Source organism: Pseudomonas sp. A-RE-22 (assembly GCF_019956035.1).
Lineage (GTDB): Bacteria > Pseudomonadota > Gammaproteobacteria > Pseudomonadales > Pseudomonadaceae > Aquipseudomonas > Aquipseudomonas brassicacearum.
The window spans coordinates 1-55115 of sequence record NZ_JAHBCZ010000023.1 but is presented as its reverse complement, the minus strand read 5'-3'; the positions used below and the strand labels follow the sequence as shown (position 1 = coordinate 55115).

Sequence of the window (55115 nt, the reverse complement as noted above, 5' to 3'; positions counted from 1 at the left end):
CAACTTCCAGGGTCAGATCGATCTGATCAACATGCAAGCTGTCTACTGGAACGATGCTGACAAAGGCATGGTTCCTGTTCGCAAGGACATTCCTGCTGAATTGCTGGAAGAAGCCGAGAAGTGGCGTGGCAACATGGTTGAGGCTGCGGCCGAAGCCAACGAAGAGCTGATGAACAAGTACCTCGAGGGCGAAGAGCTCACCAACGAGGAAATCAAGGCCGCTCTGCGCCAGCGTACTATCGCTGGTGAAATCGTCCTGGCTGTTTGCGGTTCTTCCTTCAAGAACAAGGGCGTTCCCCTGGTTCTCGACGCCGTTATCGACTTCCTGCCTGCGCCAACCGACATTCCTGCCATCAAGGGTACTGACCCGGATGACGAGACTATCGAGCTGGAGCGTCATGCCGATGACAGCGAGCCGTTCTCGGCTCTGGCGTTCAAGATCGCTACCGACCCATTCGTGGGTACCTTGACCTTTGTCCGTGTTTACTCGGGCGTGTTGAACTCCGGCGACGGCGTGATCAACTCTGTAAAAGGCAAGAAAGAGCGCGTAGGCCGTATGGTGCAAATGCACGCTAACGCCCGCGAAGAGATCAAGGAAGTGCGCGCTGGCGACATCGCGGCCTTGATCGGCATGAAGGACGTCACCACGGGTGAAACCTTGTGCAACGGCGACAAGCCAATCATCCTGGTTCGCATGGACTTCCCGGAGCCGGTTATTTCGGTTGCCGTTGAGCCTAAGACCAAGGATGACCAGGAAAAAATGGGTATCGCTCTGGGCAAGCTTGCTCAGGAAGACCCGTCTTTCCGCGTCAAGACTGATGAAGAGACTGGTCAGACGATCATCTCCGGCATGGGCGAGCTGCACCTGGACATCCTGGTTGACCGGATGCGCCGTGAGTTCAACGTCGAAGCCAACATCGGTAAGCCTCAGGTTTCCTATCGTGAGCGCATCACGAAGAACTGTGAAATCGAAGGCAAGTTCGTTCGCCAGTCCGGCGGCCGTGGTCAGTTCGGTCACTGCTGGATCCGTTTTGCACCGGCTGACGAAGGTCAGGAAGGTCTGCAATTCGTGAACGAAGTCGTAGGTGGTGTGGTTCCTAAGGAATACATCCCGGCGATCCAGAAGGGTATCGAAGAGCAGATGAAGAACGGCGTTGTTGCCGGCTATCCGCTGATCGGCCTGAAGGCAACTGTGTTTGATGGTTCTTACCACGACGTCGACTCCAACGAGATGGCGTTCAAGGTGGCTGCTTCCATGGCAACCAAGCAACTGGCCCAGAAGGGCGGTGGTGAGTTGCTCGAGCCGATCATGGCGGTAGAAGTCGTTACGCCTGAAGACTACATGGGTGATGTCATGGGCGACCTTAACCGTCGTCGTGGCATGATTCTGGGTATGGAAGATACGGTTTCCGGCAAGGTCATTCGTGCCGAGGTTCCGTTGGGTGAAATGTTCGGTTATGCAACCGACGTTCGTTCCATGTCTCAGGGTCGCGCAAGCTACTCTATGGAATTCAAAAAATACAATACAGCTCCGTCGCATATCGTCGAGACTGTTACCAAAAAGCAAGGCTGATTCAGCCCTTTAGGCAAGGAGTTAATTGTCGTGGCTAAAGAAAAATTTGATCGTTCCCTACCGCACGTCAACGTTGGCACCATTGGTCACGTTGACCACGGTAAAACCACTCTGACTGCGGCTCTGACTCGCGTCTGCTCCGAAGTTTTCGGTTCGGCCGTTGTTGCTTTCGACAAAATCGACAGCGCTCCGGAAGAAAAGGCTCGTGGTATCACCATCAACACCGCGCACGTTGAGTACAACTCTTCGATTCGTCACTACGCTCACGTTGACTGCCCAGGTCACGCTGACTACGTGAAGAACATGATCACTGGTGCTGCCCAGATGGACGGCGCGATCCTGGTTTGCTCGGCCGCTGATGGTCCGATGCCTCAAACCCGTGAGCACATCCTGCTGTCCCGTCAGGTAGGCGTTCCGTACATCGTTGTCTTCCTGAACAAGGCTGACATGGTTGACGACGCTGAGCTGCTGGAACTGGTTGAGATGGAAGTGCGCGATCTGCTGAGCACTTACGACTTCCCAGGTGATGACACTCCAATCATCATCGGTTCGGCTCTGATGGCTCTGAACGGCCAGGACGACAACGAAATGGGTACCACCGCTGTCAAGCGTCTGGTAGAAACTCTGGACAGCTACATCCCAGAGCCAGTTCGTGTTATCGACAAGCCGTTCCTGATGCCAATCGAAGACGTGTTCTCGATCTCGGGTCGCGGTACTGTTGTGACCGGTCGTATCGAGCGCGGTATCGTCAAGGTTCAGGATCCACTGGAAATCGTAGGTCTGCGTGACACCACCGTCACCACCTGCACCGGTGTTGAAATGTTCCGTAAACTGCTCGACGAAGGTCGTGCTGGCGAGAACTGCGGCGTTCTGCTGCGTGGTACCAAGCGTGACGACGTTGAGCGTGGCCAGGTTCTGGTTAAGCCGGGTTCGGTCAAGCCGCACACCAAGTTCGAAGCTGAAGTGTATGTTCTGAGCAAAGAAGAAGGCGGTCGTCACACTCCGTTCTTCAAAGGCTACCGTCCACAGTTCTACTTCCGTACAACTGACGTGACTGGTAACTGCGAGCTGCCAGAAGGCGTTGAAATGGTAATGCCAGGCGACAACATCAAAATGGTTGTCACCCTGATCAAGACCATCGCAATGGAAGACGGTCTGCGTTTCGCTATCCGTGAAGGCGGTCGTACCGTCGGCGCTGGCGTCGTAGCCAAAATCATCGAGTAAGCTCTTTCTTGAGTAAGCTTTGATGAGTTGAAAAAGCCCCCGCCCAGCGGGGGCTTTTTTATTGGGTTGACACCTATCAGGGGCGTCTATAGAATTGCGCCTCCTTTTAACGGGCGTATTGCGCCCGGTGGGAATAGCAGCCGGAGTCTGAAATCCAATGCAAAATCAGCAAATCCGTATCAGGTTGAAGGCTTTTGACCATCGCCTGATCGACCAATCCACCCAGGAAATCGTGGAAACCGCGAAACGTACTGGTGCTCAAGTGCGTGGTCCAATTCCACTGCCTACCCGTAAAGAGCGGTTCACCGTTCTGGTCTCCCCGCACGTCAACAAAGACGCGCGTGACCAGTACGAGATCCGTACTCATAAGCGCGTTCTGGACATCGTCCAGCCAACGGATAAAACCGTTGATGCACTTATGAAGCTTGATCTTGCGGCCGGTGTGGAAGTGCAGATCAGCCTCGGCTAAGACTCGGTCTTAGTCGTGTAACGCTCTGAAATGGGCGGCCATAGCGGGTGAAAGCCCCGTACACTCATGAGGTTTACAACATGACTATTGGTGTAGTCGGTCGTAAATGCGGTATGACCCGTATTTTCACCGAAGAAGGTGTCTCCATTCCGGTCACGGTCATTGAGATCGAGCCGAATCGCGTCACCCAGTTCAAAACTGAAGAGACCGATGGCTATCGTGCAGTGCAAGTCACTGTCGGCGAGCGTCGCGCTTCGCGTGTAACAGCAGCTCAGGCTGGCCACTTCGCCAAGGCGAACGTTGCCGCTGGTCGTACCGTAATGGAATTCCGCCTTGAAGAAGGCGAGTACCAGGCCGGCGATCTGATCAACGCTGAAATCTTCGCCGCTGGCCAACTGGTTGATGTAACCGGTCAGTCCAAGGGTAAAGGCTTCCAGGGTACGATCAAGCGTTGGAACTTCCGCGGGCAAGATAACACCCACGGTAACTCCGTATCCCACCGCGTTCCAGGCTCTATCGGCCAGTGCCAGACTCCTGGTCGTGTATTCAAGGGCAAAAAAATGTCCGGTCATATGGGCGCTGAGCGCGTGACCGTGCAGTCCCTCGAAGTAGTGCGCGTGGACGCTGAACGCAATCTGTTGTTGGTCAAGGGCGCTGTTCCTGGCGCTACTGGCGGCAACTTGGTTGTACGTCCAGCAGCCAAGGCTCGCGGTTAAGGGGAAGCTGACATGCAATTAAATGTAAATGACGCTCAAGCGATCGAAGTTTCCGAACTGACATTTGGCGGCGAATTCAACGAGACGCTGGTTCACCAAGCAGTCGTGGCCTACATGGCCGGCGGCCGTCAAGGTAGCAAGCAGCAAAAGACCCGTTCCGACGTTTCCGGTGGCGGCAAGCGCCCATGGCGTCAGAAAGGTACTGGCCGTGCTCGTGCCGGTACTATCCGTAGCCCAATCTGGCGTGGCGGCGGTACCACTTTCGCAGCTCGTCCTCAGGATCACTCCCAGAAGCTGAACAAGAAGATGTATCGCGCAGCAATGCGTTCCATCCTTGCTGAGCTGGTGCGTACTGATCGTCTGGTCGTGGTTCAGGACTTCGCTGTTGAAGCACCGAAAACCAAAGATCTGCTGAACAAGCTGAACGGCATGGGCCTGACTGACGTCCTGATCGTGTCTGACGCTGTTGATCAGAACCTGTACCTGGCTGCTCGCAACCTGCCACACGTCGACGTTCGTGACGTGCAAGGTTCCGATCCGGTCAGTCTGATCGCATACGACAAGGTGTTGATCACCGTGTCGGCCGTGAAGAAATTCGAGGAGCTGCTGGGATGAACCAGGAACGCGTATTTAAAGTTCTGCTTGGCCCGCACGTTTCCGAGAAGGCTACGGTTCTGGCAGACAAGAAAGGCCAGTTCGTTTTCAAGGTTGCTACCGACGCAACCAAGCTGGAAATCAAGAAGGCCGTCGAAAGCCTGTTCAGCGTGAAAGTAGAGCGCGTGACTACCCTGAACGTTCTGGGTAAAAGCAAGCGCACTGCTCGCGGTCTGGGCAAGCGTAATGACTGGAAGAAGGCAGTTATCTCCCTTCAGCCAGGCCAAGATCTCGATTTCAGCAGCAGTGCTGAGTAAGGAAGGGGTGCATCATGGCAATCGTTAAATGCAAACCGACTTCCCCTGGCCGCCGTTTTGTGGTCAAGGTGGTCAACCAGGAGCTGCATAAAGGCGCTCCTCACGCACCGCTGCTCGAGAAAAAATCGAAGTCTGGTGGTCGTAACAACAATGGCCGTATTACCACTCGTCACATCGGTGGTGGTCATAAGCAGCATTATCGTCTGGTCGACTTCCGTCGCAACGACAAGGATGGCATCGCTGCCACCGTCGAGCGTATCGAATACGATCCAAACCGTACTGCTCACATCGCTCTGCTGCTGTACGCAGATGGCGAGCGTCGCTACATCATCGCCCCTAAAGGCGTGAGTGCTGGCGACCAGCTGATCGCAGGTGCCCTGGCACCGATCAAGCCGGGCAACGCTCTGCAACTGCGTAACATTCCAGTTGGTAGCACCGTACACGGCATCGAATTGAAGCCAGGTAAAGGCGCACAGATCGCTCGTTCCGCTGGTGCTTCGGCTCAGCTGATCGCTCGTGAAGGTGTCTACGTGACCCTGCGTCTGCGTTCTGGTGAGATGCGTAAAGTACTGGCTGAATGCCGTGCGACCCTGGGCGAAGTCTCGAACTCCGAGCACAGCCTGCGTTCGTTGGGTAAAGCTGGTGCCAAGCGCTGGCGTGGCGTTCGCCCAACCGTTCGTGGTGTTGCCATGAACCCGGTTGACCACCCACATGGTGGTGGTGAAGGTCGTACCTCTGGTGGTCGTCATCCGGTATCGCCATGGGGCTTCCCGACTAAGGGCGCGAAGACTCGTGGTAATAAGCGTACCGACAAAATGATCGTCCGTCGTCGCAAGTAAATAGAGGGATACGACAGTGCCACGTTCTCTGAAAAAAGGTCCTTTTATTGATCTTCACCTACTGAAGAAGATCGAAGTGGCGGCGGAAAAGAACGATCGCAAACCAGTTAAGACCTGGTCGCGTCGTTCGATGATCCTGCCACAAATGGTCGGTTTGACCATCGCAGTACACAACGGTCGCCAACACGTCCCAGTTCTCGTGAACGAAGACATGGTCGGCCACAAACTGGGCGAGTTCGCCGGTACCCGCACATACCGTGGGCACGTGGCTGACAAGAAAGCCAAGCGTTAAGGGGTAAGGAAATGGAAGTAGCCGCTAAGTTGTCGGGCGCTCGAATCTCCGCCCAGAAAGCCCGCTTGGTCGCCGACCAGATCCGCGGGAAGAAGGTGGGCGAAGCGCTCAACCTGTTGGCTTTCAGCAGTAAGAAAGCCGCCGAGATCATGAAGAAAGTGCTGGAGTCGGCCGTAGCCAACGCCGAGCATAACGAAGGCGCAGACGTTGATGACCTGAAGGTCAGCACCGTTTTCGTCAACGAAGGGCGTTCGCTGAAGCGCATCATGCCACGTGCCAAAGGCCGTGCTGATCGCATCGTCAAGCGGTCTTGCCATATCACTGTCAAGGTTGCTGACAAGTAACGGAGTCGAAGAGATGGGTCAGAAAGTACATCCCATTGGCATTCGCCTGGGAATCGTCAAGGAGCACACCTCCGTCTGGTACGCAGACGGTCGGACTTATGCGGACTACTTGTTCGCTGATCTGAAGGTGCGTGAGTATCTCCAAGACAAACTAAAAAGCGCGTCCGTAAGCCGTATCGATATCCATCGTCCGGCGCAGACTGCACGTATCACCATCCACACCGCTCGTCCAGGTATCGTTATCGGGAAGAAAGGTGAAGATGTTGAGAAACTGCGTCAGGACCTGACCAAGCAAATGGGTGTGCCTGTGCACATCAATATCGAAGAGATCCGCAAGCCGGAGCTCGACGGTATGCTGGTTGCGCAGAGCGTAGCTCAGCAGCTGGAGCGTCGCGTAATGTTCCGTCGCGCTATGAAGCGCGCTGTACAGAACGCAATGCGCATTGGTGCCAAAGGCATCAAAATCCAAGTGAGCGGTCGTCTCGGCGGTGCTGAAATCGCACGTACTGAATGGTATCGCGAAGGTCGTGTGCCACTGCACACCCTGCGTGCCGACATCGACTATGCCAACTACGAAGCTCACACCACCTACGGTGTGATCGGTGTAAAGGTTTGGATCTTCAAAGGCGAAGTAATTGGTGGTCGCCAAGAAGAACTGAAGCCACAAGCACCAGCGCCTCGTAAAAAAGCTGCTAAGTAAGGGGTACGCCAAATGTTGCAACCAAAGCGTACGAAGTTCCGCAAGCAGATGACCGGTCACAACCGTGGCCTGGCATTGCGCGGTAGCAAAGTCAGCTTCGGCGAGTTCGCGCTGAAGTCTGTTGCTCGTGGTCGTCTCACCGCTCGTCAGATCGAGTCAGCGCGTCGTGCTCTGACCCGTCACGTAAAACGTGGCGGCAAGATCTGGATCCGTGTATTCCCGGACAAGCCTGTCACCAAGAAGCCACTCGAAGTTCGGATGGGTAAAGGTAAGGGTAACGTGGAGTACTGGGTTGCCCAGATTCAGCCAGGCAAAGTCCTGTATGAAATCGAGGGTGTTTCTGAAGAGCTGGCGCGTGAGGCTTTCGCCCTGGCTGCTGCAAAGCTGCCGCTCGCCACCTCCTTTGTTAAACGGACGGTGATGTGATGAAAGCGAATGAACTTCGTGAAAAATCAGCACAGCAGCTGAACGAGCAACTGCTCGGCCTGCTGCGCGACCAGTTCAATCTGCGTATGCAGAAAGCAACTGGCCAGTTGGGGCAGTCTCATCTGCTCTCGCAAGTTAAGCGTGACATCGCTCGCGTGAAAACTGTGCTCAACCAGCAGGCAGGTAAGTAATCATGGCTGAAGCCGAAAAAACTGTCCGTACGCTGACTGGCCGTGTTGTCAGCGACAAGATGGACAAAACCATCACCGTTCTGATCGAGCGTCGCGTTAAGCACCCGATCTACGGTAAATACGTTAAGCGTTCGACTAAGCTGCACGCGCACGACGAAACCAATCAGTGCCACATCGGCGACAAAGTCACTATTCGTGAAACTCGTCCGATGGCCAAGACCAAGTCTTGGGCGCTGGTTGATGTTCTCGAACGCGCTGTGGAAGTCTAAGGGCTAGGGGTCGGAGAAATTATATGATTCAGACTCAATCCATGCTCGATGTGGCCGATAACAGCGGCGCTCGCCGTGTTATGTGCATCAAGGTGCTGGGTGGCTCCCATCGTCGTTACGCTGGTATCGGTGACATCATCAAAGTTACCGTCAAGGAAGCAATTCCTCGCGGTAAGGTGAAAAAAGGCCAAGTGATGACTGCTGTCGTAGTCCGCACTCGCCATGGCGTCCGTCGTGCTGACGGCTCCATCATCCGCTTTGATGGCAACGCTGCTGTTCTGTTGAACAACAAGCAAGAGCCGATCGGCACCCGTATCTTTGGGCCAGTGACCCGTGAACTTCGTACTGAGAAGTTCATGAAGATCGTCTCGCTCGCCCCAGAAGTGCTGTAAGGAGATCCGACATGCAAAAGATTCGTCGTGACGACGAGATCATCGTGATCGCCGGCAAAGACAAAGGTAAGCGCGGTAAGGTGCTGAAGGTTCTTGCTGACAACCGTCTGGTTGTTGGTGGTCTGAACCTGGTCAAGCGTCATACCAAGCCTAACCCGATGTCGGGCGTACAGGGCGGTATCGTCGAGAAAGAAGCGCCACTGCACGCTTCCAACGTCGCCATCTTCAACGGCGAAACCAACAAGGCTGACCGCGTTGGTTTCAAAGTAGAAGACGGTAAGAAAATTCGTGTCTTCAAGTCGACCCAAAAAGCGGTTGATGCTTGAACACTGCTAGGTAGAAGACCATGGCACGACTAAAAGAGATTTACCGGAAGGAAATCGCACCGAAACTTAAGGAAGAACTTAAGCTTTCGAACGTGATGGAAGTTCCGCGCGTTACCAAAATCACCCTGAACATGGGTCTGGGCGAAGCGATCGGCGACAAAAAAGTCATCGAGCACGCTGTTGCCGACCTGGAAAAGATCACCGGTCAGAAAGTCGTTGTGACTTACGCTCGGAAATCCATCGCTGGCTTTAAAGTCCGTGAAGGTTGGCCGATCGGCGTCAAAGTGACCCTGCGCCGTGAGCGTATGTACGAGTTCCTGGATCGTCTGCTGTCGATCTCCCTGCCTCGGGTTCGCGACTTCCGCGGCCTGAATGCCAAGTCCTTCGATGGTCGTGGCAACTACAGCATGGGCGTTAAAGAGCAGATCATTTTCCCGGAAATCGATTACGACAAGATCGACGCTCTCCGCGGTCTGGACATTACCCTGACCACCACTGCTCGGACGGATGACGAAGGTCGCGCACTGCTGCGCGCTTTCAAATTCCCGTTCCGCAACTGATTGGAGTAGGAAAATGGCCAAGAAGAGCATGAAAAACCGTGAGCTGAAGCGTCAGCTCACCGTTGCCAAGTACGCCACCAAGCGTGCAGCGCTGAAAGCTATCATCGTTGATCTGAACGCAAGTCCAGAAGCGCGTTGGGAAGCTACCGTAGCCCTGCAGAAGCAGCCACGTGACGCAAGCGCGTCGCGCATGCGTAACCGCTGCCGCCTGACTGGTCGTCCGCACGGCGTGTACCGCAAGTTCGGCCTTGGCCGTAACATGCTGCGTCAAGCTGCAATGCGTGGTGACGTTCCAGGTCTGGTTAAAGCCAGCTGGTAAGCACTGTCAAAGTCGCGGCGTTCGGGATCGGAAGATCCTGACCGTCGGTGACCTTGAACATGAATCAAGCCCCTATTGGGGCTTGATTCATTTGTGGGGTGTGTCTAGAATACCCGGCTCGCCTGAGCCCGTGTTTTTATTGCACGGATGCGCTCGGCGACACGTACTAGCCGAAAGGCTAATTTTTTGTGTATTAGGAGCGTCTAGCCCATGAGTATGCAGGACCCGTTAGCGGACATGCTAACTCGTATCCGTAATGCCCAGATGGCTGAAAAGTCCGTCGTAAGCATGCCATCTTCTACTTTGAAGGTAGCTGTTGCCAAAGTCCTGAAGGACGAAGGTTACATTGCGGGTTATCAGATCAGCAGCGAAATCAAGCCACTGCTGTCCATCGAGCTGAAGTACTTCGAAGGCCGTCCGGTCATCGAGGAAGTGAAGCGCGTTAGCCGTCCAGGCCTGCGTCAGTACAAGTCCGTCGATGATCTGCCAAAAGTTCGTGGCGGTCTCGGTGTGTCTATCGTCTCCACCAACAAGGGTGTGATGACGGATCGTGCTGCGCGCGCTGCCGGTGTCGGCGGCGAAGTTCTTTGCACTGTGTTCTAAGGGGGGATAAGCATGTCACGCGTCGCTAAGAACCCCGTTAAGCTGCCAGCCGGTGTCGAAGTCAAATTCGCAGGCCAACAGCTTTCGGTGAAGGGTGCCAAGGGCACTCTGCAACTGAACATCCATTCGTCCGTTGAGATCGTTGAAGAAGCTGGTGAGCTGCGTTTCGCTGCTCGCAATGGCGATCAACAGACTCGCGCAATGGCTGGTACCACTCGTGCGTTGGTAAACAACATGGTCCAAGGCGTAAGCCAAGGCTTCGAGCGCAAGCTCCAGCTGGTCGGTGTTGGTTACAAAGCGCAAGCAAAAGGCACAGTGCTGAACCTGGCTCTTGGCTTCTCGCACCCAGTGGATTATGAACTGCCGGAAGGCATCACCGCTGAGACTCCTAGCCAGACCGATATCCTGATCAAGGGCATCGACAAGCAGCTGGTAGGTCAAGTGGCCGCCGAGATCCGCGACTTCCGTCCACCAGAGCCGTACAAAGGCAAAGGTGTGCGCTACGCGGACGAAGTCGTCCGTCGTAAAGAAGCCAAGAAGAAGTAGGGCATAGCAAATGACCGACAAAAAAGTTACTCGACTGCGTCGCGCTCGCAAAGCACGCCTGAAAATGCACGAACTCGAAGTCGTGCGTCTCTGCGTGTTCCGCTCGTCGCAGCACATCTACGCCCAGGTCATTTCGGCCGACGGCAACAAAGTCCTGGCAAGTGCCTCGACTTTGGATAAAGAACTGCGTGATGGTGCCACTGGCAACATCGACGCGGCCACTAAGGTTGGCCAGCTGGTCGCTACGCGTGCTAAAGCCGCTGGCGTCTCGCAGGTGGCTTTCGACCGCTCTGGCTTCAAGTACCACGGCCGCGTCAAGGCGCTGGCTGATGCTGCTCGTGAAGCTGGGCTGGAGTTCTAAGTTATGTCAAATAACGACCAAAAGCGCGACGAAGGCTACATCGAGAAGCTGGTTCAAGTTAACCGCGTAGCCAAAACCGTTAAAGGCGGCCGTATCTTCACTTTCACTGCGTTGACCGTAGTGGGTGATGGTAAAGGCCGTGTTGGCTTCGGCCGTGGCAAGTCGCGTGAAGTGCCTGCTGCGATCCAGAAGGCAATGGAAGCTGCTCGCCGCAACATGATCCAGGTTGATCTGAACGGCACTACTCTGCAGTACGCAATGAAGTCCGCCCATGGCGCTTCGAAGGTGTACATGCAGCCTGCTTCTGAAGGTACCGGTATCATCGCTGGCGGCGCTATGCGTGCTGTCCTCGAAGTTGCTGGCGTTCAGAACGTTCTGGCCAAGTGCTATGGCTCGACTAACCCGGTAAACGTGGTTCACGCCACTTTCAAGGGTTTGAAAGCAATGCAGTCTCCTGAATCCATTGCCGCCAAGCGTGGCAAAAGCGTCAAGGAGATCTTCTGATCATGGCTACCGTAAAAGTTACGCTGATCAAAAGCATGACCGGCCGCATCCCTAACCACAAACTGTGCGTTAAGGGTCTGGGTCTGCGTCGCATCGGTCACACTGTAGAAGTCCTGGATACTCCCGAGAATCGCGGGATGATCAACAAGGCTTACTACATGCTGCGTGTCGAGGGTTAATCGATGAAACTCAATGATCTGAGTCCAGCGCCGGGTTCCCGTCGCGAAAAGCATCGTCCGGGCCGTGGTATCGGTAGTGGTTTGGGCAAGACCGGTGGCCGTGGCCACAAAGGTCAGACCTCCCGCTCCGGTGGCACCATTGCTCCAGGCTTTGAAGGCGGTCAACAGCCGCTGCATCGTCGCCTGCCGAAGTTCGGTTTCGTTTCCCTGAAAGCCATGGACCGCGCAGAAGTGCGTCTGTCCGAGCTGGCCAAAGTGGACGGCGACATCGTCACCGTGCAGTCCCTGAAGGATGCCAACGTGATCAACCAGAACGTTCAGCGTGTGAAAATCATGCTGTCGGGCGAAGTTGCTCGTGCTGTCACCATCGGAAAGGGAATCGGCGCCACCAAAGGTGCGCGTGCGGCTATCGAAGCAGCTGGCGGCAAGTTCGAGGAATAAATGGCTAAGCAAGGTGCTCTCTCTGCGCTCGGCAAAGGCGGTATGTCTGAACTCTGGGCTCGTCTGCGTTTTCTGTTCCTGGCGATTATCGTCTACCGAATAGGCGCACACATCCCGGTTCCAGGTATCAACCCGGACCGACTCGCGGACCTGTTTCGACAGAATGAGGGGACCATTCTTAGCTTGTTCAACATGTTTTCCGGCGGCGCGCTGGAGCGGATGAGCATCTTTGCACTGGGGATCATGCCGTACATTTCGGCATCGATCATCATGCAATTGATGAGCGCCGTCAGCCCGCAGCTGGAGCAGTTGAAGAAGGAAGGTGAAGCTGGCCGTCGCAAGATCAGCCAGTACACCCGCTACGGCACTGTCGTCCTCGCTCTCGTTCAAGCCATTGGCATGTCCATCGGCTTGGCGGGGCAGGGCGTTTCGTTCACTGCTGACTTCAGCTTTCATTTCGTTGCGGTAACCACTTTTGTGGCGGGCGCGATGTTCATGATGTGGCTGGGTGAGCAGATTACTGAGCGTGGTGTTGGCAACGGTATCTCGATGTTGATCTTCGCAGGTATCGTCGCCGGTCTTCCGAGAGCGATCGGGCAGTCTTTCGAGTCTGCGCGTCAGGGTGATATCAACATTTTCGCCCTGGTTGCCATCGGTCTGCTGGCAGTAGCGATTATCGGTTTCGTGGTGTTCATTGAGCGTGGCCAGCGTCGTATTGCTGTTCACTACGCCAAGCGTCAGCAGGGCCGCAAGGTATTTGCTGCGCAGACTAGCCACTTGCCGTTGAAGGTGAACATGGCCGGCGTAATTCCGGCTATTTTCGCGAGCAGCATCCTGCTGTTCCCGGCTTCGTTGGGTGCCTGGTTCGGCCAGTCTGAAGGTATGGGCTGGTTGCAGGACATCTCGCAGTCGATCGCTCCTGGTCAGCCGTTGAATATTCTGCTGTTTAGTGCAGGGATTATTTTCTTCTGCTTCTTCTATACGGCGTTGATGTTCAATCCGAAAGACGTAGCGGAAAACCTGAAGAAGTCCGGTGCCTTTATTCCGGGCATCCGTCCAGGTGAGCAGTCTGCGCGCTACATTGATGGCGTTCTGACTCGCTTGACCATGTTCGGTGCTCTTTACATGACGGCCGTCTGTCTGTTGCCCCAGTTCCTGGTGGTTGCGGCAAACGTACCGTTCTACCTTGGCGGGACCTCGTTGCTGATCGTGGTCGTGGTTGTGATGGACTTCATGTCCCAAGTACAATCGCACCTCGTTTCGCACCAGTACGAATCCCTGATGAAGAAAGCCAACCTGAAGGGCTACGGCAGCGGCATGTTGCGCTGAGTAGCGTCCATAAGGTTCGAGGAGTTGGTGATGAAAGTTCGTGCATCGGTGAAAAAGCTGTGCCGTAACTGCAAGATTATTCGCCGCGAAGGTGTTGTTCGGGTAATTTGCAGCGCGGAACCGCGTCACAAACAGCGCCAAGGCTGAGTGTGATTGTGCTTTAAGCCCGGCAGCTAGTGCGCTGCCGGGTTGATTATTTGTTATTACAGCGATATTATCTCGCGCCCTATTTCTTGGCTTCCGGGGCGTAGGTAGCTGTCAATTGGAGTCCCACTGAATGGCCCGTATTGCAGGCGTCAACATTCCAGATAACAAGCATACTGTTATCTCGCTGACCTACATCTATGGTGTTGGTCGCACTACTGCACAGAAAATTTGTGCAGTGACTGGGGTCAACCCAGCGGCAAAGATCAAAGATCTGAGCGACGAGCAGATTGAACAGCTGCGTGGCGAAGTGGCGAAGTTCACCACTGAAGGTGACCTGCGTCGCGAAATCAACATGAAAATCAAGCGCTTGATGGACCTCGGTTGCTATCGCGGTCTGCGTCATCGTCGTGGTCTGCCAGTACGCGGTCAGCGTACCAAGACCAACGCGCGTACCCGTAAAGGTCCGCGTAAGCCGATCCGCAAGTAATCGCCCCAGCGAATCGACAGGAATTTAATCATGGCAAAACCTGCTGCTCGTCCTCGTAAAAAAGTTAAAAAGACAGTGGTTGATGGCATCGCCCACATCCATGCTTCTTTTAACAACACCATCGTGACCATTACCGACCGTCAAGGTAACGCTCTTTCCTGGGCTACCTCCGGTGGTTCGGGTTTCCGCGGTTCCCGCAAGTCCACCCCGTTCGCTGCTCAAGTAGCTGCTGAGCGTGCTGGTCAAGCTGCGCTGGAATACGGCCTGAAAAACCTCGACGTCAACGTCAAGGGTCCAGGTCCAGGTCGTGAATCCGCAGTCCGCGCTTTGAACGGCTGTGGCTACAAGATCGCCAGCATCACCGACGTGACGCCAATCCCGCACAACGGGTGCCGTCCGCCGAAGAAGCGCCGCGTGTAATCCAGGAGATTGTAAAGAATGGCTCGTTACATTGGTCCAAAATGCAAACTCGCTCGTCGCGAAGGCACCGATCTTTTTCTGAAGAGCGGCGTGCGCGCGATCGAATCGAAGTGCAACATTGAAGCAGCACCTGGTATCCACGGCCAACGCCGCGGTCGCCAGTCCGACTACGGCACCCAACTGCGTGAAAAGCAGAAGGTCCGTCGTATCTACGGCGTTCTCGAGCGTCAATTCAGCGGCTACTACAAAGAAGCTGCTGGCAAGAAAGGCGCAACCGGCGAAAACCTGTTGCAACTGCTCGAATGCCGCCTGGACAACGTTGTATACCGTATGGGTTTCGGTTCTACTCGTGCCGAATCTCGTCAGCTGGTATCGCACAAGTCGATCAGCGTTAACGGTCAGACCGTAAACGTTCCGTCCTACCAGGTTCGTGCTGGTGACGTGGTTGCTGTTCGCGAGAAAGCAAAGAACCAACTTCGCATTGTCCAAGCTCTCGATCTGTGTGCCCAACGTGGCCGCGTAGAATGGGTAGAAGTAGACACTGAGAAGAAGTCGGGCGTTTTCAAGAACGTTCCTGCTCGCAGTGATCTGTCCGCCGACATCAACGAAAGCCTGATTGTCGAGCTCTACTCCAAGTAAGGGCTAGAAAATAGGTGCATCCATGCAGATTTCGGTAAATGAGTTCCTGACACCCCGCCATATTGATGTGCAGGTTGTCAGTCCAACCCGCGCCAAGATCACACTCGAGCCTCTCGAGCGTGGTTTCGGCCACACCCTGGGCAACGCGCTGCGCCGCATCCTGTTGTCCTCAATGCCCGGCTGTGCAGTAGTCGAGGCCGAGATTGACGGTGTGCTCCACGAGTACAGCGCCATCGAAGGTGTACAGGAAGACGTAATTGAAATCCTGTTGAACCTTAAAGGTCTGGCTATCAAGCTGCACGGTCGTGACGAAGTTACGCTGACCTTGTCGAAGAAGGGTTCGGGGGTGGTTACCGCTGCCGATATTCAGCTGGATCATGATGTCGAGATCGTTAACCCCGATCACGTAATCGCTAACCTGGCGTCTAACGGCGCCCTGAACATGAAGCTCACCGTAGCTCGTGGTCGTGGTTATGAACCGGCAGACTCGCGTCAGAGCGATGAAGACGAAAGCCGCAGCATCGGTCGCTTGCAGCTTGACTCTTCGTTCAGCCCAGTTCGCCGTATCGCATACGTGGTGGAAAACGCCCGTGTCGAACAGCGTACCAACCTGGACAAGCTGGTTATTGATCTGGAAACCAACGGTACCCTGGATCCTGAAGAGGCTATCCGCCGTGCTGCAACCATCCTGCAACAGCAGTTGGCTGCGTTCGTCGACCTCAAAGGTGACAGTGAGCCAGTGGTTGTCGAGCAGGAAGACGAGATCGATCCGATCCTGCTTCGCCCGGTTGACGATCTGGAACTGACTGTACGTTCGGCTAACTGCCTTAAGGCGGAAAACATCTACTACATCGGCGACCTGATTCAGCGTACCGAAGTAGAGCTGTTGAAGACTCCGAACCTTGGCAAGAAATCCTTGACTGAAATCAAGGACGTTCTGGCCTCCCGCGGTCTGTCCCTCGGCATGCGCCTCGACAACTGGCCGCCTGCAAGTCTTAAGAAGGACGACAAGGCGACTGCCTGATCGTCGTAATCACCGAACGTTGTGTTTGGTAAGGAATGAACCATGCGTCATCGTAAAAGTGGTCGTCACCTGAGCCGCACCAGCTCGCACCGCAAGGCCATGTTCCAAAACATGGCGGTGTCGCTGTTCGAGCACGAGCTGATCAAAACTACACTGCCGAAAGCCAAAGAACTGCGTCGCGTTGCTGAGCCGCTGATCACTCTGGCCAAGACAGATAGCCTGGCTAACCGCCGTCTGGCTTTCGACCGTACTCGTTCGAAAGCTATCGTTGGTAAGCTCTTCAACGACCTGGGCAAGCGTTACGCTACCCGTGAGGGTGGCTACCTGCGCATCCTCAAGTGCGGTTTCCGCGCTGGCGACAACGCGCCTATGGCGTACGTCGAGTTGGTTGATCGTGCTACCAGTGGTGAAGCTGTATCCGCTGAGTAAGTCGGCAACATACAAAAAACCGGGCCTTGTGCCCGGTTTTTTGTTGCCTGAAGGAAAGCAGGCAAGCCGTTTCGACTGGCTTGGCTATTGGCAAGTATTCAGCGTTAGATAATGACTATCGATGTCCATGATTTAATGAATTTGGATACTGTCATTAATATGATCAATACTCCTTTCCAGCCGATTAGCCGGCAGTTCGAAGACCGACCTAGGAAGATTGAGCATGAGCCAGATCAAAACGCTTACGACCGCCAGCGGCGCTCCTGTCGCCGATAACCAGAACTCTCGTTCCGCCGGCCCGCGCGGCCCGCTGCTGCTCGACGACTTTCACTTGATCGAGAAGCTTGCTCACTTCAACCGCGAAAACATCCCTGAACGTCGCGTGCATGCCAAAGGCTCGGGCGCCTACGGTACATTCACCGTCACCCAGGACATCACTCAGTACACCAGCGCCAAGTTGTTCGAGTCGATCGGCAAGCAGACGCCAACCTTCCTGCGGTTCTCTACCGTGGGTGGTGAACGTGGTTCGGCCGACACTGAACGCGACCCGCGCGGCTTCGCCCTGAAGTTCTACACCGAGGAAGGCAACTGGGACATCGTTGGCAACAACACGCCGGTATTCTTCATTCGTGATCCGTTGAAGTTTCCAGACTTCATCCACACCCAGAAACGTCTGCCGCAAAGCAACCTGAAAAGCGCCCAGGCGATGTGGGATTTCTGGTCGCATTCGCCTGAGGCGTTGCACCAGGTCACCATTCTGTTCTCCGATCGCGGTATTCCGGATGGCTACCGTCACATGCACGGCTTCGGCAGTCACACCTACAGCCTGATCAACGCGCAGGGTGAGCGCCACTGGGTGAAGTGGCACTACAAGACCCAGCAAGGGATCAAGAACCTCGCGCCGGCAGAGGCAGCACGCCTGGCGGGTACCGACCCGGATTACGCCCAGCGTGACTTGTTCGGTGCCATCGAGCGCGGTGACTTCCCGAAATGGAGCGTTTGCATCCAGGTCATGACCGAAGCCCAGGCCGCAGCCCATTACGAGAATCCGTTTGACGTCACCAAGACCTGGTCGCAGAAAGAGTTTCCGCTGATCGAAGTCGGTGTGCTCGAGCTCAACCGTAACCCGCTGAATTACTTTGCCGAAGTCGAGCAAGCGGCATTTGGCCCTAGCAACATGGTGCCAGGGGTTGGCCTCTCGCCGGACCGCATGCTGCAGGGACGTGTCTTCGCCTACGCGGATGCGCACCGCTACCGTGTGGGCACCAATCACCAGCAATTGCCGGTGAATGCGCCGCGCAGTCCGGTCAATACCTACCAGCGCGACGGCGCCATGGCGTTTGGCAGCAATGGCGGGGCGGCACCAAACTACGAGCCTAACAGCTACGTGGAGGCACCGAAGCAGGCACCGCGTTACGCAGAACCAGCACTGGCCCTCAGTGGCGCGGCGGACCGTTACGACCATCGCGAAGACACCGACTACTACAGCCACGCCGGAGCGCTGTTCCGCTTGATGAGCGACGAGCAGAAGGCGCTGTTGATCAGCAACATCGCTGGCGCAATGGGAGGCGTGTCGGCAGATGTGGTTGACCGTCAGTTGCAGCATTTCTTCAAGGCCGATGTTGCCTATGGAGAGGGCATCGCAAAAGCATTGGGTGTAGCGCTTAACTAAGTCTAAACGAGAAGCAGAACCGCCCTCATTAGGGCGGTTTTTGCGTTATTTAACCTGGTTTTCTCGGATTTTCTTCGCTTTTGTTGCGTTGAGCCAGTGACCTTGCGGTCAGCTTGGTTCAAACTACAGCCTTTAAAAGCTTGTGGAGATGTAGGGCGATGCAAGGTCACCCAGACGTAATCGATTACCTCAACACGTTGCTGACAGGCGAACTGGCAGCCCGTGATCAATATTTCATCCATTCGCGGATGTACGAGGATTGGGGTTTTACCGAGCTCTACGAACGTATCAACCACGAGATGGAAGAAGAGACCCAGCACGCCGATGCGCTGATGCGCCGGATCCTGATGCTCGAAGGCACGCCACGCATGCGCGCCGATGACCTCGACGTCGGTACCACGGTGCCCGATATGCTCGCCGCCGACCTGCGCCTGGAATACAAAGTCCGCGCTGCGCTGTGCAAAGGCATCGAGCTCTGCGAACAGCACAACGACTACGTGACCCGCGAGATCCTGCGGATCCAGCTCGCCGACACCGAAGAAGACCACACCTACTGGCTGGAGAAGCAGTTGGGTCTGATCAAGCTGATCGGGTTGGAAAACTACTTGCAATCGCAGTTCTGATTGCTGGGAAAGGGAACGCAGAGCGTCCCAGGCTGCATTCCCACGCAGAGCGTGGGAACGATCAAGCCCCTGTCATCGGTGAGATGACAGGGGGCTTTTTCGTGCTCGGGTGAAATCAGTCCCGATCACGTTCCAGCAGCGGCTTGAGGTAGTAGCCGGTGTAGGACTGCTTCATCTCGGCCACTTGTTCCGGCGTCCCTACGGCGATGATCTGGCCACCCTTGGAGCCGCCTTCCGGCCCCAGGTCCACCAGCCAGTCAGCGGTCTTGATCACGTCCAGGTTGTGTTCGATCACCACCACGGTGTTGCCGTGGTCACGAAGGCGGTGCAGCACGTCGAGCAATTGCTGGATATCGGCGAAGTGCAGGCCTGTGGTCGGCTCGTCGAGGATATACAGGGTCTTGCCGGTGTCGCGCTTGGACAGCTCGCGGGACAACTTGACCCGCTGGGCTTCACCGCCGGACAGCGTGGTTGCCGACTGCCCCAGCTTGATATACGACAGGCCGACATCCATCAGCGTCTGGAGCTTGCGCGCCAGGGCCGGCACCGCGTCGAAGAACACCCGGGCCTCCTCGATGGTCATCTCTAGGGTTTCGTGGATGTTCTTGCCCTTGTATTTGATCTCCAGGGTCTCGCGATTGTAGCGCTTGCTCTTGCACACATCGCACGGCACGTAGATGTCTGGCAGGAAGTGCATTTCCACCTTGATCAGGCCATCGCCCTGGCAGGCTTCGCAGCGCCCGCCCTTGACGTTGAACGAGAAACGCCCTGGGCCGTAGCCACGCGAACGGGACTCCGGCACGCCGGCGAACAGTTCGCGGATCGGTGTGAACAGCCCGGTATAGGTCGCCGGGTTCGAACGCGGGGTGCGGCCAATCGGGCTCTGGTCGATGTCGACCACCTTGTCCAGGTGCTCCAGGCCCTTGATGCTGTCGTGGGCGGCCGCTTCCAGGGTCGTGGCGCCGTTCAGGGCCGTGGCGCTGAGGGGGAACAGGGTATTGTTGATCAGCGTCGACTTGCCGGAGCCAGACACGCCGGTAACGCAGGTCAGCAGGCCGATCGGGATTTCCAGGTCGACGTTGCGCAAATTGTTGCCGCGAGCACCCTTGAGGGTCAGCGACAACTTCTTGTTGCGCGGCGTACGTTTGGCCGGGACCTTGATCTTGACCCGACCCGACAGGTATTTGCCCGTCAACGAGTCAGGGTGCGCCATGACTTCGGCAGCGGTGCCCTGGGCGACGATATGCCCGCCATGCACGCCCGCGCCCGGGCCGATGTCGACCACGTAGTCAGCCAGGCGGATGGCGTCCTCGTCGTGCTCGACCACGATCACCGTGTTGCCGATGTCCCGCAGGTGCTTCAGGGTTCCGAGCAACCGGTCGTTATCCCGTTGGTGCAGGCCGATGGACGGCTCGTCGAGGATGTACATCACCCCCACCAGGCCGGCGCCGATCTGGCTGGCGAGGCGGATACGCTGGGCTTCGCCGCCGGACAGGGTGTCGGCGCTGCGATCGAGGGTCAGGTAATCCAGGCCGACGTTCACCAGGAACTGCAGGCGCTCGCGGATTTCCTTGAGGATCTTGTCAGCGATTTCGCCCCGACGGCCGGTGAGCTTCAAACCGCCGAAATAATCGGTGGCGTCGCCAATCGGCAGGTTGGTCACCGCCGGCAGCGTTTTCTCGCCGACCCACACATGCCGCGCTTCGCGACGTAGACGGGTGCCACGGCAATCCGGGCAGGGCTGGGTGCTGAGGAACTTGGCCAGTTCTTCGCGCACGCTGGCCGATTCGGTCTCGCGGTAGCGTCGCTCCAGGTTCGGCACGATGCCCTCGAACGGGTGTGAGCGCTTGACGATATCGCCGCGGTCGTTGAGGTATTTGAAGTCGACATTCTGCGAGCCGCTGCCCTGCAGGATGAATTTCTGCTGGTCAGCGGGCAACTCGTTGAACGGCTTGTCCAGGCTGAACTTGTAATGGGCCGCCAGCGAACCGAGCATCTGGAAGTAATAGACGTTGCGCCTGTCCCAGCCGCGAATCGCGCCTTCGGCCAGGGTCAGCTCGCCATTGACCAGCCGCTTGGTGTCGAAGAACTGCTTGACCCCCAGGCCGTCGCAGGTCGGGCAGGCGCCAGCCGGGTTGTTGAAGGAAAACAGCTTGGGTTCCAGCTCGCTGATGGCGTGGCCGCAGATCGGGCAGGCGAAGCGCGCGGAGAAAATGATTTCCTCGCCAGGCTCGTCGTCCATCGGCGCGACCAGGGCGATGCCGTCGGCCAGTTTCAGTGCCGTCTCGAAGGACTCGGCCAGCCGCTGTTGCAGGTCGGCCCGGACCTTGAAGCGGTCGACCACTACATCGATCGAATGCTTCTTCTGCTTATCCAGCTTCGGCAATTCGTCCAGTTCGCACAGTTTGCCGTTGACCCGGGCCCGCACGAAGCCCTGGGCGCGCAGTTCTTCGAAAACCATCAGGTGTTCGCCCTTGCGCTCGCGAATCACTGGCGCCAGCAGCATCAGCTTGCTGCCTTCCGGCTGGGCCAGCACCAGGTCGACCATCTGGCTGACGGTCTGGGCTTCCAGGGGAATATCGTGATCGGGGCAGCGGGGAATGCCGACCCGCGCATACAGCAAACGCAGGTAGTCGTAGATCTCGGTGATGGTGCCGACCGTCGACCGGGGGTTATGGGAGGTCGACTTCTGTTCGATGGAAATGGCCGGCGACAGGCCTTCGATGGTGTCGACGTCGGGTTTTTCCATCATCGACAGGAACTGCCGGGCGTAGGCCGACAGCGATTCGACATAGCGTCGCTGGCCTTCAGCGTACAACGTGTCGAAGGCCAGGGATGATTTGCCGGATCCGGACAGGCCGGTGATGACGATCAGCTTGTCCCGTGGCAGGGTCAGGTCGATGTTCTTCAGGTTGTGGGTACGGGCCCCACGAATCAGGATCTTGTCCAAAGTGGCCTCGCTCGGCGGGCGTCGAAAACGTAGGAGTATACGGGCAAATACTGGATGGATGCACACTATCGAAGGTGCGATTGCAGCCATACATGAAGACTGCGCGGCAAACAGTCGCCATATACCCTCTCAATCGATGGGACTGGTAGAATCGCCGCCGGTTCACATGAGGTTTTTCCATGCAAGATCCCCACAGCGAACGCATGAGTAGTGGCGAGACACGCGCAGCAAGCGGTCTGGCCCTGGTGTTCGCCTTCCGTATGCTGGGCATGTTCATGGTGTTGCCGGTGCTGGCGACCTATGGCATGGACCTGGCTGGCGCGACCCCGGCCCTCATCGGGTTGGCGATTGGCGCTTATGGCCTGACCCAGGCGATCTTCCAGATCCCGTTCGGGGTCATTTCCGACCGCATCGGCCGGCGTCCGGTCATCTACCTGGGGCTGATCGTCTTCGCCCTTGGCAGTGTGCTGGCGGCCAATGCCGACTCGATCTGGGGCGTGATCGCCGGACGCATCCTACAGGGCGCCGGGGCTATTTCCGCGGCTGTCATGGCGCTGCTGTCAGACTTGACCCGCGAACAGCATCGGACCAAGGCCATGGCCATGATCGGCATGACCATTGGTCTGTCGTTCGCCGTGGCCATGGTGGTAGGCCCCTTGCTGACCCGTGCCTTTGGCTTGTCGGGCCTGTTCCTGGCGACCGGCGCCATGGCGCTGGTGGGCATCCTGATCGTGGCGTTCATGGTGCCGCACGCCACCGGGCCGTTGCAGCACCGGGAGTCCGGGGTGGCGCGCCAGGCATTGATCCCGACGCTCAAGCACCCGGACCTGTTGCGCCTGGACCTGGGCATTTTCGTGCTCCACGCCATGCTGATGTCCAGCTTCGTGGCCCTGCCGCTGGCCCTGGTCCAGAAGGCCGGCCTGCCCAAGGAGCAGCACTGGTGGGTCTACCTGACGGCGCTGCTGATTTCGTTCTTCGCCATGATTCCGTTCATCATCTATGGCGAGAAGCGACGCAAAATGAAACGAGTTTTGCTCGGCGCCGTCATGACGTTGATGCTCACTGAGCTATTCTTCTGGCAGTTCGGCGATAGCTTGCGGGCGCTGGTGATCGGCACGGTGGTGTTCTTTACCGCGTTCAATCTGCTGGAAGCATCGCTGCCGTCGTTGATCAGCAAGGTTTCACCGGCGGGCGGCAAGGGCACGGCGATGGGGGTCTATTCCACCAGTCAGTTCCTGGGTTCGGCGTTGGGCGGGATCCTCGGCGGTTGGCTGTTCCAGCATGGCGGTTTGTCGGTTGTGTTCCTGGGTTGTGCCGCGCTGGCTGCACTTTGGTTCGCCTTTGCTGTTACCATGCGCGAACCTCCCTATGTGACGAGCCTGCGCTTGCCCTTATCGCCCGAGGCGATTCGTGAGGCTGGCCTGACCGAGCGTCTGAAGGCCGTCGTTGGAGTAACCGATGCAGTGGTGGTCGCCGACGAGGCGGCCGTGTATATCAAACTCGACACCGAATTATTGGATCGCGCGACGCTCGAGCGCCTGGTGAACAACCCGGCCCCGACCACGTGCGAAGCCTAGGAGAACGTTATGGCCCGTGGGGTTAACAAAGTCATATTGGTCGGTACTTGCGGCCAGGATCCCGAAGTTCGCTACCTGCCGAACGGCAACGCCGTGACCAACCTGAGTCTGGCGACCAGCGAACAGTGGACCGACAAGCAGACCGGCCAGAAGGTCGAGAAGACCGAATGGCACCGCGTGTCGATGTTCGGCAAAGTGGCTGAGATCGCCGGCGAATACCTGCGCAAGGGTTCGCAGGTGTACATCGAAGGCAAGCTGCAGACCCGCGAGTGGGAAAAAGACGGCATCAAGCGCTACACCACCGAAATCGTGGTCGACATGCAAGGCACCATGCAGCTGCTGGGCGGCCGTCCACAAGGCGACCAGCAACAAGGTGGCAACAACTACCAGCAGTCGGCTCCGGCCCCGCGTCAGCAGGCGCCTCGTCCGCAGTCGGCGCCACAGCCACAACGCGAACGCCCGGCCCCACAACAGGCCGCGCCGCAACCGGCTCCGGATTTCGACAGCTTTGATGACGATATTCCGTTCTGATTACTGGTTGAGACTACTCCGCCAATAGTTTGAAAACAGGCCCCAAGCGCACTCTGCCCTTGGGGCTTTTTTATTTATTGGCGCAGGCCAGGTTCATGACTTGAGGACACCGGGCAATCCCGGTCATGCTCACAAATCCAGATCCAATACTTCCTGCATCCTCTCGCCAATCGACTGCCTCAACCACTCGGCATGGAGCGCCATGTCCCGCACCGTTACATCTGAAAACCGAAGTTCGATCGGCTTGCCATTGTCCCCGGCGAAGCACACCACAAAGTGACAAAAGTTGGCGGAAGCGGTCGTTATGTAGGGCCTGATGGAATGGATATCGCTGTACGGCACGCATTCTTCGGTGGTTTGCCGGGCAGGGCGGCGCTGGGTGAAGGTGAGGCGTTGCTGGCGTTCGTCGAAGCAGAAGCCAAGCACCTGGGGCCCGGAGGCGAGCCAGTTGATCACGCAGACGGCCGCGAATGCGCTGATGAACATGAGCGCTAGAATCAGTGGATCTTCGATCATTCTCATGTGAATGGACGACAGACCTTCGACCTTGAACAGCATCATGGTAAACACTGCCAGCCCGTAGACGGGCAGGGCCAGTAACATCCCCGCAGCGTAAATCATGGTGCCCAGGAATCCCGGCCTGGATACGTCGCTTGAGCAATCCCACGTGGGCGGGTGCCGTGGCGCTGATGTAGCGGTCGGGAACGGGGATTCGACCAGGCGCGGCGGGCGTTTGCGTTTCATACGGCTGGCTCTTGGGAAAAATGCCCGGCCATTCTTATCGTTATTGCCCAAGTACGCCTAGTAAAAAACAGCCCGCCCGAGGTTGGGTTCTTCCTGGCCCCCGCCAACCCAGGTTTTTTCTGTCTGACCTGTAGTGCTATCACCCTCACGGTCGGTAATTTGCCGGTAACTCATGCCGTGTCGGCGTCTTCTCTTCGTGATAGTGCGGTTTGCCCTGGGGGGAGTTCATCAAGGTCGAATTGGCCAGGATCGTCTCCGTCAGCAAACAGTCCTCGCCTTCCCCGAACCAGCAGGCCAGCGCCGAGTTTCGGTTGCCGTGCATGTCCACGACGGCCGGCCAGTTTTCGATGCCGCGGGCGTCACTGGGGGCTATGTCGGGGTAATGCTTGGGCGGCAGGACCAGTGCATCACCGGGCCGCAGCCACAGGTCAGCCAGATAAATTTCCCTGGCCGCAGGACGCCAGCGGGCGACGCTGATCACCAGCGGCAAGCGTCCGTAGCGGGAAAAGAACGCGTGGGGGAAGTTGTGGTATTCGAGGTCGGTCGGGTTGTAGGTCAGCAGCTCGCGCTGGCGCGCCGGGCCCAGGTAGGGCGATTGGTGGCCGGCCCATTTGCCGTAGGTGTATTGGCCCAGGATCAGTTGGTCGTACTCGAAACGCAGGCATTCGCCGTTGCCGAGCAGGGTCATGCCGAAGGCTTGCGCCGTTTCCCTGGTTGCCCAGATGGGGGCGTAGTGCACTTCGCTGGCGTGGAAGTCGAACGTCTTGATCCAGTAGGAGCCGGTGTTCGTTGGAACCTCACGATCTCTCCAACTGATGCCGGAGTAGCGAGTGCCCACGGACAGGGATGGATTTTCGGGGCTGAGCTGGATCAGGTTGCCGCGCACCTGGACACTCGGCTGCGCCAACCCATGGTCGTTGAACAGATAGGGAAACCGGCGGGGATCGAGCGCTGTTTCCGCGCCGTCGCCGATAAAGGGAACACTGTTGAAGACTTGCATCGTATGGGGACCACGCACGCAAGAGGGCTAGAGGGAATGGCAGTCAATCAAGTCATGAAACCTGTGCGAGCTTGCTCGCGATAGCGGTGGGTCAGCTTGCACCAATGTTGGATGTGCCGCCGCCATCGCGAGCAAGCTCGCTCCTACAGGGGGGGTAACTATCGGGTATCAACTATATGGACGATGCTGCTCGCGCAACCAATCCATGCCGTGAGGTTGGCGCCAAGCCCGGACTGCGGCGCGCTTTTCAACCTGGGTCAGGCACAAGGCGTCCATCCAGTAGTAGACCATCAACAGGTGAAACACCTCATCGCCGCGCCGGTCCCAAATGACGTCGTCCTGTTGGCGGCCCGGTTCGATGGGCTTGAGCCGGCAGTCGCCCTGGTCATGCATGCCCTGCAGGCAGGTTCCCGTCTCGTAGTTGATCAGCAGTACCGGGTGGTTGATTTCCGGGTAGGGTTTTTCCAGCTCGGGCATGTACCAGAATTGCCCTGGGTTGCACCTGTCCGGCGTCTGCATGGCGATACGGGTCCGGTTTTGCGGATCCACTGCCAGCGCCGGTTTGTCCCCAGTATTGTTGCGCACGATGTACAGCGCGGTGCGAGGGTCCTGCTCGGTACTTGCCGTCTTGACCAGCTTGACCTTGCCGAACGAGTCGTGGGAAAGCCGAGCCTTGATCTTCACCGTTGGGTTGAGGTCTTTGCCTGCCTGGCCGAAACCGGCAATGAGTCCATCGACACCGGGCACCTCGAAGTCATTCCCCGCCAGCACATAGGTCAGGCCGGACAACGGGTTGGGTTGCATGTGCTTGGTCAGCGTCTCCCAGCGTGCGAGCGACACTTCGCTGGCGCCGTTGGCCAGCAGGGCCTCGCGCATCGCGTACCCCGGGTAGTAGCGTGAGTCGCGCGGCCAGCGTTCAGTGGCCATCAGCAGTTTCTGCCCGCTTTTTTGTCTCAGCAGCAGGGCCAGTCCATCCCAGAACTGTTCAAATTCCGTGGTCGATGCATTCGCGGCGGGTGGGTAGTGGAAGCTCTCGCTGGTTTCCTTGCTTTTGTTGTCGACGAACACCATTCGCAAGGCCGGGCCGGTTGCCGCGGCCTTGGGCGTGGTTTGCCGCCCGGAGCGACCGAGGACCACCACCGACTCCTGCCAATTGGCTTCGATTTCCGCCTTGTAGCTGGTGTACCACTGGTAGGCCTGTTCCAGTGCCGTACGGGTCTCGCCTTCCTTGACGAAACGATAGACCGGCGAGATTTTCAACTCCACGACCGTAGGGTCGTCCGGCAGCGATTCACGCCATTTGCCGAACTCCGCGTTGCAGTTGCTGGGGTCCACTGCGTTGAACGCGATGGCGTGCGTACCGCCCTGGGTGGTCAGGTTGGCATTGCGGTGGGCGATGTTTTTCTTGACCGTTTCCGAGATCGAGGTGGTCGCGCTACCGCTGACAAAGGCGCCGTATTCGGCCTTGACCATCGCATCGAGGGTGTTGGTCTGGCTGAGGAAACTCTTGAGTGCGGTCATCGCATAGTTCAGCGAGCCGCCGACGGTCACTTCGCTGACGATATCGGCGCCAAAATCGACGAGGAAGTTGAAAAACACCGTCGGATTGCCCGGATCGAAGGCCTTGGGCAGGTCATCGACACGCTTCTTGAACGCTTCAGTCGCATTGGCCGGATTGACTTCGAAGGTCAGTTTCCATAACCGCACGGTGTGACTGTAGAGCGCGGCTTCGCGCTCTTCGAGCGTCTTGATGTCACTGCCGAAGGTGACTTTGAAACCGGCGGAAAAGGCGCCGTATTTACCGGAGGCTTCGACACTCGTCTGGGTATGTTTTTCGTACTCGTCGCGGGAGGAAAACGTCTCGGTTGAGAAATTCTCGGTGGCCACGACGGTGGACATGGTGACGTTTTTCCCTACGTTGTAGGCTGTTTTCCGGTACGGCACGGCACGTTTGCCCGACTCGGTATCGCCGACCTTCTGACACTCCTTGCTATCGCCGGCCCAATCGAGCCGGTTCAGTCCACGCCCCAGCAGTTGCGAACCGCCGATATCGCGCAAGTCTTCGCCTGCGGTGCCCTTCAGTCCATCGTTCATCGCCTTTCTCCCATCGCTCAGGTTGTATCAACTGGGTGCCAATTGATGGGAGTGAGTATCGGGAGGGCCTTGATAACCGGACAGTCCAGAGCAGTGTCAGTCCGGTATCAGTTTGGTATCAGGCCAAATGCCATCTTTTCATTAACTCGCAGAGAGGCGCTGGAGTACACTCGATCGGCTGCCGTTGTCCCAGGGTAGAAGGGTTATCGACATGGACTCCCGACACAATACCTTTGCTGCCCTGCCCAAGCGTGATGCCTCGATATCCGACGGTCGTGTGCTGTTGGACGCGGTGTCGTTGAAAGGACTGCGCAAACAGCATGGCCTGAGTCAGGAAACCCTGGCCGAGGCCTGCCTGAACCGGCATTTGTGCGTCTCGATCGCCTCCATCAAGCGCGCCGAAACCGGCAAGCCGGTGCTTTATCGCACCGCTCGGCACCTGGCGACGGCCTTCGGGGTCGATGTGAGTGCGCTGCTGGGCGATCCCGCCTCGGCGGCTTTGGTGCACATCCAACAGACGATGACCGAACTGCACCAGATGGCCTTTGCGCAACAGGCGCAGAAACAGGTCGATGACAGCGTCATTCGCTACGTAATTGAACTGTCCTTTCGGATCGATGGGGTGCCAGCGGCGACGTTCATGGATGAAGTCGAGCGCCTGGTGCGTCAGTTCGGTGGCGTGCCACTGGGGATGACGCAGGATGTGGTGATCGCCCAATTCGGCTCTCCGCAGGCGTATCGCAGCGATAGCGAACGGGGCCTGCTCTGCGCGTTGGCGCTGAGCCGCGAGCAATTCGTCACGCCAGGGCATGCCTTGGTGCTGCGGCTTGTGCGCCTGAGTGCCGAAGCGACGGCCCCCCATGTTGAGCCTGCTTTGCTCGCGCAAAAGCCGTTGCTGGATCGTCATGGGAATGCGCCGGTGTATGTTGCGCAGAATCTGCTGGAACAACTCGCTGCCCGGTTTGAGTTTTCCGCCTCCGACGATGAGTTTCAGGCCTATCGCAAATGCCTGCGCCCGCGCAGCCTCGACGAAAACGCGCCGCGTCCGTTGGTGGGGCGAGCCATCGAGCTGTTGCAGTTCAAGGCAGTGATCGAGGCTACCCAGGAATGCCAGGATGGGCACGTCGTGTATGTGCGCGGCATGGCGGGCATTGGCAAGACCCGGTTGGTCAGCGAGTTTCTCGAAATGGCTCGGCAGCGTGGCTTTGCCTGCCATCGCGGCGATGTGCTGGATTTTGGCATGGACAACAGTCTGTGGCCCCTGGGGCAATTGGTGGCCAGCCTGCTCAACCTCGGAGGGGCGCCGTCCATCAGCGCGTCGCTGTTGGACGCGGCCTTGTCCCGCCTGAAAGTGGCCGCCGAACATCGCATGTTCCTGCAAGTGCTGACGGGCGTGTCGTCTGCCGAGCCGCCCATCCTGTATGGCGCGATGAGCAACCAGGCCCGTACCCAGGGGCTGTTCCAGGCTTTGCTCGACGTGTTGCTGCGCGTTGCGGTGCAACAGCCCTTGGTGATCTGCTTCGAAGACCTGCACTGGGGCGACACCACGCTGTTTGCGCTGCTGGGCAAGCTGCTCGATGCCACTGACGAAGCGCCGGTTGTCTGGCTGCTGACGTCCCGTCCCGAAGATGACCCGCTGGGCGGCGAAATCCGTTCGTATTCCTCCAGCCCCATGAGTCTGCTCGATATCGCGCCGATCCGGGCGCGGGAGGCCACGGTCCTGGCGGAGCAATTCATCGATGTCGATCCGCGCTACCGGGCTGAATGTGTTGCCCGCGCCCAGGGCAATCCGCTGTACCTGACGCAACTGCTGTCGAGCCAGCAAGGTATTTTCCCCGACAGTCTGCGGCATCTGGTCCAGACCCGCTTCGACAAGCTGGCTCCCGAGCAACGTCGCGCCCTGCATTACGCCGCGGTGCTGGGTAATCGTTTCGAGCTGACGCTGTGGCGCCAAGCGCTAGGACAGCCCGGTTATCTGCCGACGGCGGACATGCGCCAGGGGCTGCTGCGGGAAGTCGAGCCAGGCAGCTATCTGTTTGTCCACGACCTGGTCATGCACTGCCTCTACGACGCGATGCCCACGTTGCTTCGCGAGCAGTTGCACAGTGAAGTGGCGAGCCTCTACCGCGAGCGCGACCGGGTGCTCCATGCCCAGCATTTACTGCGGGCCAACGATCCGGCGGCGTTCGACGCGTTGTTGGTAGCCATGGGCGAAAAACGCCTGGCCTGCCAATACGACAGTGTCCTTGCGCTGGCGCGGCAGTGCGCGGCGTTTGCCGAGCGTACGCAGGGCAATTTTTCCTTCGCGTTGCTGTGCGGCCAGGCGTGCTCGGGCCTGGGCCAGACCGTGGAGGCTCGGGCGCATTTCCAGCGGGCCTTGGCCTTGGCCGAGCAGCCACAGGATCAGATCGAGGCTGCGCTGGGGCTGGCAGCGGTCCTCAATACCCTCGACTGCCTGGACGAGGAAGAGCGCCTGATCGAGGACATGCAGCCCATCGCCCGGGCCATGCAGGCGCATACGGCGCTGGCCCGGTTGAATCACTTGCACGGGAATATCTATTTTCCACGGGGCGATTACGCCGAGTGTCGCCGGCTCCATGAAGAGGCCTTGTCCTGTGCCCGCATCGGCCGGGATCTGGAGACCGAGGCCAAGGCCTTGAGTGGCATTGGTGACTCCTATTACGCACAAGGGCGCATGCAGACCGCCTACGAGGTGTTCGATCAATGCGTACGCCTGTGCGAACGCAATGGGCTGGCGCACGTGGAGGCGGGCAATCGCAGCGCCCGTGGATCGGCGCAGCTGTACCTGGGGCAGCGGGAGCAGGCCTTGCGTGACGCCATGGAGGCCATCGAATGCAGCACCCGGCTGGGCAATCATCGGGCACAGGTTTTCTCGCGGCTCACGGCGGCCTGGGTGCTGGTGGCGGGCGGCCAGGATGCCTTGGCGGAGCAAGAGCTGACCTGCGCCCTGGCACTGGCGCGCAACCTCGGCGCCAGCCGTTTCGAAGCGATCCTGCTGGAAGGGTTGGCGCGCGTGGCGTTGCGCCAGGGCGAGCGCGGGCTGGCGCAGACCTTGATCATGGAGGCGGCGAGCCTGGTGGAGCGCTTCGAGCTGCAGCGCTACATCGGGCCGTGGGTCTACGGCAGCCTGGCGATGATCAGCGACGATGGGCCGCTAAGCCAGCAGGCCTTGGCGAAGGGCGAAGCCCAGCTCACCCTGGCCTGCCTGGCCCACAACGCTTTGCGCTTTCGCGTGGCCGCCGCTGAAACCTGCCTGTTGGCGGGCAATACCGAACAGGCGATCTGGCATGGGCAACAGATGGCCGCATTGCCCGAGTCGGCGTCATGCGCCTGGATCACCCATCATGTGCGGTTGATCGACGTGGCCGGGCAGTGGCTGCGCAGCGCCGATCAAGCCAGCGGCGAGAAGTTGAAAGGGATGGCACGTGAAGCGCAGCAGATGGGATTCGTGGCGACGATGCCGAGGTTGCTGCAAGTGCTGGATGTGTGATCGCTCCAGACACACCGTTGATGCTTGAGGCAAAACCGCACTTCGCCGACGAAGCGCGGTTTTTTTTGCGTTTTTTTTAGATGTGCCGTGTATTTAGCGACTGGCCGCCAGGAATTGCTCGGTGCTCACCACACTCGCATAGGCAAACCCCAGTGCCGCCATGAACGCGGCATGCACCTGGGCAGCCGGCACGACGACGCCGTTGAATTCCAGGTCGAGGGTCGCGCAGGCATCATGGATCACCGTGACGCCGTAGCCCAGGTCCGCCGCCGCCCGCACCACACCGTCGACGCACATGTGGCTCATGCTGCCGACCACCACCAGTTGTTCGATGCCGTGCTGGTCGAGGATGGCTTGCAGTTCGGTTTCGCGAAACGAATTGACGAAGTGCTTGAGCACTACCGGTTCGTCGGCGCGGTTGAGCACCTTGGGGTGCAACTGTGCGCCTTCGGAGCCTGGGGTGAAGAAGGGGGCGTCGTCGGAGGTGAATTCGTGGCGGATATGCACCACGCTGTCGCCCGCCTGGCGAAAGGCTTCGATCAAGCGTGCGGCGTTATCGGCAGCGGCTTGGGCGCCGACCAACGGCCATTTGCCCTGGGGGAAGTAGTCGTTCTGGATATCGACTACGATGAGCGCTTGTTTGGACATGAGGGCTTCCTCGATCAGATTGGGTGTGAAGCCAGTATTGGCTTTTGCCGCCGCTTCGAGGATTGGCCGCAACGACAATAAGCGGGGGAAAACTGACAATGACGCAGCAAAGGGCAGTCGCCGAGCTCGGGGTGCTCATCTATCCCGGTGCGCAATTGGCGGCGGTGCATGGCTTGACCGATCTGTTCGCCGTGGCGCAGCGGATCGCGGCCGAGCATGCCAGCGTGCAGTTGCCAAAGCTGCGGGTGAGTCACTGGCAGACGGAGGAGGGCGGGGCTCCGCTGCGGGTGTTCGACAGCGAAACCGGCCCGGTGGGCAAGCTGGTGGCGTTGTTGATTCCACCGTCCCTTGCCGGTTTCAGTGACGGCTTGGTCTCTCAGGCTCTGATGGATTGGCTGCGGGCGCGGCATGCCGACGGCACGGTGCTGGGCGGGGTTTGCGTGGGCTCGATCCTGCTGGCCGAAAGCGGCCTGCTCGACGGGCGCAGCGCCACCACCCACTGGACTTCGGCCAAGACCTTTGCCGCGCGTTACCCGAAGATCAAGCTCAACGCCGACAAACCTATCGTCGACGACGGCGACCTGATCACCACCGCCGGGCTGATGGCTTGGTCGGAACTGGGGCTACGCCTGGTGGACCGCCTGCTCGGGCCCAGCATCGCCACGCGCACGGCGCAATTTCTGGTGATTGAGCACAGCGACAGCGCGAGCCAGTGTGGCAGTAATTTTGCGCCCATCCTCGGCCATGGCGACCCGGCGATTCTCAAGGTCCAGCATTGGTTGCAAAGCAGCGGCGCGGTGGAGGTTTCCCTCAGTGCAATGGCCGAACGCGCCGGGCTGGAAGAGCGCACATTCCTGCGCCGGTTTCGCGCCGCCACCGGGCTCAAACCCACTGAATACTGTCAGCACCTGCGCGTCGGCAAGGCCCGGGAGATGCTGGAGTTCACCAATGGCACCATCGACCACATTGCCTGGACCGTCGGTTACCAGGACCCGAGCGCCTTTCGCGCGACGTTCAAGAAAATCACCGGGTTGGCGCCGAGTGATTACCGGGCGCGGTTTGGGGTAAGTCCGCCGAGCGTTCCCAAAGGCTGACGCTGTGCCTGCAGCCTGGCATCGTGCAATTTGCGGGATGCCTGCCATGGGTCGTGCAGAATGAAACAGGCCCGGTGCTATCAACTGCGCACAATACGCCCGCTTGGCTGACCGTCATGGCCTATGCCACCGTTGGCCTGATCTCTGCACCTTCCCTTATCCAAAGCCATCGAGCGCAGGAAAAAGGGCAACGCATGACACCAGTCAATCGCAACAAGCGGGTAGTGGCCTATTCGGTCAATCCACAAGCGCCGCGCCATGAAGTCGAGACCAATCGTGCACTGGCCCGGTGGCTGGCACAGATCCTGGGATGGGAATACGGCGACAGTCACGACCCTCAGGCCGGACATGATCTTTATCTGTTGCCCACGCAAACCCTGATCGGCACCGAAACCTTGATGCGCCTGGGGGTCAAGGGGCCGGAGGATGTGTGGGGCGGGTATGTCGAGCATGATTTTATCTGCACCAAGGCGATTACCCATGGTCTGTTGAATAAGGACGCCGTGGCGCCCAAAGGCTGGTCGCCGCTGTTTGCCAAGCTCACGCGAGGCGCGGTGCTCGATGGCGTGACGGTCTTTTCGCTCAAGGATGCGCGCCCCGCCGCCGAGCACTTGCTGTACATCGGGCCGATTCGCCTCAAGCCGATCCATGCCTGTGCCGGACGTGGGCAACGGCTGATCAGGAGCCTGGCGCAGTTCGATGAAATTGTCGCCGAGCCTGACGCCCAGGCGCTGTTTCGCGATGGGGTGGTGCTGGAGCAGCACCTCAACGAGGTCAAGACCCAGAGCGTCGGCCAGAGCTTCATCAACGGCAAGGTCCTGAGTTATTGCGGCGTGCAACACCTGACCCACGACAGCGAAGGGGTGGAGGTGTACGGCGGGTCGGACCTGCTGGTGGTGCAGGGCGGCTATATCGAGTTGCTCAGGCTCGAACTGCCCGACGATGTGCGCGAGGCGGTGCGGCTGGCGCAAGTGTTCGATGACGCCGCCAACCAGGCCTACCCGAGCTTTTTTGCATCGCGGCGCAATTACGACATTGCCCAGGGCCTGGATGCCGCCGGCCAGCCGCGTGGCGGTGTATTGGAACAGTCATGGCGCATGGGCGGCGCCAGCAGCGCCGAACTGGCGGCGTTGCAAGTGTTCGTCGAAGCGCCGCAAACCAGCGCGGTGCGGGTGTCCTCGGTGGAGACCTACACCGAGCAACCGCTGCCGCCCGGCGCGAGGGAGGTCTATCGTGGCGCGGCGCACAACGGCGACTTCCTTCTCAAATACGTAACGGTTCAATCCTATGACGGCTAGAAGTGAAACCATTCAGATCGAGATTGACGATGAACGCATGAACGGGACATTCCTGAGTCCCAAGTCGAAGGTCCCAGGCGTGTTGTTCGTGCACGGTTGGGGCGGTAGCCAGGAGCGGGACCTGGAACGGGCCAAAGGCATCGCCGGCCTGGGCTGCGTGTGCCTGACCTTCGACTTGCGTGGGCATACCGGCGGGGCGGGGATCCCCTTGGCACGGGTCACCCGCGAGGACAACCTGCGCGACCTGTTGGCGGCATACGACCGACTGCTCGCGCACCCGGCCTTGGATACCTCGGCGATTGCCGTGGTGGGCACCAGTTATGGCGGCTACCTGGCTTCGATCCTGACGTCGTTGCGTCCGGTACGCTGGCTGGCCCTGCGGGTGCCGGCGCTGTACCGCGATGAGCAATGGCACACGCCCAAGCGCGACCTGGACAAGACCGACCTGCTGGATTACCGCAGCACGCTGGTGCACGCCGGAACCAATCGCGCCTTGCATGCGTGTTCGCAGTTCACCGGCGACGTGTTGCTGGTGGAGTCCGAGACCGATGCCTACGTGCCCCATGCCACCATCATGAGCTACCGGGCGGCGTGTCAGCAGACCCACTCGTTGACCCACCGGATCATCGACGGCGCCGACCATGCCTTGAGCGACCCCGTGTCACAGCAGGCCTACACCTCGATCCTGGTGGACTGGATCACGGAAATGGTGGTGGGAGAGCGGTTGAGCATTATCCAGGAGCGGTAGATACGTGGTGTTCAGGCGGGCCTCATCGCGAGCAAGCTCGCTCCCACAATGGATCTGTGTGAACCCGAACTTATGTCCCAGTCATCCCTGTGGGAGCGAGCTTGCTCGCGATAGGGCCAGGCCAGGCACCCCATCACTTGAGCCCAGGCTTGACCCGCAACGCCTTGGCCTTCGCCTCGATCACCAGGTACATCACCACGGTAATCAGCAACGGCAGGATGAAGTAGATCGCCCGGTAAGCGATCAGCCCCGCCAACAGGCTGCCCCGCGACACTTCATGTTGCAGCAGCGCAACGAACACCGCCTCCAGCACCCCAAGCCCGGCCGGAATGTGGGTGATGACCCCGGCAATGCTGCTGATCAGCAACACCCCGAGCACCACCGGATAATCCAGTTTGCTGGGCAGCAACGTGAAGATCACCGCCGCCATCAACGACCAGTTCAGCGCGCCCAACGCCAGTTGCAGCACCGCCATGCGCAGCGATGGCAGGTTGATTTCCATGCCGCGAACGGTCCACGCCCGGCGCTTGGAAAACCGGCAGGCCACCAGGTAACCGGCACTCACCAGCAACAACAACGCGCCGACACCTTGCAGCGCATCGCTGCTGAGTTTCCAGCCTGGCGGCATGGTCACCAGGCCGCTGCTGAACACCACACCGGCCAGGGTCATGTAGCCGAACCAGTTGGTGGCCAGGCTCAGGCCGAGAATCTTGGCGATGTTCCCGGTGCTGACCCCCAGCCGCGAATACAGCCGATAACGCATGGCGATGCCACCGACCCAGGCGCTGAGGTTGAGGTTGAACGCGTAACTGATCACCCCCACTGGCAAGATCTGCCGCCAACCCAGTTTCTGGCGGATGTAGGTGCGACCGATCAGGTCGAAACACGCATAGGTGATGAAGCTGGTGACGGTCAGCGCGGCGGCGATGATCAAGGTGCGCACCTTGAAGTCCGCCAGGGTGGCGAACACTTCCGACCAGTCGATGCGTCGGGCCAAGGTGGTGAACAGTACGATCAACAGCAGGAAAAACGCCAGGGTCAGCGGTCTTTTCCAGCGGCTCCAGCGGGATTTGGACTTGGACTGTTCCGGCGCATGGGCATCTCTCGGCGCGGCGTGCGCTTCAGAGTGGTTCATGGGGTTCGCTCCGGACCGCCGTCGGCGGCGAAAATGGTTTCAGACGCGGTTTATGGGCCGGCAGCCAGCCGGCCCAGGCCGGGAAATGGCGCAAAAAGTGGAACACCATGAAACCGATGGTCATGCGCCACAACAGACCCCGGGGGGCGTGGTCCTTGGGCATCGCGGTGCAATGGTTGCGGCTCAGGTAATCGAGGCGCTCGAACAGCTCGCGGTTGAACGCCCGGTCGCGGATCAGCACATTGGCTTCCAGGTTCAGGGACAGGCTCAGTGGGTCGAGGTTGCTCGAACCCACCGTGCTCCAGTCCTCATCCACCAGGGCGACCTTGCCGTGCAGCGGTCGCTCGCAATATTCGTAGATCACCACGCCGGCCTTGAGCAGGTAGCTGTAGAGCATGCGTGCGGCGAGCTTGGCGATCATCATGTCTGGCTGGCCCTGCAAGATCAGCCGTACTTCCACGCCGCGCCGTGCCGCGTTGCGGATCTCGCGCAGCAACCGGTAGCCAGGGAAGAAATAGGCATTGGCGATCACCACCCGCCGCTGGGCGCTGCGCAGCACATGCAGGTAGACCTCTTCGATGTCGGTCTGGTGTTCGTGATTATCCCGGTAGACCAGGCGCACCTGGCCGTCGTGGTCGCTGAACGCCAGCTCGTTGCGGCGGCTACGGCGGCGTTGCCACCAGTATTTGGCCCGGGCGGGCCGGCCACTCTGCAACAGCGCGAAGTGGTGGATATCCACCACCGCCGGGCCTTTGACCTCCACGGAATAGTCCTGCTTGGCCTCGGCGCCGAAATCGCCCAGGTGGTCGGCGGAAAAGTTGATCCCGCCAATAAACGCAATCACCCCGTCCACCACCACGATCTTGCGGTGCAGGCGGCGGAACCAGTTGGTGCGGATCCCCAGACGCCGGGGCGCCGGGTCGAACATCTGCAAGCGCACCCCGGCATCGCTCAGCGATGCCAGGAAACCGGTGGTCAGCTCACCGCAGCCGAAGCCATCGAGGCTGACGGTAATGCGCACGCCACGCGCGGCGGCTTCGACCAACAGGTCCCGTAGTTCATTGCCGACCTTGTCCTCGAACAGGATGAAGGTCTCCAGGAGGATTTCTGTCTCGGCCCGGCGAATCGCTTCGAAGACCCTGGGGAAATACTCTTCACCGTTTTCCAGCAGCGTGACGCGATTGTTGCCGTGCCAGCCGTATTCGATATCCGTCAGCGCCGGGTTGCGCTCGGTGGGTGGCGCCTCGACCTGCTCAACTGTCGCCTTGTTCATCGTCGCGCTCATAATTCGATCTCCACCGACAGCGGTGCGTGGTCGGAAAGGTGCGACCAGGGTCGTACGTTCAACACCTTGGGATGATGGGCCTTGAGATTGCGCACGTAGATGCGGTCCAGGCGCAGGATCGGCAGGCGCGCCGGAAAGCTGCGGGCCGGTTTGCCCCACTGTTCGGCGAACACTTCCCGCAGGCCGCAGGGTTCGAGCAGTTCACTGGCCTTGCCGCGCCAGTCGTTGAAGTCGCCAGCGACAATCACTGGCGCGTCGGGCGGCAGTTCGCTCAAGCGCTGGCAAAGCAGCTTGAGTTGCTCGACACGATGACCTTCGCGCAGCCCCAGGTGCACGCAAATGGCATGCACTTGCGGTCCATCGCCCGGCAGGCGCAGCACGCTGTGGAGCATGCCGCGGTTCTCATGGCCGCTGATGGATACGTCCAGGTTGTCGTGGCGGATGATCTGGAATTTCGACAACAGCGCGTTGCCGTGGTCACCCGCCGGGTACACCGCGTTGCGCCCGTAGGCGAACTGCGGCCAGAGGCTGTCGGCCAGAAACTCGTACTGCGGCATGCTCGGCCAGTTGCTGTAGCGCTGGGGATGGTGTTCGTGGGTGCCGTGGACTTCCTGCAAGAACACCACATCGGCGGACACGCTGCGCACCGCTTCGCGCAGTTCCGGCAGGATGAAGCGCCGGTTCAGGGCGGTGAAGCCCTTGTGGGTGTTGACCGTCAGCACGGTGAAACGGCTGACCCGGTCGAGATCCTGGGCCTGTTGCTGGGTCGGCTCGTGGGTCGCTTCGCTGGTTTCCGTGCTGTTCATGGCAACACCCCTTCGGCCGGGCGTTCGCCGGGCGCGGTGGCGAGGTCCTTGTCCAGATGGAAGTGTTCCAGCAAGTGGCGTGCGTCATAGGGCGCGCGGACTTTGATGTCGTTGTCGAAATAGCAGAACACTTCCCGGCTTTTGCGGGCCCGGGGCTTCTTGTCGGGATCGATCAGGTGGGCGTCGGCGGGTTGCTTGCCGTGGCTCCAGGCCTCGATCCGGTCGCCCCAGCGCTTCAACGCCTCGTCGGTATAGCCGCTGGCGTACAGTTCCTCGGCACCGTGCAGGCGCAGGTAGACGAAATCGCTGGTGACGTCTTCGCGATAGGGCCATTTGCCGGCGGTGTCGGCGATGACCAGGGCCACGTCGTAGCGCTTGAGCAGCGTGACGAAGTGCGGGTCGATAAAGCTGTCATGACGGATTTCCACGGCGTGGCGCAGTGGGCGTTTTTTGTCGGTCGTGGTACTGGCGTGGCCGTCCAGGCGCGGCTCGTGCTCGCGGGCCAGGGCGGCGGCGCCTTCAGTGTCGTGGGGCAGTTGCTTGAGGAAGTCTTCGAACAGCTCGGGGTCGAATTTGAAGCTGGGCGGAAACTGCCAGAGGATCGCGCCCAGCTTCTCCTTGAGCTCCAGCACGCCGGAGGCGAAGAAGTTGGCCAGGGGCTTGCGGATGTCCCGCAGGCGCTTGATGTGGGTGATGAAACGCGGGGCCTTGACGCTGAACACGAAGCCGGGCGGTGTCTCGGCGTACCACTGGGCATACCGTTCGGGGCGTTGCAGGGCGTAGAACGATCCATTGATTTCGATGCTGTTGACCGCTCGCGAGGCGAATTGCAATTCCCGTTTCTGGGTCAGCCCCTTGGGGTAGAAATCCCCCCGCCAAGGCGTGTAGCGCCAGCCGGAAATACCAATGTGGATCGCCGTCATGTATCCCTCCCGTGCCAATGACCTCGTACTGCCTGTGTTTTGTGATGACTGTCGCGCGGCCCGGAAAGTTTCGATGGGGTGCCCAGCGGTGAAGTGATGCTCTGATCGTTCCCATGCTCTGCGTGGGAATGCAGCCCGGGACGCTCCGCGTCCCTTCCAGAGCCGAACGCAGAGCGTCCGTAGAGGTATTCCCACGCGGAGCGTGGGAATAATGAGCGATGAACTTGCCCGCCCGTTGTTGATCAGTTCCTTACCGATCCCGTGTGAAGGAGCCTCGCGTTTTGTCTCGATTGAGCACTGTATTGCTGCTGTTCCTGCTGGCGATGACCGGCACCAGCGCCTACGGGACCGCCGCTGTCCCTGGCACCTCCCAGCCCAGTGAAACGCCCGCCGAACCCGCGCCGCTGGTGCAGGGCGGTTTATTGGGGGCCATCAGTTCGAGCATCGATGACGTCCAGGACAAGCTCGATCTCAACCAGAGCCTGGTGGATGCCTGGCGCCTGCGGGCGGACCGGGCGGCGGATGAGGTGGACCGGCTGGTGGACCAGACGTCCCGTTCGTCCTGGCGCGTGGCGGGGGATTTCCTGTTGTTGTCGAGCGTCTGGATCGGCGCTTTTGCACTGATCTGGTCGGGGGCGCGGCTGCTGCTGCGCCATCTGGGCCGGCGCCGCTGGCTGCGCACCCACCAGCGCGTGCGCGACCTGCTCGGTTATCTGCTGCCGTATACCGCTGCGGCGTTGATCTGCCTGCCGCTGACCCTGTACGTCAGCCACTTCCTGCAGGTCTCGGTCGGTCGCGCCCTGGCGCTGTGCTTCGCCTATGCCACCAGCAGCGGCATTTTCTCCACCTCGGTGTTGCTGTGCGTGATCGTGATGTTCAACGCCGGCCACAAACGCCGGGCGGTGGCGATGATCCGGCGCTTCAGCCCCCGGCCATTGTTCATGATCGGTTTTCTCGCCGCCCTCAGCGATGCCCTGACCAGCCCGCAGATCGCCCGACAACTGGGTGGCAACATCACCAGCAGCATCGCGGTGTTCACCGGCCTGTTTGCGTCGGTAATCTTTGGCTGGCTGGTGATTCGCATGCGCCGGCCCGTGGCGCACCTGATCCGCAACCGCCCGCTGGCCCAGCGCTTGAAGCAACCGGCCTTGCAGGAGTCGCTGCGGATTTTCTCCGGGCTCTGGTATTGGCCGATCCTGTTGATGGTGCTGGTGTCGGCGGTGAGCCTGATCGGTGTCGGCGAGGACAACCAGAAAGCCCTGCGCTGTGCGTTGTTCACCACCATCCTGCTGATCGCCACGGTGTTCCTCAGCACCGTGTTCCAGCATGTCTTCAAGTCGCCCAAGGCCGAGGCCATCCAGCGCGACAGCGCCTACAAGGGCCGCCTGTTGAGCCTGCTGCACGCGTTGCTGCGCATCGTCATGGCGGTGGTATTCATTGAGGTCCTCGGACGGATCTGGGGGATTTCCCTGTTCGAGTTCGCCTCGCGCAATGCCATAGGCCGGGCGATCAGTGATTCCTTGAGCCGCATCGGCCTGATCTTCCTGATGACCTGGCTCACGTGGGTGGTGCTCGACACGGCGATCCAGGAAGCCCTGAAACCGCCGCTGAACAAGCGCGGGGCCCGTCAGCCCAGCACCCGGGTCAAAACCATCCTGCCGCTGTTGCGCAACGCCGCGAAAATCATCCTGGTGGTGATTTGCGCAATCACCACCATGGCCAACCTGGGCATCAACGTCGCACCGTTGCTGGCCGGTGCCGGGGTGGTGGGGCTGGCGATCGGTTTCGGTTCCCAGCAACTGGTGCAGGATGTGATCACCGGGCTGTTCATCATCATTGAAGACACGCTGTCCATCGGCGACTGGGTGGTGCTCAGTTCCGGCCACGCCGGCACCGTCGAAGGCCTGACCATCCGCACCCTGCGCCTGCGTGACGGCAAGGGCTTCGTGCATTCGGTGCCGTTCGGCCAGATCAAGGCCGTGACCAACCAGTCCCGGCAATTCGCCTTTGCGTTCTTCTCCGTGCAGTTCACTTACGACACCGATGTCGACCAGGCCATCGAGCTGATTCGCGAGGCCGGACGTTCGATCGCCGAAGACCCGTTCCTGAAATTCAACCTGCAAGGGCCGCTGGATGTGTTTGGCGTGGACAAGATGGATCTCAACGGCGTGGTGCTCACGGCGCAGTTCCGCACCGTATCCGGCGGGCAATATGCGGTGAGCCGGGCGTTCAACCAGCAGTTGAAGAAGCTTGTGGATAACCACCCGGCGGTGCACTTCGCGCAGACTTATCCACAGCAGGCGGTGTTGCCCAAGCGGTTGGTCGAGGAGCCGAAGGCAGGGGAAGAGTTGCCTGATCAAGCGCATTGATCGTTCCCACGCTCTGTGTGGAATACCTCTGCGGACGCTCCGCGTTCGGCTTCTTGGGGACGCGGAGCGTCCCTGGCTGCATTCCCACGCAGAGCGTGGGAACGATCATGTGTCTGGCTAAAGGTGTTGAATCAGCTTGGTGCGAATTTCTGCCATCCCTTGAGCATCCAACTCCACCCATAGATGCTGCTTGCCGGCAATCTGCGCCGCCACCGGCAAACCATCGCGATACACCAGCCGATTACTCGCCAGTGCCGGCACTTTCGCCCCCGGCAGCAAGGTGCCCGCCAGGTTCAGCGGGTCGACGCCGCACACCGCCACCAGGCTGCCATCGGTGGGGCGGCGGCGGGTTTCGCGCAGCAGCGGGATGGCTTCGGGCAGGGCGAATTGTTCGCCCGCCAGCCCACTGACAAAACGCCCGCCGCGAATCTCGCCCCGCGCCTCCAGGCGATGAAAGGTGCGCAGCAGCTCGCGCCAACTTGGCAGCCAATCCGCCTCCCGCTCCAGCAAGCGCCAGAACACCACGCCGTAACGGCGCAGCAGGGTCATGGCGATGTGTTCCAGGGTGTCGGGCGGTGTGGGCGCGGGGCGGTTGCCTTCCACGGGCGCCGGTTGGCTGCGGCGCAACAAGGCCCAGCGCCCGGCGTCGTCCATACCACCGACAAACGCTCCGCGCCCGCGCCGGCTGCTGCGGGCCTGGCGTTTACTGGCCGGGGTGATCAGCGCGCGCAGGCCGGCGAAGCTGTCGGCATTCACCAACCCGGCGCCCACCAGTTCCTGCAAGGCGATTTCCAGTTCGCTGCGCAGCAGGTGGGCTTCGTGGGCCAGTTCATCGAAAAACAGCGCGCCGTGTTCGCTCAGGGCCTGATGGACTTTTTGCGTCTTGGGCGACAACTCGTCCAGGGCCGTTTGCCCGGCCAGGCTGCTCCACAACGCCACCTGGTTGCGCGGCAGCAGCACCACCGGCGTGCTGCGCAGAGCACTGGCGGAAGGCTTCTGGCGCGCACTCAGGCGCGTCCATACCCACTTGCCACTGCGGCACAACTCATCGAGCCAACTGGGCGAGTAGTCCTTGATCCGCGCCGGCAACAGGTCGCTGTCCCAGGCTGACGCAGCGGCCGGGAAGCCTTCGAACTGGCCGAGTATCGACGGCAGCACGGCATTGCCCCGGCCCTGGGTGGACGATGACAGGTGTTGCCAGTCGAACAGAAAGCGCATGAAGTCCTGCAACATCACCGGCTCGATTTCCCGGCGCAGACGCTTGACCGTGTAGCGATGGATCCGCGCCAGCAAATGCCGCTCGCACCATTCCTCCTGGCCGGTGCCCGGCGTGAACCGCCCGCGCAGTACATAGCCTTGTTGTTCAAGCTGCGCCAGGGCCTGGGTGACCTGCGGGGTCGACAATCCCAGCGGGTAGGCGATGGCCTTCAACGGCAGCGGGCCAAAGGCACTGAGCCGGGCGCGGAGCACTTCCACCAGGGCTTCGTCGCTGTCCCAGGTTTCATCGAAACCGGCCAGGGGCGTCAGCGGCGGTTGCCAGCGGGCCTGTGGATAAACGGCTTGCAGGCAGGTCAGGCGCTCCAGCGGCACCCACAGACCCCGCTCGGCACTGATCTGCAGGTGACTGGCGCGACCACTGGCGGCCAATGCCTGCAACCAATCCAGCCACGGCGCGTGGGCGTCGGCTTCGCTGTCGGCGATGCAGGCCAGGCTCATCAAGGCTTCATGCATCTCATCGAGATTGGCCGGCGTCGGCCAGGCTTCATCGCGGACCGACTGAATGGCTTCGGCGTCCAGTGCGCCAAGCTCATCGGTGGCCTGTGGATCGCTCCAGCGCCGATTGATCACCGCTTGGGTGCGCCGTTCTTCCAGCGGCGCGTCGTCGAGAAAGGTGTAGGGGCGGGCGCTGAGGATTTCTGCCGCCAGCGGCGAGGGCGCCGGCAGATCGCGGCTGATCAGGCGAATCTCGCCCGCTTCCATGCGCCGCAACAGCGTCAGCCAGCCTTCGCTGTCCATGGCTTCGTGCAGGCAATCGTCGAGGGTCTGTTCCACCAGCGGATGGTCGGGGATCTCACGCTCGCCGGCCAGGTTTTCCAGGCAGGCGATCTGGTCCGGAAACACGCTGGCGATCAGGTCTTCGCTTTTCATCCGCTGGATCTGCGGGGCGACTTTGCGTCCGCCGGCGTAACGCGGCAAGGCCAGGGCCACGCCAGCGTTCCAGCGCCAGCGCACGCCGAACAGCGGCGCATCCAGTACCGCCTGGACCAGGATCTGCTCGGCGCTGTGGCTGTTGAGGTAGCGCCACACTTCGTCCAGTTCGAAGCTGTGGCTGGTGGACAGCGAGAGCACGATGGCGTCTTCACTGGCCGCGGCCTGCAATTCGAAGTTGAAGGTGCGGCAGAAACGCTTGCGCAAGGCCAGGCCCCAGGCGCGGTTGATACGGCTGCCGAAGGGCGTGTGGATGATCAGTTGCGTGCCGCCGGACTCGTCGAAAAACCGCTCCATCAGCAGCGTGTCCTGGGACGGCAGGGCGCCGAAGGCCAGGCGCGCCGGGGCCAGGTAATCCACCAGTTGTTCAGCGCTGGCCAGGTTCAGTTGCAGGGTGCCGGTGAGCCAATCGAGGGCCGGTTGCAGGTTGCCCGGCGTGGCGCCGAGCAGTTGATCGAGCTGGGCTTGCAGGCGCGCCACGGCCAGGGACAGTTCGGCGCTGCGCCCCGGCGCTTCGCCGAGCCAGAACGGGATGGTCGGCGGCTGTCCCTGGGCGTCCTCGACCCGCACGCGGCCGGTCTCGACGCGAATGATGCGATACGACGTATTGCCCAACTGGAACACGTCGCCGGCAATGCTCTCCACCGCGAAGTCTTCGTTGACGCTGCCGATGTTCAAGCCCTGGGGTTCGAGCAGCACGGCGTAGTCGGCATTGTCCGGAATGGTGCCGCCGCTGGTCACCGCCGTGAGCTTGCTGCCGCGGCGCCCGCGCAAGGTCCGGGTCACGGCATCGCGGTGCAGGTAGGCGCTGCGCACGCCCTGGCGGCCATTGAGACCTTCGGCGAGCATCTGCAACAGCGCCTGGTAATGCCCTTCGTCCAGCCCGGCGTAGGGCGAGGCACGACGCAAGGTTTCCAGCAGTGCTTGCTCCGACCATTCCTGGCAACTGACTTCGGCGACGATCTGCTGGGCCAGTACATCCAGCGGCGCCTTGGGGATGTGCAGGATGTCGAGTTCGCCACGGCGTACGCAGTCGAGCAGGGCGGCGCACTCGATCAAGTCGTCGCGGGTGGTGGCGAACAGGCGCCCCTTGGGTGTGCCGCCGACCTGGTGGCCGGAACGACCGACCCGTTGCAGGAACGCCGAGATCGAGCGGGGCGAGGCGATCTGGCACACCAGGTCGACATCGCCGATATCAATGCCCAGCTCCAGGGACGCGGTGGCGATCAGCACCTTCAGCTCGCCGCGTTTGAGGCGTTGTTCGGCGTCGAGGCGAAACTCCTTCGCCAGGCTGCCGTGGTGAGCGGCCACGGCGTCCTTGCCCAGGCGCTCGCTCAGATGACGGCTCAGGCGTTCGGCCAAACGCCGGGTATTGACGAACACCAGGGTGGTGCGGTGTTCCCCGGCCAGCTCGGCGAGGCGGTTGTAGACCAGTTCCCATACGTCATTGGCCATCACCGCCGACAGCGGTACTGGTGGCACTTCGATGTCCAGGTCCCGGGGGCGGGCGTGGCCGATGTCGACGATTTCACAGGTGCGTCCCTCACCGACGAGAAAACGTGACACCGCTTCGATGGGCTTTTGCGTGGCGGACAGACCGATGCGCATCAGCGGTTCGGCGCACAGGGCTTGCAGACGCTCCAGGCTCAAGGCCAGGTGGCTGCCGCGCTTGCTGGCGGCGATGGCGTGGATTTCGTCGACGATGACCGTGCGGGTGCTGGCGAGCATCTGTCGGCCGGAGTCGGAGCCGAGCAGCACGTAGAGCGATTCGGGAGTGGTCACCAGGATGTGCGGCGCGGTCTTGCGCATCGCCGAGCGTTCTTTCTGCGGCGTGTCGCCGGTACGCACGGCGGTGGTGATGTGCAGGGGCGGCAGGTCCATTTGCCGCAGCTGTTCGGTGATGCCGGCCAGGGGATTTTGCAGGTTGATCTGGATATCGTTGCTCAAGGCCTTGAGCGGCGAGACGTAGACCACCAGCGTCTGGTCCGGCAGGCCGCCCTGTTCCAGGCCGCGGTGCACCAGGTCATCGAGCACGGCGAGAAAAGCCGTCAGGGTCTTGCCCGAGCCGGTAGGCGCCGCCACCAGGGTCGAACGACGCTGGCCGATCAACGGCCACGCCCGGGCCTGGGCGGCCGTGACCGCCGGGAAAGTCTGGCTGAACCAGGCGCGAACGGCGGGGTGAAAGCCGGCCATGGCGTGGTTGGCTGGGAGAGGCAGATTCATGGGGCAGTTATGCGGGTGGGTTGGGCAAGATGCAAGTACCACTTGAGACCTTCATTGCCTGCCAGAATGCCATCGCGAGCAAGCTCGCTCCCACAGGGATAGCACGAGCACCTGAGATCCCCTGTGGGAGCGAGCTCGCTCGCGATAGCGGCCTCAAGTCCCACCCAAACCCGGCGATCTGCACTTTACGGATGACGGTTGCGCACTAAACCCGCAAAATGCAACGATTCCGACAACGCCTGCGGGCGTTGTCGACCAAATTCTTGTGCCAATAGACTGGGCCTGCTGACTTTATGCGAATGCGCCTTATGTTACTGGGCGGCGGAAATGCCCTTGGGCAGGCGCTGATTCGCCTCGGTGCAGAAGAAGACATCGGTTTTCTTGCCCCCCGCCCGCCCGAAGACGGTTGGGATGCCGCGAGCCTGACGCAACTGCTCGACGACACCCGCCCGGACGCCTTGATCAACCTGGCGTACTACTTCGACTGGTTCCAGGCCGAGGCCGAGGCCGTCAGCGAGCAGCGCCTGGCCAGCCAGGAGCGCGCTGTCGAGCGCCTGGCCGAGCTGTGCCAGCATCACAACATCGTCTTGCTGCAACCGTCGAGCTATCGCGTGTTCGATGGCTCCCGCGCCACGGCCTACAGCGAGAAAGACGAGCCCGTGCCCCTGGGCGTGCGCGGCCAGGCGCTGTGGCGGATCGAGCAAAGCGTGCGCGCCACTTGCCCGCAACACGTGCTGCTGCGGTTCGGCTGGCTGCTGGACGACAGCGCCGATGGCATCCTCGGGCGTTTCCTGGCCCGGGCCGAACAGCCCGAAGAGCTGTTGCTGGCCGACGACCGCCGCGGTAACCCGACGCCAGTGGACGATGCCGCGCGCGTGATCATCTCGGTGCTCAAGCAACTCGATTGCGCGGCGCCGCTGTGGGGCACCTACCATTACGCCGGCCACGAGGCGACTACGCCGCTGGCGCTGGGCCAGGCGATCCTCACCGAAGCCCGCGCCCTGCATCCGCTGGCCATCGAGTCGCCCACCCCCCAGGCGCACGCCGCACGGCCGGACGCCGCGGAAGAACCGCAACACGCGGTGCTGGCCTGCAAGAAAATTCTGCACACTTTCGGGATCAAGCCCCGCGCTTGGCGCGCGGCACTCCCAAGCTTACTGGATAGGTTTTATCGCCATGGCTGAAGGCCCTGTTTTAATCACCGGCGGCGCGGGTTTCATTGGTTCGCACCTGACCGACGCCTTGCTCGCCAAGGGACATTCGGTGCGCATCCTCGATGATCTGTCCACCGGCAAGCGCAGCAACCTGCCGCTGGACAACCCGGCGCTCGAACTGATCGAAGGTGACGTCGCCGATGCCGCGCTGGTGGCGCGGGTCATGGCCGGTTGCAGCGCCGTGGCGCACCTGGCGGCGGTGGCCTCGGTACAAGCTTCGGTGGACGACCCCGTGCGCACCCACCAGAGCAATTTCATCGGCACCCTGAATGTCTGCGAAGCCATGCGCCAGAGCGGTGTGAAACGGGTGCTGTTCGCCTCCAGCGCAGCGGTCTACGGCAACAACGGCGAAGGCGAGTCCATCGACGAAGAAACCCCCAAGGCCCCGCTCACGCCGTATGCCTCGGACAAACTGGCCAGCGAGTTCTACTTCGACTTCTATCGCCGCCAGCACGACCTGGAGCCGGTAGTGTTCCGCTTCTTCAACATCTACGGCCCGCGCCAGGATCCGTCCTCGCCGTATTCCGGGGTCATCAGCATCTTCAGCGAACGGGCGCAGAAAGGCCTGCCGATCACCGTGTTCGGTGATGGCGAGCAGACTCGGGATTTTGTCTACGTCGAAGATCTGGTGGATTTGCTGGTGCAGGCCATCGAAAAGCCCGAGGTGGAAGTGGGCGCGGTGAACGTCGGCTGGAACCAGGCCACGACCCTCAAGCAGATGCTCCAGGCCCTGGCCGCCGTGGTGGGCGACCTGCCTCCGATCAGCTACGGCCCGGCACGCTCCGGCGACATCCGCCATTCGCGGGCCGACAATCATCGGCTGTTGCAGCGCTTCAGCTTCCCCCCGCAAACCCCGATGAGCGTAGGGCTGGCGCGGTTGCTGGGACGCTGAGATTCTCACCGCCCAAAAACTGTGGGAGCGAGCTTGCTCGCGATAGCGGCGGGTCAGTCAACGTGATTGCTGGCTGATCCACCGTCATCGCGAGCAAGCTCGCTCCCACAGGGATTTTCGTACCTTCAGGTTCGGCTTAGAACTTGTAGCCCAACCCCACCATGTAGATCCACGGGTCCACATCGATATTCACCTTGGCCCGGGTACCGCCGGCCACGGCGTTGTTGTCCACATACGCGGTGGTGTCGATGTCGATGTAGCGAATCTGGCCGTTGATCATGATGTTGTCGGTCAACATGTAGTCCGCGCCCACTTGCCACGCCATGCCCCAGCTGTTGCTCGCACGGAAATTGCTGAAGCCGTTGGCGCTGGCTTCGCTGCCGACGTGTTCGTCGTAGATCCAGGTGTAGTTGATGCCGGCGCCGACATAAGGCTGGAACGCCGACTTGGCGTCGAGCGGGTAGTAGACCAGGCTCAAGGTCGGCGGCAGGTGCTTGAGGGTGCCGAGCTTGCCATTGGCCGCGCCCAGGGCGGTGCCTTTGATTTTCACGTCGTGCTCGAACGGCGAGGCCGCCAGCAGTTCGATGCCCAGGTTGTTGGTGATCATGTAGGCGAAGTTCAAGCCCAACTGCGTGTCGCTGCTCATGGTCGCCTTGCCACCCAGGTCGGCGCCGGCCAGCGGGCCACGGTCGACCTTGACGCTGGAGCTGTCGGCTTCCGGGTTGACGGTGATGGCACCGGCGCGAACGATAATATCGCCAGCGGTGTGGGCCTGGGCGAGTGGGGCAGCGAGCGCGAGGGCCGCGAGGGAAGCGCAGAGCAAGGACTTGTTCATGAGGGCTCCAGAGGGCATCGAAATTTGATGTCCCATGGTACGAAGCCGTCTGCTCCGGTCTTTTGACACAGCTCAATGAGTCAGGGGGTGTTTAATTGACTCAGCTCAATAAAAGCGCTGATGGGAAAATTTGAGGGAACCATCGCGAGCAAGCTCGCTCCCACATTATTCGACCGTATTCTTTCTGAAGAAACGCGATCAACTGTGGGAGCGAGCCTGCTCGCGATAGCTATCTCATCAACAACACATCACCACCGGGTTCACTCCGGCAGCTCATACACATAAATCTTCTCGGCCTCCATCTGATACCCGGCATCGGCCAGTTCACTGGTGGACGGCTTGACCTGCATCGGCCCTTCGACCCAGTACGGCTGGTACAACTCGTCGAGCTTGACCCCGACTTCACTTTTCACATGCACGATCTGGTTGGACGGCGGTGGCGGTACGTGGATGCAGGCGCCGAAATAGGGCACCAGCAAGAAGTCCGTGGTGCGACCTTCCTCGCTGACTTCCAGCGGCACGATGTAGCCCGGCAAACGAATCTGCTGGCCATCGAGGGCCTTGACCACCGGGGCGTTGGGCAAATCCTGCTTGGCGGCTGGCGCGGACTCGGCGGCCAGGGCGTCGCTCATCTTCGACAAGTCGTGCAGCGGGGTCATGTTTGGCACTTCTGGCGGCGCGTCCGGCGGGATCATTTCCGACCAGGCCAGGTCCCTCGGCTCGGCCGCCCACAGCGGCAGGGCGACCATCATCAACAGCGCAAGCAGGGCGCGGGGCATCTTCAACGTCCTCATAAACGGATCGACAGGCCGTCGGCCAGCGATTGGCGATAAGCGCGCCAGGCCGGCACGCTGCCCATCAGCAGGGCAGCGACCAGGATGCCAGCCAGCAGCGTCCATTCATATTCGCTCGGCCAACTCAGCGGCAGGTACAAGCCGTAGGCCGACTGCACGTAACCCTGGGCGGCGGCGATGCCGATGTACAGCAAGGCCAGCCCGGCGGTCACCCCGGCCAGTGCCAGAGCGAAGGCTTCGAACACCAGCAGCGTCGCGATGTGCCACGGCCGCGCGCCCACCGAACGCAGGATCGCCATTTCCCGACGACGCTCGTTGAGGCTGGTGAGGATCGCCGTGAGCATGCCGATCAACCCGGTGAGGACCACGAACAGCGAAATCACGAACAAGGCTTTTTCCGCCGTGCCCATCAGGCTCCACAATTCCTGCAGCGCCACGCCGGGCAGGATGGCCAGCAGCGGTTCGCCACGGAACTCATTGATTTCGCGCTGCAAGGCAAAGGTCGAAATCTTGCTGTTGAGGCCGAGCATGAACGCGGTGATCGCCTGGGGCGTGAGGTCCATGTTGCGGGCCTGGTCGGCGCTGATGCGGCCATTGCCCTGGGCCGGCACACCGTTCTTCCAGTCGATGTGGATCGCCTCCATGCCGCCGAGGCTGATGTGCAGCGTGCGGTCCACCGGCGTGCCGGTGCGCTTGAGAATCCCGACCACGGTGAAGGGCTTGTCGTCGTGCTTGACCAGGCTGACCACCGCCACGCCGTGGGCCAGCACCAGCTTGTCGCCGAGCTTGTAGTGCAGCGCCTCGGCCACTTCGGCACCGAGCACCACTTCGAACGGATCGGTTGCGAAAGCCCGGCCGTCGGCCAGTTCCAGATGCTGCTGGCGGCCGTACTGGTAATGCTCGAAGTAGGCCTCGGTGGTGCCCATCACCCTATAGCCGCGGTGGGAATCGCCGAGGGACATGGGGATCGCCCACTTCACTTTCGGGTTGCTGGCGAAGTGTTCGAAGCTGTCCCAGCGGATGTTGTTGGTGGCGTTGCCGATGCGAAACACCGAATACAGCAGCAGGTTCACGGAGCCGGAGCGGGCGCCGACGATCAGGTCGGTGCCACTGATGGTGCTGGCGAAACTGGCCCGCGCCTCGGTACGTACCCGCTCCACTGCCAGCAACAAACAAACCGAAAGGGCGATGGCGAACGCGGTGAGGATCGCGGTGAAACGGCGGTTTGCCAGGCTGGCCATGGCTAGACGGAACAAATACATCTCAAACCTCGAGTGGCGTGGCGGCGCGATTGAGATCGGCCAGCGACAGGTTGCGGTCGAACAGCGGCGCCAGGCTCTGGTCGTGGCTGACGAACAACAGGCTCGACCCGGCCTCTCGGCATTCAGCGAACAACAGCCGCAGGAAGTTTTCCCGGGCGTCGTAGTCCAGGGCTGAGGTCGGTTCGTCAGCGATTACCAGTTCCGGTTGGCCGATCAGCGCCCGGGCGGCGGCGACCCGTTGTTGCTGGCCGATGGACAACGAGTCGGCGCGCCGCTCCAGCAGGTTTGGATCGGTCAGCCCCAGGTGGGCCAGCAGCGTGGCGGCGGCTTGATCGACGCTGCCGTGGCGCTGGATGGCCCGTTGCGCGCGCAGCTTGGAAAAGTGACAGGGCAGCTCGACGTTCTCGCGTACCGAGAGAAACGGCAGCAGGTTGAATTGCTGGAAGATGTAGCCGGTGTGGTCGACGCGAAAGCGGTCGCGACTGCCGGCGCCCAGTTCGGTGAGTTCCTGGCCGAGCAGGCGGATGCTGCCGCGATCCGGCGTCTGCACACCGCCCAGCAGCCCCAGCAAGGTGGTCTTGCCACTGCCGCTCGGGCCCTTTAGAAACAGCGTCTCACCGGCCTCCAGGCGAAACGCCGGGATATCCAGCAACGGCGGATGCCCGGGCCAACTGAAGCCCAGGTCGGAGAGTTCGATGAGTGCTTGGGTCATGTTTGCCGCTTCAAATAGTGGAACCTGTGGAACACCTGTGGGAGCTGAGCTTGCTCGCGATGAGGCCATCACGTTCAACTTGGATGTTGACTGTCGGACCGCTATCGCGAGCAAGCTTTGCTCCCACCAAGCTTGCTCCCACATTGGGTTTTGCGGTGGATCAGAATTTCAGGGCTGGCGCCTTGGCCGTCACTTCCACGCCTTGCTGGCCGCTCGGGCTGATCAGTTGTACCTGAATTTTCTGGGTGGCCGGGAAGGTTTTGAACAGGGTCGCCAGGTCCAGGTTCTTCAGTGCACCCGGGGCGGCGCAGGTGAACTGGTAGTGGGCATGGATCTCACTGTGCTCGCCGTGGTGCTCGTCGCCATCGCCGTCGTCGTCATGGTCTTCGTGGTCCGGTTCATCGCCGAACAGCGGGCTTTCCAGTTCCTGCTGGGCCACGGTGCATTTGGCAGCAGCGGGCAGGTTGAACAGCGCCAGCGGCTTGTCCAGCTGCGCCCGTACGGCGGCGACCTTGGCCTTGTCGGCATCGCTGGTGGAGGCATGTTCGAAGCCCACCAGGTTCATCGCCGGGCTTTCCAGTTCCAGCTCCAGGGTCTGGCCGTCCAGGGCGGCGTTCAACCGGCCCACACCGTGTTCATGGGCGCCGAGGCTGCCGTGCTCGTGGTCATGATCATGCTCGACCGCCGCGTGAGCGACAGCCAATGGCAGCAGGGCGAACGGCAAAGCGAGAAGCAGACGACGCATGACGAGTCTCCGAAAAGGTTATGTAATCTTATAACGAAAGTGCAGAGAGTTTGACCGTCTGCTTGGCGTCGCGCAAGGGCCATGGGAGCATGCGAACATGAAATATTCAGGAGCACGGTGATGTTGCGGATACGCGGAACCGTCGGCGATTGGCCGGTGGACTTGTCGATCGAAATGGATGAGGGCGACTGGGCGCAGCTCGGCGCGCAGTTGCAAGTGGCCAAGTCCGAGGGCGTGGCGGTACCGGCGACCAAACCGGTGGCCAATCCGGTGAGTCAGGACGATGCCCAGTGGCAGATCGCCAAGGAACTGCTGCGCAAGGCCGGGCAATTGAGCGGCCCGGACTTGCTGGAACAGCTCGAAGGCCTGACCGGCAGCGCCTCGGCGGGCAAGCGCCTGTTGGTGCGCTTGCGCCACTGTGCCGAGGTCAAGGTACTGAGCGGCGCCGATACGCCGCTCTATAGCTGGGTTGGGGCTGAGGCTTAATACAACGCCGCAAACAGCTTGCGCCGATAAGTCGTCACCAGCGGGTGATCGTTGCCCAGCAGTTCGAACACTTGCAGCAAGGTCTTGTGGGGCAAGCCTTCGCTGTAGCTGCGGTTACGCATGAACAGCTTGAGCAGTGCATCGAGGGCCGCTTCGTACTGCTGGCGCGCCAGTTGCTGGATCGCCAGTTGGTACACCGCTTCATCATCCTGCGGGTCTTTCGCCAGGCGCGCCTTGAGGTCGGCGGCGTCCGGCAGGTGCTTGGCCAGGCCGAGGAACTGGATCTGCGCCTTGGCGCCGGCGAGAGCGGCCTTGTGCTCGTCGCTTTTCACCGCGTCGAGTACGGTCTGCGCTTCGTCCAGCTCACCGCGCTCGGTCAGGCAGCGGGCATACAGGATCAGGGCCTTGGCGTTGGTGTTGTCTTCACCCAGCAATACCGTGAGCAGGGCTTCGGCGTCGGCGAAACGACCGTCGTCGAACAGCGCCTGGGCCTGTTCGAATGGGTCGGCAGCAGCCGGAGGCGGCATCTGCACATGGGGTTCGAGCATGGTCCGCACCGCCGATTCCGGCTGGGCGCCGGCAAAACCGTCGACGGGTTGGCCGTCCTTGAACAACACCACCGTTGGCAGGCTGCGAATACCGAAGCGGGCGACAATGTCCTGCTCGATGTCGCAGTTGACCTTGGCCAGCAGCAGTTCGCCCTGATAGCTCTCGGCAATGGTTTGCAGCATCGGCATCAGGGCTTTGCACGGCGCACACCATTCGGCCCAGAAGTCCACCAGCACCGGTTTGTGGAAAGAGTTCGCGATCACCGACTGGTCGAAATCGGCGGTGGTGGCGTCGAAGATGTAGGGCGTTTCCTGAGTCATGGGCAATCTCGTAGAGCGCTTGAATGGGGCAACTATACGGCTTGGTTGGGGTGGCTGAAAGCGGGGAGGTCTTTCGTCTTGTGGTGTCTGGCAGGACGCCTTCGCGAGCAAGAGATCCCAAGTGTTCATGCGACCCCCGTGGGAGCGAGCTTGCTCGCGATGCTTTTAAGGCTAGCGCCGCGCGTGGTACAGGCTCACATGCCGAAACTCTTCAGGCTCGGCCAGGTCCGGCAAGGTCATGGCCTGGAACATGTCAATGCGTCGGTATAGCGGATGCTGGAAATCCCGCACCCGGGAGTCGGCCACCAACGCCTCGCGGCCACGGCTGAGGAATTGATCGAGCAGTGGCAGGTTGGCCCGGTCGTAGAGCACATCGGCGACCAGGATCAGGTCGAAGCGATCAGCCTCGGCGAAGAAATCCGTCGAATAATCCAGCTCCACGCCATTGAGTGCGGCATTGGCCTGGCACGCGGCAATCGCCAGCGGGTCGAGGTCGCAGGCCACCACTTCCAGCGCCCCGGCCTTGACCGCCGCGATGCCCGCCACGCCGGAACCGGCGCCAAAATCCAATATGCGCTTGCCCTCGACCCACTGCGGCTGTTCGGCCAGGTAGCGGGCCATCGCCAGGCCGCTGGCCCAACAGAAGCTTCAATAGGGCGGCTCGTGGAGAATGCGGCGGGTTTCTTCCGGGCTGAAGGCGCGATCCATGTTGTCGCCGTCGATCAGCCACAACTTCAAGTCAGCGCCGGGTAGCGGGCAGGCCACCAGGCGCGCGTCGCCGAGCAATTCACTCAACGCCCGTTGCAGGTCCTGCGGTGCACTCATGGCGCTTTGACGAATTGCAGGGCGCCCAGTGCCTGGGTGGTTGGTTGGCCGATGCGTTGTTCCGGCAAGTGCAGGATCAACTGGCCCGACTGGCTGGCGCGGCCGCGCAGCTCGACGCGGGCGCCGACCGGGAAGGCATCGGGGTTGAAACGCAGGCGAAAGGGCAGGGCCTGGTTGGTGCCGATCAGACTGGAGCTGGCGAGCAATTGCTGTGGGCGGTCCTTGTCATCGATCACCAGCAACGCCAGTTCGACCTCGGCACCGGCCGGCACGCCTTGCAAGGTGCCGCTCAATTCGCGCTGATACGCCGGCAGAGGTCCCAGTTCGGCCGCCTGGCGGGCTTTTTCCTGGGCCTGTTTCGGCGCTGGGGCCGGGGCGGGGG

At 60.4% G+C, this 55115-nt stretch carries 59 protein-coding genes and 1 pseudogene (1 of these 60 running past the window's edge); 42 read left to right on the top strand and 18 right to left on the bottom strand.

Annotation, left to right across the window (positions count from 1 at the left end; all coding sequences use genetic code 11):
• From fusA to bfr, 32 genes are all read left to right on the top strand, one after another.
• A protein-coding gene (fusA, locus tag KGA89_RS13770; protein ID WP_003206094.1) for an elongation factor G crosses the window boundary here: on the top strand, positions 1-1573 show its 3' portion. The gene continues 533 nt to the left of window position 1, outside the view; the window shows 1573 of its 2106 coding nt (coding positions 534-2106); its start codon lies off the left edge, out of view; its stop codon occupies positions 1571-1573.
• 30 nt (positions 1574-1603) lie between these two features.
• Complete coding sequence (gene tuf, locus KGA89_RS13765) at positions 1604-2797, top strand: elongation factor Tu (protein ID WP_003186071.1); 1194 nt, start codon at positions 1604-1606, stop codon at positions 2795-2797.
• A gap of 157 nt (positions 2798-2954) precedes the next feature.
• Positions 2955-3266: a 30S ribosomal protein S10 gene (gene rpsJ / locus KGA89_RS13760; protein ID WP_003186070.1), complete on the top strand. Its 312-nt coding sequence runs from the start codon at positions 2955-2957 to the stop codon at positions 3264-3266.
• Between the two features lie 80 nt (positions 3267-3346).
• Complete coding sequence (gene rplC, locus KGA89_RS13755; protein ID WP_003186059.1) at positions 3347-3982, top strand: 50S ribosomal protein L3; 636 nt, start codon at positions 3347-3349, stop codon at positions 3980-3982.
• Between the two features lie 12 nt (positions 3983-3994).
• Positions 3995-4597 carry a 50S ribosomal protein L4 gene (gene rplD / locus KGA89_RS13750; RefSeq protein WP_003186057.1) on the top strand — a complete coding sequence of 201 codons (603 nt, stop codon included), beginning with the start codon at positions 3995-3997 and terminating at the stop codon, positions 4595-4597.
• The gene (gene rplW, locus KGA89_RS13745) at positions 4594-4893 is read left to right on the top strand and encodes a 50S ribosomal protein L23 (RefSeq protein ID WP_002555488.1); all 300 of its coding nucleotides are present in this window, start codon (positions 4594-4596) and stop codon (positions 4891-4893) included. The genes rplD and rplW overlap by 4 nt, the downstream gene beginning before the upstream one ends.
• Before the next feature lie 14 nt (positions 4894-4907).
• Positions 4908-5732 (top strand): 50S ribosomal protein L2, encoded by an 825-nt coding sequence (rplB, locus tag KGA89_RS13740; RefSeq protein ID WP_003186055.1) that lies wholly within the window; start codon positions 4908-4910, stop codon positions 5730-5732.
• A 16-nt stretch (positions 5733-5748) separates the two neighbouring features.
• Positions 5749-6024, top strand: a complete 276-nt coding sequence (rpsS, locus tag KGA89_RS13735) for a 30S ribosomal protein S19 (RefSeq protein ID WP_002555486.1) — start codon at positions 5749-5751, stop codon at positions 6022-6024.
• Between the two features lie 11 nt (positions 6025-6035).
• A complete protein-coding gene (rplV, locus tag KGA89_RS13730) occupies positions 6036-6368 on the top strand; it encodes a 50S ribosomal protein L22 (RefSeq protein ID WP_003103908.1) in 333 nt (110 codons plus the stop codon).
• A 13-nt stretch (positions 6369-6381) separates the two neighbouring features.
• Positions 6382-7068, top strand: a complete 687-nt coding sequence (rpsC, locus tag KGA89_RS13725) for a 30S ribosomal protein S3 (RefSeq protein WP_003176422.1) — start codon at positions 6382-6384, stop codon at positions 7066-7068.
• A gap of 12 nt (positions 7069-7080) precedes the next feature.
• On the top strand, positions 7081-7494 hold the full coding sequence (gene rplP, locus KGA89_RS13720; RefSeq protein ID WP_003186052.1) for a 50S ribosomal protein L16: 414 nt from the start codon (positions 7081-7083) through the stop codon (positions 7492-7494).
• The gene (rpmC, locus tag KGA89_RS13715) at positions 7494-7685 is read left to right on the top strand and encodes a 50S ribosomal protein L29 (protein ID WP_002555481.1); all 192 of its coding nucleotides are present in this window, start codon (positions 7494-7496) and stop codon (positions 7683-7685) included. The genes rplP and rpmC overlap by 1 nt, the downstream gene beginning before the upstream one ends.
• Before the next feature lie 2 nt (positions 7686-7687).
• The gene (gene rpsQ, locus KGA89_RS13710) at positions 7688-7954 is read left to right on the top strand and encodes a 30S ribosomal protein S17 (protein ID WP_003194644.1); all 267 of its coding nucleotides are present in this window, start codon (positions 7688-7690) and stop codon (positions 7952-7954) included.
• Positions 7955-7977: 23 nt separating this feature from the next.
• Positions 7978-8346, top strand: coding sequence for a 50S ribosomal protein L14 (gene rplN, locus KGA89_RS13705; protein ID WP_002555479.1), 369 nt, complete (start codon positions 7978-7980; stop codon positions 8344-8346).
• A gap of 11 nt (positions 8347-8357) precedes the next feature.
• Complete coding sequence (gene rplX, locus KGA89_RS13700; protein WP_003186046.1) at positions 8358-8672, top strand: 50S ribosomal protein L24; 315 nt, start codon at positions 8358-8360, stop codon at positions 8670-8672.
• A gap of 20 nt (positions 8673-8692) precedes the next feature.
• The gene (gene rplE / locus KGA89_RS13695) at positions 8693-9232 is read left to right on the top strand and encodes a 50S ribosomal protein L5 (protein ID WP_003186044.1); all 540 of its coding nucleotides are present in this window, start codon (positions 8693-8695) and stop codon (positions 9230-9232) included.
• A 13-nt stretch (positions 9233-9245) separates the two neighbouring features.
• Positions 9246-9551 (top strand): 30S ribosomal protein S14, encoded by a 306-nt coding sequence (gene rpsN / locus KGA89_RS13690; RefSeq protein ID WP_003186042.1) that lies wholly within the window; start codon positions 9246-9248, stop codon positions 9549-9551.
• Between the two features lie 210 nt (positions 9552-9761).
• Entirely contained in the window at positions 9762-10154 is a 393-nt protein-coding gene (gene rpsH, locus KGA89_RS13685; protein WP_003186040.1) for a 30S ribosomal protein S8, read from the top strand.
• Positions 10155-10166: 12 nt separating this feature from the next.
• A complete protein-coding gene (gene rplF / locus KGA89_RS13680) occupies positions 10167-10700 on the top strand; it encodes a 50S ribosomal protein L6 (protein ID WP_003186039.1) in 534 nt (177 codons plus the stop codon).
• Between the two features lie 10 nt (positions 10701-10710).
• A complete protein-coding gene (gene rplR, locus KGA89_RS13675; RefSeq protein ID WP_003186037.1) occupies positions 10711-11061 on the top strand; it encodes a 50S ribosomal protein L18 in 351 nt (116 codons plus the stop codon).
• 3 nt (positions 11062-11064) lie between these two features.
• A complete protein-coding gene (gene rpsE / locus KGA89_RS13670) occupies positions 11065-11565 on the top strand; it encodes a 30S ribosomal protein S5 (RefSeq protein ID WP_003186035.1) in 501 nt (166 codons plus the stop codon).
• Positions 11566-11567: 2 nt separating this feature from the next.
• Positions 11568-11744 carry a 50S ribosomal protein L30 gene (rpmD, locus tag KGA89_RS13665; RefSeq protein WP_003186033.1) on the top strand — a complete coding sequence of 59 codons (177 nt, stop codon included), beginning with the start codon at positions 11568-11570 and terminating at the stop codon, positions 11742-11744.
• A gap of 3 nt (positions 11745-11747) precedes the next feature.
• Positions 11748-12185 (top strand): 50S ribosomal protein L15, encoded by a 438-nt coding sequence (gene rplO / locus KGA89_RS13660; RefSeq protein ID WP_003186032.1) that lies wholly within the window; start codon positions 11748-11750, stop codon positions 12183-12185.
• Positions 12186-13514 carry a preprotein translocase subunit SecY gene (secY, locus tag KGA89_RS13655; protein WP_003186029.1) on the top strand — a complete coding sequence of 443 codons (1329 nt, stop codon included), beginning with the start codon at positions 12186-12188 and terminating at the stop codon, positions 13512-13514.
• A 30-nt stretch (positions 13515-13544) separates the two neighbouring features.
• Entirely contained in the window at positions 13545-13661 is a 117-nt protein-coding gene (gene rpmJ / locus KGA89_RS13650; protein ID WP_002555468.1) for a 50S ribosomal protein L36, read from the top strand.
• 130 nt (positions 13662-13791) lie between these two features.
• A complete protein-coding gene (gene rpsM, locus KGA89_RS13645) occupies positions 13792-14148 on the top strand; it encodes a 30S ribosomal protein S13 (RefSeq protein ID WP_003186020.1) in 357 nt (118 codons plus the stop codon).
• 30 nt (positions 14149-14178) lie between these two features.
• A complete protein-coding gene (gene rpsK / locus KGA89_RS13640; RefSeq protein WP_002555466.1) occupies positions 14179-14568 on the top strand; it encodes a 30S ribosomal protein S11 in 390 nt (129 codons plus the stop codon).
• A gap of 18 nt (positions 14569-14586) precedes the next feature.
• The gene (gene rpsD / locus KGA89_RS13635) at positions 14587-15207 is read left to right on the top strand and encodes a 30S ribosomal protein S4 (protein ID WP_003176404.1); all 621 of its coding nucleotides are present in this window, start codon (positions 14587-14589) and stop codon (positions 15205-15207) included.
• Positions 15208-15229: 22 nt separating this feature from the next.
• Positions 15230-16231 (top strand): DNA-directed RNA polymerase subunit alpha, encoded by a 1002-nt coding sequence (locus KGA89_RS13630; RefSeq protein ID WP_003186012.1) that lies wholly within the window; start codon positions 15230-15232, stop codon positions 16229-16231.
• A 42-nt stretch (positions 16232-16273) separates the two neighbouring features.
• Positions 16274-16660, top strand: a complete 387-nt coding sequence (gene rplQ / locus KGA89_RS13625) for a 50S ribosomal protein L17 (protein ID WP_003186009.1) — start codon at positions 16274-16276, stop codon at positions 16658-16660.
• A gap of 223 nt (positions 16661-16883) precedes the next feature.
• Positions 16884-18332 carry a catalase gene (locus tag KGA89_RS13620; protein ID WP_013694334.1) on the top strand — a complete coding sequence of 483 codons (1449 nt, stop codon included), beginning with the start codon at positions 16884-16886 and terminating at the stop codon, positions 18330-18332.
• 158 nt (positions 18333-18490) lie between these two features.
• Positions 18491-18955: a bacterioferritin gene (gene bfr / locus KGA89_RS13615; protein WP_003206084.1), complete on the top strand. Its 465-nt coding sequence runs from the start codon at positions 18491-18493 to the stop codon at positions 18953-18955.
• A 115-nt stretch (positions 18956-19070) separates the two neighbouring features.
• Here bfr and uvrA read toward each other — a convergent pair whose 3' ends face one another.
• A complete protein-coding gene (uvrA, locus tag KGA89_RS13610; RefSeq protein WP_223471838.1) occupies positions 19071-21905 on the bottom strand; it encodes an excinuclease ABC subunit UvrA in 2835 nt (944 codons plus the stop codon).
• Between the two features lie 179 nt (positions 21906-22084).
• On the opposite strand from uvrA, the gene KGA89_RS13605 reads away from it, so the two are divergent.
• Together KGA89_RS13605 and KGA89_RS13600 are read left to right on the top strand one after the other, a co-directional pair.
• On the top strand, positions 22085-23482 hold the full coding sequence (locus KGA89_RS13605; RefSeq protein ID WP_003206080.1) for an MFS transporter: 1398 nt from the start codon (positions 22085-22087) through the stop codon (positions 23480-23482).
• Positions 23483-23491: 9 nt separating this feature from the next.
• Positions 23492-24013 (top strand): single-stranded DNA-binding protein, encoded by a 522-nt coding sequence (locus tag KGA89_RS13600; RefSeq protein WP_003206078.1) that lies wholly within the window; start codon positions 23492-23494, stop codon positions 24011-24013.
• A gap of 129 nt (positions 24014-24142) precedes the next feature.
• Here KGA89_RS13600 and KGA89_RS13595 read toward each other — a convergent pair whose 3' ends face one another.
• The 3 genes from KGA89_RS13595 to KGA89_RS13585 all read right to left on the bottom strand — a co-directional run bounded on the left by KGA89_RS13595 (position 24143) and on the right by KGA89_RS13585 (position 27851).
• Complete coding sequence (locus KGA89_RS13595) at positions 24143-24757, bottom strand: hypothetical protein (protein WP_223471837.1); 615 nt, start codon at positions 24755-24757, stop codon at positions 24143-24145.
• 145 nt (positions 24758-24902) lie between these two features.
• Positions 24903-25757 carry a hypothetical protein gene (locus KGA89_RS13590; RefSeq protein WP_028237102.1) on the bottom strand — a complete coding sequence of 285 codons (855 nt, stop codon included), beginning with the start codon at positions 25755-25757 and terminating at the stop codon, positions 24903-24905.
• Between the two features lie 168 nt (positions 25758-25925).
• The gene (locus tag KGA89_RS13585) at positions 25926-27851 is read right to left on the bottom strand and encodes an MAC/perforin domain-containing protein (RefSeq protein ID WP_223471836.1); all 1926 of its coding nucleotides are present in this window, start codon (positions 27849-27851) and stop codon (positions 25926-25928) included.
• A gap of 211 nt (positions 27852-28062) precedes the next feature.
• Between KGA89_RS13585 and KGA89_RS13580 the strand changes: the two genes are divergently transcribed.
• The gene (locus KGA89_RS13580; protein ID WP_223471835.1) at positions 28063-31362 is read left to right on the top strand and encodes an AAA family ATPase; all 3300 of its coding nucleotides are present in this window, start codon (positions 28063-28065) and stop codon (positions 31360-31362) included.
• A 93-nt stretch (positions 31363-31455) separates the two neighbouring features.
• Here KGA89_RS13580 and KGA89_RS13575 read toward each other — a convergent pair whose 3' ends face one another.
• Positions 31456-32010, bottom strand: coding sequence for a cysteine hydrolase family protein (locus KGA89_RS13575; RefSeq protein WP_223471834.1), 555 nt, complete (start codon positions 32008-32010; stop codon positions 31456-31458).
• 98 nt (positions 32011-32108) lie between these two features.
• On the opposite strand from KGA89_RS13575, the gene KGA89_RS13570 reads away from it, so the two are divergent.
• From KGA89_RS13570 to KGA89_RS13560, 3 genes are all read left to right on the top strand, one after another.
• Positions 32109-33104 (top strand): GlxA family transcriptional regulator, encoded by a 996-nt coding sequence (locus KGA89_RS13570; protein WP_223471833.1) that lies wholly within the window; start codon positions 32109-32111, stop codon positions 33102-33104.
• A gap of 194 nt (positions 33105-33298) precedes the next feature.
• Positions 33299-34402 carry a DUF3182 family protein gene (locus tag KGA89_RS13565; RefSeq protein ID WP_223471832.1) on the top strand — a complete coding sequence of 368 codons (1104 nt, stop codon included), beginning with the start codon at positions 33299-33301 and terminating at the stop codon, positions 34400-34402.
• A complete protein-coding gene (locus KGA89_RS13560) occupies positions 34392-35150 on the top strand; it encodes an alpha/beta hydrolase family protein (RefSeq protein ID WP_003206064.1) in 759 nt (252 codons plus the stop codon). Before KGA89_RS13565 ends, KGA89_RS13560 begins: the two co-directional genes overlap by 11 nt.
• A 133-nt stretch (positions 35151-35283) precedes the next feature.
• Here the strand turns inward: KGA89_RS13560 and KGA89_RS13555 are convergent, their stop codons facing one another.
• The 4 genes from KGA89_RS13555 to KGA89_RS13540 are packed head-to-tail and all read right to left on the bottom strand — an operon-like array spanning position 35284 to position 39299.
• On the bottom strand, positions 35284-36285 hold the full coding sequence (locus KGA89_RS13555) for a lysylphosphatidylglycerol synthase domain-containing protein (protein ID WP_028237105.1): 1002 nt from the start codon (positions 36283-36285) through the stop codon (positions 35284-35286).
• The gene (clsB, locus tag KGA89_RS13550; protein WP_003206062.1) at positions 36272-37570 is read right to left on the bottom strand and encodes a cardiolipin synthase ClsB; all 1299 of its coding nucleotides are present in this window, start codon (positions 37568-37570) and stop codon (positions 36272-36274) included. The genes KGA89_RS13555 and clsB overlap by 14 nt, the downstream gene beginning before the upstream one ends.
• A complete protein-coding gene (locus KGA89_RS13545) occupies positions 37567-38376 on the bottom strand; it encodes an endonuclease/exonuclease/phosphatase family protein (protein ID WP_223471831.1) in 810 nt (269 codons plus the stop codon). Before KGA89_RS13545 ends, clsB begins: the two co-directional genes overlap by 4 nt.
• Positions 38373-39299, bottom strand: coding sequence for a DUF72 domain-containing protein (locus KGA89_RS13540; protein WP_003206058.1), 927 nt, complete (start codon positions 39297-39299; stop codon positions 38373-38375). The genes KGA89_RS13545 and KGA89_RS13540 overlap by 4 nt, the downstream gene beginning before the upstream one ends.
• A 281-nt stretch (positions 39300-39580) precedes the next feature.
• Between KGA89_RS13540 and KGA89_RS13535 the strand changes: the two genes are divergently transcribed.
• Positions 39581-41668: a mechanosensitive ion channel family protein gene (locus KGA89_RS13535; RefSeq protein ID WP_223471830.1), complete on the top strand. Its 2088-nt coding sequence runs from the start codon at positions 39581-39583 to the stop codon at positions 41666-41668.
• A 117-nt stretch (positions 41669-41785) separates the two neighbouring features.
• Here the strand turns inward: KGA89_RS13535 and KGA89_RS13530 are convergent, their stop codons facing one another.
• Positions 41786-46099 carry a DEAD/DEAH box helicase gene (locus KGA89_RS13530; RefSeq protein WP_223471829.1) on the bottom strand — a complete coding sequence of 1438 codons (4314 nt, stop codon included), beginning with the start codon at positions 46097-46099 and terminating at the stop codon, positions 41786-41788.
• 293 nt (positions 46100-46392) lie between these two features.
• Here KGA89_RS13530 and KGA89_RS13525 point away from each other — a divergent pair, with 293 nt between their 5' ends.
• On the top strand, positions 46393-47283 hold the full coding sequence (locus KGA89_RS13525; protein ID WP_223471828.1) for a sugar nucleotide-binding protein: 891 nt from the start codon (positions 46393-46395) through the stop codon (positions 47281-47283).
• Entirely contained in the window at positions 47276-48205 is a 930-nt protein-coding gene (locus KGA89_RS13520) for an NAD-dependent epimerase/dehydratase family protein (RefSeq protein ID WP_003206051.1), read from the top strand. The genes KGA89_RS13525 and KGA89_RS13520 overlap by 8 nt, the downstream gene beginning before the upstream one ends.
• Before the next feature lie 136 nt (positions 48206-48341).
• Here KGA89_RS13520 and KGA89_RS13515 read toward each other — a convergent pair whose 3' ends face one another.
• From KGA89_RS13515 to KGA89_RS13495, 5 genes are all read right to left on the bottom strand, one after another.
• Positions 48342-49040, bottom strand: coding sequence for an OmpW/AlkL family protein (locus KGA89_RS13515; protein ID WP_223471827.1), 699 nt, complete (start codon positions 49038-49040; stop codon positions 48342-48344).
• 260 nt (positions 49041-49300) lie between these two features.
• Entirely contained in the window at positions 49301-49819 is a 519-nt protein-coding gene (locus tag KGA89_RS13510) for a DUF3299 domain-containing protein (protein WP_013694320.1), read from the bottom strand.
• Between the two features lie 11 nt (positions 49820-49830).
• Positions 49831-51096: an ABC transporter permease gene (locus KGA89_RS13505; RefSeq protein ID WP_223471826.1), complete on the bottom strand. Its 1266-nt coding sequence runs from the start codon at positions 51094-51096 to the stop codon at positions 49831-49833.
• Between the two features lies 1 nt (position 51097).
• The gene (locus KGA89_RS13500; protein WP_053187667.1) at positions 51098-51808 is read right to left on the bottom strand and encodes an ABC transporter ATP-binding protein; all 711 of its coding nucleotides are present in this window, start codon (positions 51806-51808) and stop codon (positions 51098-51100) included.
• 160 nt (positions 51809-51968) lie between these two features.
• Positions 51969-52553 (bottom strand): DUF2796 domain-containing protein, encoded by a 585-nt coding sequence (locus KGA89_RS13495; RefSeq protein WP_223471825.1) that lies wholly within the window; start codon positions 52551-52553, stop codon positions 51969-51971.
• 120 nt (positions 52554-52673) lie between these two features.
• Here KGA89_RS13495 and KGA89_RS13490 point away from each other — a divergent pair, with 120 nt between their 5' ends.
• Positions 52674-53039 (top strand): hypothetical protein, encoded by a 366-nt coding sequence (locus tag KGA89_RS13490; RefSeq protein ID WP_223471824.1) that lies wholly within the window; start codon positions 52674-52676, stop codon positions 53037-53039.
• Here KGA89_RS13490 and trxA read toward each other — a convergent pair.
• The 3 genes and pseudogenes from trxA to KGA89_RS13475 form a co-directional block, all read right to left on the bottom strand.
• Positions 53036-53908 (bottom strand): thioredoxin, encoded by an 873-nt coding sequence (gene trxA / locus KGA89_RS13485; protein WP_013694317.1) that lies wholly within the window; start codon positions 53906-53908, stop codon positions 53036-53038. The two genes, KGA89_RS13490 and trxA, sit on opposite strands and share 4 nt — an antisense overlap.
• A gap of 171 nt (positions 53909-54079) precedes the next feature.
• A pseudogene (locus KGA89_RS13480) lies at positions 54080-54733 on the bottom strand (class I SAM-dependent methyltransferase).
• Positions 54730-55115: YbaY family lipoprotein (locus tag KGA89_RS13475; RefSeq protein ID WP_223471823.1), on the bottom strand; the 386-nt coding region annotated here is incomplete at its 5' end. The pseudogene KGA89_RS13480 and the gene KGA89_RS13475, both read right to left, overlap by 4 nt.

Bases quoted from the DNA above. Each gene is read 5' to 3' on its own strand.
- rpsJ (WP_003186070.1), top strand. From the start codon at position 2,955: ATGCAAAATCAGCAAATCCGTATCAGGTTGAAGGCTTTTGACCATCGC.
- rplC (WP_003186059.1), top strand. From the start codon at position 3,347: ATGACTATTGGTGTAGTCGGTCGTAAATGCGGTATGACCCGTATTTTC.
- rplD (WP_003186057.1), top strand. From the start codon at position 3,995: ATGCAATTAAATGTAAATGACGCTCAAGCGATCGAAGTTTCCGAACTG.
- rplW (WP_002555488.1), top strand. From the start codon at position 4,594: ATGAACCAGGAACGCGTATTTAAAGTTCTGCTTGGCCCGCACGTTTCC.
- rplB (WP_003186055.1), top strand. From the start codon at position 4,908: ATGGCAATCGTTAAATGCAAACCGACTTCCCCTGGCCGCCGTTTTGTG.
- rplV (WP_003103908.1), top strand. From the start codon at position 6,036: ATGGAAGTAGCCGCTAAGTTGTCGGGCGCTCGAATCTCCGCCCAGAAA.
- rpsC (WP_003176422.1), top strand. From the start codon at position 6,382: ATGGGTCAGAAAGTACATCCCATTGGCATTCGCCTGGGAATCGTCAAG.
- rplP (WP_003186052.1), top strand. From the start codon at position 7,081: ATGTTGCAACCAAAGCGTACGAAGTTCCGCAAGCAGATGACCGGTCAC.
- rpmC (WP_002555481.1), top strand. From the start codon at position 7,494: ATGAAAGCGAATGAACTTCGTGAAAAATCAGCACAGCAGCTGAACGAG.
- rpsQ (WP_003194644.1), top strand. From the start codon at position 7,688: ATGGCTGAAGCCGAAAAAACTGTCCGTACGCTGACTGGCCGTGTTGTC.
- rplN (WP_002555479.1), top strand. From the start codon at position 7,978: ATGATTCAGACTCAATCCATGCTCGATGTGGCCGATAACAGCGGCGCT.
- rplX (WP_003186046.1), top strand. From the start codon at position 8,358: ATGCAAAAGATTCGTCGTGACGACGAGATCATCGTGATCGCCGGCAAA.
- rplE (WP_003186044.1), top strand. From the start codon at position 8,693: ATGGCACGACTAAAAGAGATTTACCGGAAGGAAATCGCACCGAAACTT.
- rpsN (WP_003186042.1), top strand. From the start codon at position 9,246: ATGGCCAAGAAGAGCATGAAAAACCGTGAGCTGAAGCGTCAGCTCACC.
- rpsH (WP_003186040.1), top strand. From the start codon at position 9,762: ATGAGTATGCAGGACCCGTTAGCGGACATGCTAACTCGTATCCGTAAT.
- rplF (WP_003186039.1), top strand. From the start codon at position 10,167: ATGTCACGCGTCGCTAAGAACCCCGTTAAGCTGCCAGCCGGTGTCGAA.
- rplR (WP_003186037.1), top strand. From the start codon at position 10,711: ATGACCGACAAAAAAGTTACTCGACTGCGTCGCGCTCGCAAAGCACGC.
- rpsE (WP_003186035.1), top strand. From the start codon at position 11,065: ATGTCAAATAACGACCAAAAGCGCGACGAAGGCTACATCGAGAAGCTG.
- rpmD (WP_003186033.1), top strand. From the start codon at position 11,568: ATGGCTACCGTAAAAGTTACGCTGATCAAAAGCATGACCGGCCGCATC.
- rplO (WP_003186032.1), top strand. From the start codon at position 11,748: ATGAAACTCAATGATCTGAGTCCAGCGCCGGGTTCCCGTCGCGAAAAG.
- secY (WP_003186029.1), top strand. From the start codon at position 12,186: ATGGCTAAGCAAGGTGCTCTCTCTGCGCTCGGCAAAGGCGGTATGTCT.
- rpmJ (WP_002555468.1), top strand. From the start codon at position 13,545: ATGAAAGTTCGTGCATCGGTGAAAAAGCTGTGCCGTAACTGCAAGATT.
- rpsM (WP_003186020.1), top strand. From the start codon at position 13,792: ATGGCCCGTATTGCAGGCGTCAACATTCCAGATAACAAGCATACTGTT.
- rpsK (WP_002555466.1), top strand. From the start codon at position 14,179: ATGGCAAAACCTGCTGCTCGTCCTCGTAAAAAAGTTAAAAAGACAGTG.
- rpsD (WP_003176404.1), top strand. From the start codon at position 14,587: ATGGCTCGTTACATTGGTCCAAAATGCAAACTCGCTCGTCGCGAAGGC.
- KGA89_RS13630 (WP_003186012.1), top strand. From the start codon at position 15,230: ATGCAGATTTCGGTAAATGAGTTCCTGACACCCCGCCATATTGATGTG.
- rplQ (WP_003186009.1), top strand. From the start codon at position 16,274: ATGCGTCATCGTAAAAGTGGTCGTCACCTGAGCCGCACCAGCTCGCAC.
- KGA89_RS13620 (WP_013694334.1), top strand. From the start codon at position 16,884: ATGAGCCAGATCAAAACGCTTACGACCGCCAGCGGCGCTCCTGTCGCC.
- bfr (WP_003206084.1), top strand. From the start codon at position 18,491: ATGCAAGGTCACCCAGACGTAATCGATTACCTCAACACGTTGCTGACA.
- KGA89_RS13605 (WP_003206080.1), top strand. From the start codon at position 22,085: ATGCAAGATCCCCACAGCGAACGCATGAGTAGTGGCGAGACACGCGCA.
- KGA89_RS13600 (WP_003206078.1), top strand. From the start codon at position 23,492: ATGGCCCGTGGGGTTAACAAAGTCATATTGGTCGGTACTTGCGGCCAG.
- KGA89_RS13595 (WP_223471837.1), bottom strand. From the start codon at position 24,757: ATGAAACGCAAACGCCCGCCGCGCCTGGTCGAATCCCCGTTCCCGACC.
- KGA89_RS13590 (WP_028237102.1), bottom strand. From the start codon at position 25,757: ATGCAAGTCTTCAACAGTGTTCCCTTTATCGGCGACGGCGCGGAAACA.
- KGA89_RS13585 (WP_223471836.1), bottom strand. From the start codon at position 27,851: ATGAACGATGGACTGAAGGGCACCGCAGGCGAAGACTTGCGCGATATC.
- KGA89_RS13580 (WP_223471835.1), top strand. From the start codon at position 28,063: ATGGACTCCCGACACAATACCTTTGCTGCCCTGCCCAAGCGTGATGCC.
- KGA89_RS13575 (WP_223471834.1), bottom strand. From the start codon at position 32,010: ATGTCCAAACAAGCGCTCATCGTAGTCGATATCCAGAACGACTACTTC.
- KGA89_RS13570 (WP_223471833.1), top strand. From the start codon at position 32,109: ATGACGCAGCAAAGGGCAGTCGCCGAGCTCGGGGTGCTCATCTATCCC.
- KGA89_RS13565 (WP_223471832.1), top strand. From the start codon at position 33,299: ATGACACCAGTCAATCGCAACAAGCGGGTAGTGGCCTATTCGGTCAAT.
- KGA89_RS13560 (WP_003206064.1), top strand. From the start codon at position 34,392: ATGACGGCTAGAAGTGAAACCATTCAGATCGAGATTGACGATGAACGC.
- KGA89_RS13555 (WP_028237105.1), bottom strand. From the start codon at position 36,285: ATGAACCACTCTGAAGCGCACGCCGCGCCGAGAGATGCCCATGCGCCG.
- clsB (WP_003206062.1), bottom strand. From the start codon at position 37,570: ATGAGCGCGACGATGAACAAGGCGACAGTTGAGCAGGTCGAGGCGCCA.
- KGA89_RS13545 (WP_223471831.1), bottom strand. From the start codon at position 38,376: ATGAACAGCACGGAAACCAGCGAAGCGACCCACGAGCCGACCCAGCAA.
- KGA89_RS13540 (WP_003206058.1), bottom strand. From the start codon at position 39,299: ATGACGGCGATCCACATTGGTATTTCCGGCTGGCGCTACACGCCTTGG.
- KGA89_RS13530 (WP_223471829.1), bottom strand. From the start codon at position 46,099: ATGAATCTGCCTCTCCCAGCCAACCACGCCATGGCCGGCTTTCACCCC.
- KGA89_RS13525 (WP_223471828.1), top strand. From the start codon at position 46,393: ATGCGAATGCGCCTTATGTTACTGGGCGGCGGAAATGCCCTTGGGCAG.
- KGA89_RS13520 (WP_003206051.1), top strand. From the start codon at position 47,276: ATGGCTGAAGGCCCTGTTTTAATCACCGGCGGCGCGGGTTTCATTGGT.
- KGA89_RS13515 (WP_223471827.1), bottom strand. From the start codon at position 49,040: ATGAACAAGTCCTTGCTCTGCGCTTCCCTCGCGGCCCTCGCGCTCGCT.
- KGA89_RS13510 (WP_013694320.1), bottom strand. From the start codon at position 49,819: ATGCCCCGCGCCCTGCTTGCGCTGTTGATGATGGTCGCCCTGCCGCTG.
- KGA89_RS13505 (WP_223471826.1), bottom strand. From the start codon at position 51,096: ATGTATTTGTTCCGTCTAGCCATGGCCAGCCTGGCAAACCGCCGTTTC.
- KGA89_RS13500 (WP_053187667.1), bottom strand. From the start codon at position 51,808: ATGACCCAAGCACTCATCGAACTCTCCGACCTGGGCTTCAGTTGGCCC.
- KGA89_RS13495 (WP_223471825.1), bottom strand. From the start codon at position 52,553: ATGCGTCGTCTGCTTCTCGCTTTGCCGTTCGCCCTGCTGCCATTGGCT.
- KGA89_RS13490 (WP_223471824.1), top strand. From the start codon at position 52,674: ATGTTGCGGATACGCGGAACCGTCGGCGATTGGCCGGTGGACTTGTCG.
- trxA (WP_013694317.1), bottom strand. From the start codon at position 53,908: ATGACTCAGGAAACGCCCTACATCTTCGACGCCACCACCGCCGATTTC.